The sequence below is a fragment of the Roseimaritima sediminicola genome, assembly GCF_009618275.1.
GTDB lineage: Bacteria > Planctomycetota > Planctomycetia > Pirellulales > Pirellulaceae > Roseimaritima > Roseimaritima sediminicola.
Genome location: NZ_WIAD01000031.1, coordinates 1 through 57,671 on the forward strand (window position 1 = coordinate 1; position 57,671 = coordinate 57,671).

Annotated in this window: 41 protein-coding genes (1 of these 41 running past the window's edge); 26 read left to right on the forward strand and 15 right to left on the reverse strand. The window is 61.6% G+C overall.

Going from position 1 to position 57,671, the window contains the following annotated elements:
• The first annotated feature begins 1,200 nt into the window (after window positions 1-1,200).
• Complete coding sequence (locus tag GE027_RS14830) at window positions 1,201-1,605, forward strand: vWA domain-containing protein (protein WP_153557995.1); 405 nt, start codon at window positions 1,201-1,203, stop codon at window positions 1,603-1,605.
• 738 nt (window positions 1,606-2,343) lie between these two features.
• Window positions 2,344-3,237 (forward strand): TlpA family protein disulfide reductase, encoded by an 894-nt coding sequence (locus GE027_RS14835; RefSeq protein WP_153557996.1) that lies wholly within the window; start codon window positions 2,344-2,346, stop codon window positions 3,235-3,237.
• 666 nt (window positions 3,238-3,903) lie between these two features.
• Here the strand turns inward: GE027_RS14835 and GE027_RS14840 are convergent.
• The 5 genes from GE027_RS14840 to GE027_RS14860 all read right to left on the reverse strand — a co-directional run bounded on the left by GE027_RS14840 (window position 3,904) and on the right by GE027_RS14860 (window position 11,046).
• Window positions 3,904-4,920, reverse strand: a complete 1,017-nt coding sequence (locus GE027_RS14840; RefSeq protein WP_153557997.1) for a DUF1559 domain-containing protein — start codon at window positions 4,918-4,920, stop codon at window positions 3,904-3,906.
• A 361-nt stretch (window positions 4,921-5,281) separates the two neighbouring features.
• Window positions 5,282-6,070, reverse strand: a complete 789-nt coding sequence (locus GE027_RS14845; RefSeq protein WP_202617422.1) for a hypothetical protein — start codon at window positions 6,068-6,070, stop codon at window positions 5,282-5,284.
• A 112-nt stretch (window positions 6,071-6,182) separates the two neighbouring features.
• Window positions 6,183-6,533: a tRNA-binding protein gene (locus GE027_RS14850; RefSeq protein WP_153557998.1), complete on the reverse strand. Its 351-nt coding sequence runs from the start codon at window positions 6,531-6,533 to the stop codon at window positions 6,183-6,185.
• 8 nt (window positions 6,534-6,541) lie between these two features.
• Entirely contained in the window at window positions 6,542-9,487 is a 2,946-nt protein-coding gene (locus GE027_RS14855) for an ABC transporter permease (RefSeq protein ID WP_237607562.1), read from the reverse strand.
• Window positions 9,488-9,528: 41 nt separating this feature from the next.
• Window positions 9,529-11,046, reverse strand: a complete 1,518-nt coding sequence (locus tag GE027_RS14860; RefSeq protein ID WP_237607563.1) for an alpha/beta hydrolase-fold protein — start codon at window positions 11,044-11,046, stop codon at window positions 9,529-9,531.
• 372 nt (window positions 11,047-11,418) lie between these two features.
• Here GE027_RS14860 and GE027_RS14865 point away from each other — a divergent pair, with 372 nt between their 5' ends.
• The 6 genes from GE027_RS14865 to GE027_RS14890 all read left to right on the forward strand — a co-directional run bounded on the left by GE027_RS14865 (window position 11,419) and on the right by GE027_RS14890 (window position 16,357).
• Window positions 11,419-12,192, forward strand: coding sequence for an ABC transporter ATP-binding protein (locus GE027_RS14865; protein WP_153558000.1), 774 nt, complete (start codon window positions 11,419-11,421; stop codon window positions 12,190-12,192).
• A 38-nt stretch (window positions 12,193-12,230) separates the two neighbouring features.
• Complete coding sequence (locus GE027_RS14870; RefSeq protein ID WP_237607564.1) at window positions 12,231-12,854, forward strand: cysteine hydrolase family protein; 624 nt, start codon at window positions 12,231-12,233, stop codon at window positions 12,852-12,854.
• Window positions 12,855-13,067: 213 nt separating this feature from the next.
• Window positions 13,068-14,168 (forward strand): DUF1559 domain-containing protein, encoded by a 1,101-nt coding sequence (locus tag GE027_RS14875; protein ID WP_153558001.1) that lies wholly within the window; start codon window positions 13,068-13,070, stop codon window positions 14,166-14,168.
• Between the two features lie 8 nt (window positions 14,169-14,176).
• On the forward strand, window positions 14,177-14,863 hold the full coding sequence (locus GE027_RS14880) for a PepSY-associated TM helix domain-containing protein (RefSeq protein WP_153558002.1): 687 nt from the start codon (window positions 14,177-14,179) through the stop codon (window positions 14,861-14,863).
• Between the two features lie 42 nt (window positions 14,864-14,905).
• Window positions 14,906-15,499 (forward strand): DUF2271 domain-containing protein, encoded by a 594-nt coding sequence (locus GE027_RS14885; protein ID WP_237607566.1) that lies wholly within the window; start codon window positions 14,906-14,908, stop codon window positions 15,497-15,499.
• A gap of 51 nt (window positions 15,500-15,550) precedes the next feature.
• Window positions 15,551-16,357, forward strand: a complete 807-nt coding sequence (locus tag GE027_RS14890; protein WP_153558003.1) for a DUF4198 domain-containing protein — start codon at window positions 15,551-15,553, stop codon at window positions 16,355-16,357.
• A gap of 7 nt (window positions 16,358-16,364) precedes the next feature.
• Here the strand turns inward: GE027_RS14890 and GE027_RS14895 are convergent, their stop codons facing one another.
• The 4 genes from GE027_RS14895 to GE027_RS14910 form a co-directional block, all read right to left on the reverse strand.
• Window positions 16,365-17,135, reverse strand: a complete 771-nt coding sequence (locus GE027_RS14895; RefSeq protein WP_153558004.1) for a hypothetical protein — start codon at window positions 17,133-17,135, stop codon at window positions 16,365-16,367.
• A 28-nt stretch (window positions 17,136-17,163) separates the two neighbouring features.
• Window positions 17,164-18,297 carry a prenyltransferase/squalene oxidase repeat-containing protein gene (locus GE027_RS14900; protein ID WP_153558005.1) on the reverse strand — a complete coding sequence of 378 codons (1,134 nt, stop codon included), beginning with the start codon at window positions 18,295-18,297 and terminating at the stop codon, window positions 17,164-17,166.
• Between the two features lie 192 nt (window positions 18,298-18,489).
• Entirely contained in the window at window positions 18,490-19,416 is a 927-nt protein-coding gene (locus GE027_RS14905; protein WP_153558006.1) for a ThuA domain-containing protein, read from the reverse strand.
• A 14-nt stretch (window positions 19,417-19,430) separates the two neighbouring features.
• Window positions 19,431-19,943, reverse strand: a complete 513-nt coding sequence (locus GE027_RS14910) for an SET domain-containing protein (RefSeq protein ID WP_153558007.1) — start codon at window positions 19,941-19,943, stop codon at window positions 19,431-19,433.
• 156 nt (window positions 19,944-20,099) lie between these two features.
• On the opposite strand from GE027_RS14910, the gene GE027_RS14915 reads away from it, so the two are divergent.
• From GE027_RS14915 to GE027_RS14950, 8 genes are all read left to right on the forward strand, one after another.
• Window positions 20,100-21,017 carry a DUF6528 family protein gene (locus tag GE027_RS14915; protein WP_153558008.1) on the forward strand — a complete coding sequence of 306 codons (918 nt, stop codon included), beginning with the start codon at window positions 20,100-20,102 and terminating at the stop codon, window positions 21,015-21,017.
• A gap of 193 nt (window positions 21,018-21,210) precedes the next feature.
• On the forward strand, window positions 21,211-24,027 hold the full coding sequence (locus tag GE027_RS14920) for a DEAD/DEAH box helicase (RefSeq protein WP_153558009.1): 2,817 nt from the start codon (window positions 21,211-21,213) through the stop codon (window positions 24,025-24,027).
• A gap of 182 nt (window positions 24,028-24,209) precedes the next feature.
• Entirely contained in the window at window positions 24,210-25,526 is a 1,317-nt protein-coding gene (locus tag GE027_RS14925) for an amidohydrolase (protein ID WP_153558010.1), read from the forward strand.
• Window positions 25,527-25,917: 391 nt separating this feature from the next.
• Window positions 25,918-26,112 carry a hypothetical protein gene (locus GE027_RS14930; RefSeq protein ID WP_153558011.1) on the forward strand — a complete coding sequence of 65 codons (195 nt, stop codon included), beginning with the start codon at window positions 25,918-25,920 and terminating at the stop codon, window positions 26,110-26,112.
• Between the two features lie 227 nt (window positions 26,113-26,339).
• A complete protein-coding gene (locus GE027_RS14935; RefSeq protein ID WP_162006746.1) occupies window positions 26,340-28,346 on the forward strand; it encodes a hypothetical protein in 2,007 nt (668 codons plus the stop codon).
• A gap of 5 nt (window positions 28,347-28,351) precedes the next feature.
• A complete protein-coding gene (locus GE027_RS14940; protein WP_153558013.1) occupies window positions 28,352-30,058 on the forward strand; it encodes an SH3 domain-containing protein in 1,707 nt (568 codons plus the stop codon).
• Window positions 30,059-30,097: 39 nt separating this feature from the next.
• Entirely contained in the window at window positions 30,098-33,952 is a 3,855-nt protein-coding gene (locus GE027_RS14945) for a PASTA domain-containing protein (RefSeq protein WP_153558014.1), read from the forward strand.
• A 33-nt stretch (window positions 33,953-33,985) separates the two neighbouring features.
• Window positions 33,986-34,465, forward strand: a complete 480-nt coding sequence (locus GE027_RS14950) for a PASTA domain-containing protein (RefSeq protein WP_162006747.1) — start codon at window positions 33,986-33,988, stop codon at window positions 34,463-34,465.
• Window positions 34,466-34,652: 187 nt separating this feature from the next.
• On the opposite strand, the gene GE027_RS14955 is transcribed toward GE027_RS14950, so the two are convergent.
• Complete coding sequence (locus tag GE027_RS14955; RefSeq protein WP_162006748.1) at window positions 34,653-35,816, reverse strand: PP2C family protein-serine/threonine phosphatase; 1,164 nt, start codon at window positions 35,814-35,816, stop codon at window positions 34,653-34,655.
• A 68-nt stretch (window positions 35,817-35,884) separates the two neighbouring features.
• A complete protein-coding gene (locus tag GE027_RS14960; protein WP_153558017.1) occupies window positions 35,885-39,067 on the reverse strand; it encodes a response regulator in 3,183 nt (1,060 codons plus the stop codon).
• 422 nt (window positions 39,068-39,489) lie between these two features.
• On the opposite strand from GE027_RS14960, the gene GE027_RS14965 reads away from it, so the two are divergent.
• The gene (locus GE027_RS14965) at window positions 39,490-40,830 is read left to right on the forward strand and encodes a carbohydrate porin (protein ID WP_153558018.1); all 1,341 of its coding nucleotides are present in this window, start codon (window positions 39,490-39,492) and stop codon (window positions 40,828-40,830) included.
• Between the two features lie 70 nt (window positions 40,831-40,900).
• Window positions 40,901-41,827: a PIG-L deacetylase family protein gene (locus GE027_RS14970; protein ID WP_153558019.1), complete on the forward strand. Its 927-nt coding sequence runs from the start codon at window positions 40,901-40,903 to the stop codon at window positions 41,825-41,827.
• 143 nt (window positions 41,828-41,970) lie between these two features.
• On the opposite strand, the gene GE027_RS14975 is transcribed toward GE027_RS14970, so the two are convergent.
• A complete protein-coding gene (locus GE027_RS14975; RefSeq protein ID WP_153558020.1) occupies window positions 41,971-44,898 on the reverse strand; it encodes a PVC-type heme-binding CxxCH protein in 2,928 nt (975 codons plus the stop codon).
• Entirely contained in the window at window positions 44,895-46,325 is a 1,431-nt protein-coding gene (locus GE027_RS14980; RefSeq protein WP_153558021.1) for a N,N-dimethylformamidase beta subunit family domain-containing protein, read from the reverse strand. Before GE027_RS14980 ends, GE027_RS14975 begins: the two co-directional genes overlap by 4 nt.
• Window positions 46,326-46,580: 255 nt before the next feature.
• On the opposite strand from GE027_RS14980, the gene GE027_RS14985 reads away from it, so the two are divergent.
• A complete protein-coding gene (locus GE027_RS14985; RefSeq protein ID WP_153558022.1) occupies window positions 46,581-48,461 on the forward strand; it encodes a hypothetical protein in 1,881 nt (626 codons plus the stop codon).
• A gap of 712 nt (window positions 48,462-49,173) precedes the next feature.
• Window positions 49,174-49,761, forward strand: coding sequence for a uracil-DNA glycosylase family protein (locus tag GE027_RS14990; protein WP_153558023.1), 588 nt, complete (start codon window positions 49,174-49,176; stop codon window positions 49,759-49,761).
• A 34-nt stretch (window positions 49,762-49,795) separates the two neighbouring features.
• On the opposite strand, the gene GE027_RS14995 is transcribed toward GE027_RS14990, so the two are convergent.
• On the reverse strand, window positions 49,796-50,149 hold the full coding sequence (locus GE027_RS14995; protein ID WP_153558024.1) for a carboxymuconolactone decarboxylase family protein: 354 nt from the start codon (window positions 50,147-50,149) through the stop codon (window positions 49,796-49,798).
• Window positions 50,139-50,519: a DUF488 domain-containing protein gene (locus GE027_RS15000; RefSeq protein ID WP_153558025.1), complete on the reverse strand. Its 381-nt coding sequence runs from the start codon at window positions 50,517-50,519 to the stop codon at window positions 50,139-50,141. Before GE027_RS15000 ends, GE027_RS14995 begins: the two co-directional genes overlap by 11 nt.
• Window positions 50,520-50,735: 216 nt before the next feature.
• Between GE027_RS15000 and GE027_RS15005 the strand changes: the two genes are divergently transcribed.
• The 6 genes from GE027_RS15005 to GE027_RS15030 form a co-directional block, all read left to right on the forward strand.
• Window positions 50,736-51,632 carry an NAD-dependent epimerase/dehydratase family protein gene (locus GE027_RS15005; RefSeq protein WP_153558026.1) on the forward strand — a complete coding sequence of 299 codons (897 nt, stop codon included), beginning with the start codon at window positions 50,736-50,738 and terminating at the stop codon, window positions 51,630-51,632.
• Between the two features lie 408 nt (window positions 51,633-52,040).
• The gene (locus GE027_RS15010; RefSeq protein ID WP_237607567.1) at window positions 52,041-53,405 is read left to right on the forward strand and encodes a Gfo/Idh/MocA family protein; all 1,365 of its coding nucleotides are present in this window, start codon (window positions 52,041-52,043) and stop codon (window positions 53,403-53,405) included.
• A 147-nt stretch (window positions 53,406-53,552) separates the two neighbouring features.
• A complete protein-coding gene (locus tag GE027_RS15015) occupies window positions 53,553-55,532 on the forward strand; it encodes an alpha/beta hydrolase (RefSeq protein WP_153558027.1) in 1,980 nt (659 codons plus the stop codon).
• A 103-nt stretch (window positions 55,533-55,635) separates the two neighbouring features.
• Entirely contained in the window at window positions 55,636-56,448 is an 813-nt protein-coding gene (locus GE027_RS15020) for a formate/nitrite transporter family protein (RefSeq protein ID WP_153558028.1), read from the forward strand.
• A 161-nt stretch (window positions 56,449-56,609) separates the two neighbouring features.
• Window positions 56,610-57,455, forward strand: coding sequence for a hypothetical protein (locus GE027_RS15025; RefSeq protein ID WP_153558029.1), 846 nt, complete (start codon window positions 56,610-56,612; stop codon window positions 57,453-57,455).
• 107 nt (window positions 57,456-57,562) lie between these two features.
• Window positions 57,563-57,671: the 5' portion of an Hsp70 family protein gene (locus GE027_RS15030; RefSeq protein WP_202617423.1), read on the forward strand. It continues 1,640 nt past the right edge of the window; only the first 109 of its 1,749 coding nucleotides appear in the window; the start codon lies at window positions 57,563-57,565; the stop codon falls past the right edge of the window.

A 57,671-nucleotide genomic window follows, 5' to 3' on the forward strand; every position in this document is an offset into this window, starting at 1 on the left:
AAGCTTTCGAGCGACGCCGGTCGCGCTGGAGTCCAGGCTTCAGCCGCTCAAAGAGAACCGACCCGGGACAGTGCACGAAGGATCCGGCCGGGGACAGTGCACGAAGGGGGGAGGAACAGGGACGGAGCCGACCTCGGCGCGCCGATGCTAGCTGCACCGAATCGCGAAGCGATGGCAGTTGATAGCCTCGGATGCCAATCCGAGGTAGAAGCCCCCAAGATACGCCGGAAGTCGCGGAGCGACGGCACCAACCGTGCGGGGACAGTGCACGACCGTGCGGGGACAGTGCACCAACCGGCCGGGGACAGTGCACGAACCGGCCGGGGACAGTGCACGAACCGGCCGGGGACAGTGCACGAAGAGGGGAGGGACAGGGACGGAGCCGACCTCGGCGTGCCGATGCTAGCTGCATCGAATCGCGAAGCGATGGCAGTTGATAGCCTCGGATGCCAATCCGAGGTAGGAGACCCCCAAAATACGCCGGAAGTCGCGGAGCGACGGCATAGACCGTGCGGGGACAGTGCATGAACCGGCCGGGGACAGTGCACGAAGGCCGGGGACAGTGCACGAAGAGGGGAGGAACAGGGACAGAGCCGACCTCGGCGTGCCGATGCTAGCTGCACCGAATCGCGAAGCGATGGCAGTTGATAGCCTCGGATGCCAATCCGCGGTAGGAGCCCCCGAAGATACGTCGGAAGTCGCGGAGCGACGGCATAGGGGACGGGGAACCGACCGTGCGGGGACAGTGCACGAAGAGGGGAGGAACAGGGACGGAGCCGACCTCGGCGTGCCGATGCTAGCTGCATCGAATCGCGAAGCGATGGCAGTTGATAGCCTCGGATGCCAATCCGAGGTAGAAGCCCCCAAGATACGCCGGAAGTCGCGGAGCGACGGCATAGGGGACGAGGAACAGGGACAGAGCTTGCCCCGACGTAACGTGCTAGCAACCAACTCGTGCGATGACTGTCCCCGACCGCAGTTGGTAAAGCCTTGTCCCTGTCGCCCCTCCAGGGCTTTGCGGATGGTTTGATTGCGTTTCCCCAGGCTCGCGCCTGGGGCTACCACCTGCCGTCGCTCCGCGACTCCGGAACGGAACCGGCCAGGCGCGGACGGGGACAGAGCTAGCCGCGACGTAACGTGCTAGCAACCAACTCGTGCGATGACTGTCCCCGCCCGCTTCCGTGGGAGCCCGGTCATGGATTGGCGCGGACTCGAGAGCAGGACAAGATTCAACTATTTCAATTGATCAAGAACGCGCATCCGGGCGATCTGCCAACGTTCGACACCCCGCTCGAGATGGCCTTGGATTCGCTCAGCAAAGTCGACGCGGCAGGACGCAGGTTGATCGTCCTGACCGACGGCGACCCGGTCTTGCAAGACACCGCGATCCTGGACAGGTATGAACAGGCGGGAATCCAGATCGACGTTGTCCACGCGGAAATTCACGCTCCCAAGTACCGCGAGACGCCACAACGGATGGCCCGCCGAACCGGTGGCAAGTACATCCAAATCGGGCGGGATAAGCTCGATCAGGCGATTCCCAGAGTTCTTGCCCAGCGGACACGCGATTGCATCGCCTCGCTGGCCAGTGGACAGGATGATTAAGCAAGCGACGACAGCCACACAGAGCCACGCAGAGAGCTACGCAGGGACAGTGACCGCATCCCTGGCGCCCCGTATCAAACAACGTCCGCGTCAGCTAGCTGCTAGCAGTCCGACCTGCAAGCACGGCCACGCAGGGACAGTGACGAGAGCTACGCGGGGACAGTGACAGCCACACAGGGACAGAGCCACACAGGGACAGTGACCGCATTACTAGCATCCCGTATTAACGGCGTCCGCCTCAGCTAGCTGCTAGCAGTTCCGATCTGCAAGCACGGAAAGCGACCGGGGGACAGTGCAAGCGACACACGGGGACAGCGACACACGGGGACAGCGACACACGGGGACAGCGACACACGGGGACAGTGCAGCGATCGGGATAGCTGCTAGCAGGCTGATGTGCGTGCCCTGTCCCTGGACGCGCGACGACCGGGGACAGTGCAGTGAGCAGCGACGCGAGGGACGGCCACGCGGGGACGGCCACGCGGGGACAGTGACCGAACTACTGGCGCCAGTACTGCCAGCGTCCACCTCAGCTAGCTGCTAGCAGTCCCGACCTGCAAGCACTGTCCCCGGCCGAGTCGCTCTCGGAGGAGACAATCCTCACGTTCAAGATTCGTTCTCGACCAGGACTGATAGGAACGGAAAATTCCTATTCGATCGTGTTCCCCCCCCATTCCATCCTCGTTATCTCCCGTCGTTTCCGTCTGGCAGAAAACACGATTAAGTTCGAGTGAAAACGTGCCGCTCGACTTGCAGCCCGGTCAAACGCACACAGTCGATTTCGGCACCGGCGTCGTGGTCCGGGGACGAGTCAAACCATCGGGCAAAGTGGCTTCGAGTTTGGACATGAACTATTGTCTCAACTTTTTCTTGAAGCGGGCTTCCGGTATCGATCCTCCCGAACCGATTCGACGCGCAGGATTTGACTGGCGTCACGGTTGGTCGTTTAATCTCCGAAACTCGGAAGAAGGACGAAGGTTTCTTTCGACGCTTCCATATCATTTCGTCAAATTTCAATCAGACGGATCATTCGAAATTCACGGGGTTGAGCCGGGGGATTACCAATTTGCAATCTCAATCTATGAACCGCCAGAGGGTTGCTTGATTGATCCGGTCGGTCTCGATGTCGTCGACGTATCGGTCGGTAACCAGGATCTCGACTTGGGCGAAATCGAAGTCGAAGTGAAACTTGGTCCGCAAGTCGGCGAACGGTTTCCGAACTTTCGCTTTGCCAAAATGTCCCGGGACGAATCAGGTTCGATCGCAGATTTCACCGGCCGTTATCTGCTGATCGATTTTTGGGCAACGTGGTGCGCACCATGCATCAAGCAACTGCCCGACGTCCGGACGGCCGCCAATCGATGGGATTCAGAGAAAGTGGCCGTGCTTAGCGTCAGTCTTGATGAGGATTCCGATCACGCGAGAAAGTTCATTTTGGAAAAGCAGGTGGATTGGCCGCAGGCACTTTTGGCAGGTCGCGACACACCCGTGGTTCGACAGCAACTTGGCATCAGTTCCGTGCCAATACACTACGTGCTCGATCCCGAAGGCACTATTTTACTCCGCACCTTTAAGCTTGACGAAGCTGTCACCTTCATCGATAAGAAGCTAGACTCATCTGATTCGGAGTAGGTCTTAAACCCAGCGTTCGATAACCCAGCGTTCGATGAACGCTGTCGATCTATTGCGGGCGATTCCCCGCACGAGGTCGATCCGTTCGCGTTGTCAGCTTGTGCGGTAGCGCGACGTTCCTTGCGGGACCTCGAACAGAAAGTGGTTGTCTTCCTCGGCGCTAACCTCCGCCTGCTTGTAATACTCAGGCGCCGGCGCTTGGCGCGCCGGACGGGATCCGGCCTCCGGGGGTGGCGGTTCTTCGCCACTGACGCTAATCACCACACGGTGGCTCCCCAGCAACGCGCCCGGGGAACCGTCGGAATGGGTTAACCGGAACTCGCCATTGTTATCGGTGACGGCTCCCGACGGCGCTCCTTGGCCGTCCTGTGGGATAAACATCACGTTGACACCTTCGAGGGGTTCTCCGCCGCGAGTCACCTGGCCCGTAACTTCGGCCAACGGCCCGCTGACGCTGCCGCCGCATCCGGTCAGCAGGAGCGAGCCGACACAGAGGGCTGCAAGTCGCGCCAGCGATCGGATTGGCTGATTCTGACCGGCCGTAGGTCGCTTGTGCAGGCGGGTCGAGCGTCCTGGTGCAGACTGGGTAGCGAGGTGAGGCAAGGCGGGGTTCCTGAGTGCGTGGAAAGGTGGAGGTAGGTCGAGTGGAATAACGGGAATCGCTGCTTAGAACGATTCGGTGACCATCCCGTCGTTGCGAGCCGACAACCGAGTGAACAAGGAAAAGTCCATGGTCTCCTGAGCGAAGCGGACCGCGCCGTCGCTGAGCAGCACCTGGGCCCCGCCCGGATGATTCGAACGAGTGATCGTGTGCTTCTGATAACCCGGGCAGGCATTGGAGGTCGCCAAATTCCAGTTGATCGGATAGCGGACGACCGACACGTTCAGCCACCAATCGGAATCGCCCCCCGGGCCGCTGGCCCACATCCCGCCGGCGTGATTGCTGGCCCGACAGTCGGTCCTCTGGTTCGATGCATTGGTGTAAAACGACGACTGCTCGGTGATGCAGATCGTGTTGCTGGTGCCGTCGGTGATACTCGCAAAGCGGACGGGTCCGCCTTGAGCAGAACCGCCGACCGAGGCCATCACACCATTGAACGTCGCACGTCCGTAGTTGCTGAAGTTCGGTTGGGGAGCCGACGCCATGTCGTTGGGATCAAAATACGTGCCGGCCACACCGGCGTAGGAGGCCAGCTGGACCTCGATCGTGCCCGGAGCACCCAACGCTTGGGTGTCGCCGTTGGGCGTTTCGGTGCGGCGCCGTGGCATGTCGGACGACGGGCAGATGTACGTCTCGACTTCAACGGTGTTTTTCAGCTCCCAGTTGCGGTCCACGCTGTCCTGGCCCGTCCAGTCGGTGCCGACAAACACCGCCCGGTCGAAGACGGTGTTCTGTTCCATATAGGGAAACGTACGCACGATCCAGGAGGCTTGCCGCTGGCGACCCACGTCCTGCGGAAGAACTCCCGGGGGAATGCAACCGTGGGTGTCGTGATAGTTGTGCAGCGACAATCCAATCTGCTTCAGATTATTGGAGCATTGCATCCGCCGCGCCGCTTCGCGAGCCGCTTGAACGGCAGGAAGTAGCAAGCCGACCAAAACGCCGATAATCGCGATAACGACCAATAATTCGACTAGCGTAAATCCTTTTCTCTGAACGCCCATCAGGGACTTCGACATCATATTTCTCAAGCAGACTTAAAGGTAGTTAAACGACTTTGCAAAGATATTCCCAGCACATTGACAATGCACGGGAAAAAAGAGAATGCAATTTTAGGTGGGATTAATCAAGGGGCGGGCAGTATGCCAGATGGGAGACGTAGGCGATAGCCGTGATGTGTAGGATTAAGGCAAGGCCGATTCTCGAGCTGACCGAATCGCTGCAATGATTAATAATAGGCATTCATCGCTCTTATCCGCCGGAAACGATGGGTGGTCTCCGCCGGTCAGAGGTAGGGTGTGGAGGCCATGGCCACGCTAAAGTGTGCTTAGGAATGAATCTCCCTCGGGGAGAGCCGGCTCGTCGGGCCCGGAAAGGGGGCTGTCAATCGCGTCCTGAGCTGCTGCCGATTTGCACCTTGATCGAACCCAGCACGCGAGTCAGCTCGCGTTCCTTCTGCCCGACAAACAACACGTTGTCGAGCACGATCGCCCGCTTCTCGCTGCTCGGATGCAGGATCAATCGGCCCGCGCCGAGCAACATGTACTCGAACACGTCGTTGATCTCTTTGTCGACGCGCAGGTTCGGTGCCGGATACCGTTTCAAATCGCTCAGCACCCCATGGTGATGAAGCAGTTCGTTGTTGCGGACTTCCCAATAATCAAACCGCACGCATAAAAACACGAACGCATACAACAACGTCATTACCACGGCGATGCAGCCGAAGAAGGTGGCATTGGCGGCCGGACGAATGGCGGCAAAGATCGATTCCATCGACGGCAGAATGCCCGGCTGGAATACGGTCAGCAGCCAGAGGGCCATCACGGCTGTGGTGACCACAAACACCATCGTCAGCGACGTGGCTCGGGGGAAGTCGAAAATGATGACCAGCATGTTGGCCATCGTCACGCCCAAGAAAATAGCCGTGACCGCGACCGGCACCGAATCGGTTGCCGGGTCGATCGTGTGGTAACCGCCGAAATACAGTACCAACGCCGCAATCGCCGAAGCCAACAGCGTGGGGTACATGAATACGAACTTGGGGTAGGGCACCAGCAGGATCGAATTGCTGTCCTTGCCGGCGGACTTCGTACGCTCGGACGTCTCGCCGGGCTGGGTCGCCTCGGGGGACGCCTGCGCAGGGTTCTCAGCAGGGCTCGATGGGTCGCTCATGAACGGATTCCTGAAAGGGCTGGTGGAGGCGAACAGGGAAGGGCAGCTTTGAGGCAAGGCCCAAGTTTACTGAATCGAGGGCGCGCCGGTCAGCGGCCGAGCCCGCGATCGATCAGTACAACCGAGTGCCCAGCGGTACCGGCCAATCGGGCTGGACCAACACGACGTTGCCCTCGCCATCGTCGACGCCCAGCGTCAAAACCTCGGAAAGGTGCTTGCCGATCTGCCGCGGTGCGAAATTGACCACGCACAGCACTTGGCGATCGAGCAGTTCGGCGCACTGGTAATGCGGCTGCAGACGGGCCAGCGACTTTTTCACCCCCAGCGCCTCACCCAGATCGATCCGCAGGATGTGCGTGGAGTACTTGCCTTCGGGAAACGGATCCGCCTGGACGACGCGGCCCACGCGAATGGCCACTTTCTCAAAATCCGCCAGCGTCGCCAGCGAAGCGGTATCAATCATGAGGTTTCCTACTGGGTTGCCCGCCCGGATCGCAAGAGTTTCAGAGGCTCGGCGCGGCCGGTCTTGAAGGCGGGCCAGAGTCCGGCCAGCAAGCACAGCAGTAGCGTAAAGGAAAAACCGATGGACAGCTGCGCCCAGGGGATATGGAAGGTCGGCGGGCCGGCGAACCAGCCACCAAACCGCGCCATGCCCACCCCGCACCAACCGGCTACCAACCCGAAGATCAGGCTGAGCACGCAGGCGGCCAGCCCCAGCAACACGGACTCGGCAAAGACCAAACGGACCAGTTGGCTGCGGTTTACGCCGATCGCTCGCATCACACCGAATTCCCAGGTCCGCGAACGCACCGAAGCGATCACCGTATTAACCATCGCCAACGACATGATGGTCAGCGTGACCAGCGGCAGATAGCTCATCCTCCAGATTATCCCATCGGCATGCATGCGGATCGCTCGCCGCACCGTCTCGGTCGCCGTCAGGCGAGCAAACGGACGATAGGCCTCGACGCGACCTACGCCTGCCGCCGCAAACGATCCCTCACCGTGTTGTTCGGCGAGCGTCTGACAGCGTGCTTCGACTGCGGCGATGTCTGCACCCGGTTGAAGGTTCACCCAAAAGAACTCGGTCCGTTGCAGGTGAAAGTCCGCTTGCACTTCGGCGCGGTTGGCAAACAGCAGCGTTCCGGTGCGAACATAATGCCGCCGAACTCCTGAGAATTTCGTGATCCATTGCCAGCCGGGCAATCGGACCACCGCAGCAATGCGGTATGTGATCCGGTCGCCATCGTCGGCCGGAGGCGTGAAATGCACCGGATCTCCCACCTCTAGTCCGGTGGCCATGACAAAATCTTCCGACACGATGCAGGCACCGTCGCCCGCGGCCAGTGCGCCGATCGCGGACTGCCGGTCTCCGGAAACAAACTCGACCGGCAACATGGCTCGTTCCCCGCCAAAGGCCGCCTGGGGATCGAGCCCGCAGAGCACCGCATTGTCGCCAAACTTCAGTCGGGGCGGTGGGCCTTCCTCGCCCCAAGCGAACTTGGCCTGTTCGATCGCCAACGGTAACACCTGGTCGGACCGCACGCCCTCGACCTCGCCCAGCAATGATTCCTCTTCAGCGTCCAAGCCCGCCGGATGGATGGCCACTAGGCCATCGGGCAACCAGTCACCGGGAGTAAAGGGAATCAGCATCGAGTATCCCCAGGTTTGTGTCGAGGCATACAGTCCCAAGCCGATCGAAAGCGCCAAGGTCGCGCCCACACTGCGCCATAGATTGGTGGAAAGCTGCGTTCGCATCATTCGCTGATCCAGCCGCCAGACCCGACTCAGCAGGGGGGCGAAGCAGCGTTCGCAAAGCACGACTACGGCGGGCGCCATCAGGATCATGCCCAGCAGCAAGCTGGGATAGGAAACGTAGGTGTAAGCCCAGCGACGCCACTCGTCGGACATCGGCAACCCGAACACCAGTACCGGTGTGGCTGCGGATAGCACGAGGCCGACAACGCCCCACGACGCCCACGATCTGAATGGCGGCGCCGGATGATAGGTCGACATGGCGTCCAGCGGGCGGATCCGGATGGCTCTGAGGGCCGGCAGGATCGCCGCACCCAAGGCGCCGACCAACACCGTCACGCCCGTTAACGCAAGGCAAGCCCAGCCGAGCACCGCCGTGCCGCTGAACAAACCCGGCAACACCCGGCTGCCGACCAGTACCATGGCCCAGCCGGCGACCAATCCGCCGACCCATCCCAGCACCGCCAACGCCAAGCTCTCTACGGCCACCATGACGGCGATTTGCGTGCGTGTCATCGCTACGGCCCGCAGCATTGCCAATTCGCGAATCCGCTCGCCGACACCCATGCTGAGGGTCGAAAAGATAATGAAGACCGCGGCCAGGGAAGCCATTCCAGTGGCGGCAAGTGCCTGGGCTTGTTGGCTTCCCACACTTCGGCTCTGCTGCATCCCGCCTCGAACGGCAGCAAAATCCACGATCTGTAGAGGCGGTTCAGTGCTGGCCAAAGGTTGCTGCCAGAGCTCGCGGAATTGTTCGACGCTCACGTTGTCTCGCATCGCGACCTGTAAAATCTGCGGCTCGGCCGCATAGCCGTTGATGTTCGATGCCGTTTCGGGTCGTACGTACACCGCGTCGATGGCCACGCCTGACGCGGCTCCACGTGGCAAGCCGATCGGCTGGCCACCGGCTCGGCGATCGGCTGGCTCGTGGCTTGACGACGAGACGCTGAGCGACGACTTATTGCCAGGTCCGGGTACCGACGGTTTGGCGCGGGGTTTGCGCTGCTGGGAGGGACCGCGACCGTCGCTTCCACGCAGGGCAGGCGCTTCGGTTGCTTGCTCGACGATGCCGACAACCCGCAAACGAACCTGATTGCCAAAGGTCGTGACCAACACCGCGTCACCCACCGCGATCTTTAAGGCTTCCGCCACCTGCTCTGTGACAACAGTCGATTCGCCGTCGTCTCGGCTGCCCAGCCAGTGGCCCTGGATCATTTCATAGGGAGGCTCGGCCGCCGGCGTGCTGACCAGCGTCGGACCGACCGGAGGCGCGCCGTTGACCGGCGGACGATCGCCGATGAGTAACCCCAACGTCGATTCCGTCTCCTCGCTGCGGGCGTCCGCCCGCGAGACCGTCGCCCGATAGTTGCCGATGGCATTGACTTCCCTCACGCCCGCATCCGCCTGCAAGCGTTGGATCAAGGCTGCATCGATCGATGCCGACGGCGACGCCAACAGACCTCCACTAGTGGGAAGTATCAACAAATCGTAGCGGCCGAGATACTTGTCCGCGTTCTCGTCAAACTGCGACACCAACGCATCGTAGCCGCTGACCACCCATACCAACGCACAGGTCGAAGCCACGATGGCCAGAGTCGTTGTCAGCCATCGTCCCGGATGCATGCGCATCTGCGAGATGACAAGTTTGGAGATGAATCGCATGGGTTGCCTCGAGTGGTTCTGAAAAAAAGCCTCGGAGTGGATCAATCGCTAGTTGTCTTGGTGGGTTCGCCCAGCAACCCAACGATTCCGTCGGCAAAACGGTGTCGCCAATAAAAGTAACCATGGCCCCCAACAAATTCTTGATACTCCACCGCATATCCTTTGGCTCGTAGGCAATCCCGCAGGTGTCGAGTCGTTTGGAGGATTTCGCTGGGCTGCTCGAACGTGCCGGCCTGCAGGTAGTAGCGAACCGGTTGCGGCGGAGCAGCGACAAACTGGCGGGTCAACCACTGAGTCTCCTCCGTACGGTCAGCTTGGAATCCACCAGGGGACCACCAAAACGAGCCCGATTGACTGAAGACGTTGCCGAAAATCTCTGGATGCTTGAAACCCAGAAAGGCGGCGGCGAGTCCACCGTAGCTGGCGCCGGCGACGATGGTTCGCTCGCGTCGCGTGTTCAGTCCCCGGCGCCGGATCCAGGGCATCAATTCGTCTGCGATGAAAGCAGCGAAATGCTCGTTGCACGGCAACTCCGCCGATCGACTGCTTGGGCTGGGATTACCGACGAGGACCGCCGCGATCGGCGGTATCTTTTTTTCTGCCACCAAATGATCGAGAATCGTGGCGACCTTGACCTCGTCCAAGTAGCGTTCACCATCGAAGATCACCGCCAACGCGTTGCCCTCGGCGCCGGGAACATAGCCGGGCGAGCGAGCGATGTGGATGTCGCGTGTGTTACCCAGGATCTCGCTGGTCAATGAGAAAGTCTCCACCACGCCGGAGGGATGTTTGGGGTTAGGCTGCAGTCCCAGCGGAGCGTCCGCCTCAGGCAACGCCACCACTGAGAACCCTTCATAGGCATCGACGGGAGCTGTTGGTTCGTAGTGTGGGTTCAGCGGGTCTCGTTGAAGCGTGGCCAAAATGGCTCGACGCTGCTGTCTGGCTGTGGTGTTCAAGTGCGGAACATCCGGTGCCACTCGATAGGCAATGCGGGCACTTTTCGGCACGCGATAGCTGCGATACCAGACGTCGCTTTCGCCCAGCCGATGCAGTTCGTCGTGATCTCCTGAAGGCGCTCCAAACAACCGGACGTTCCGCTTCGCACCGCGCCACAAAAAAGTCACTAAGGCTTCGTGGTCGCCCAGCGCCGGAAGCACGTCTTCCATTTCAACCAGAGGCGTGCCTTGTTGTTGCATTCGTTGCCAGAACGCTGCGGTGTCGCCGCCGTCAGCGAGGGTTTGCTGGAGTCGCCGGAGCAGGGGACTGGCCAAGGGAGTTTCGGGGGCGACCTGGTTGGCTAGCGAAACGACGGCTTCGGTGCGCAGCGTATAACCGGTTGATGCCGAACCGCCGACCTCCAGCCGATAGGGACCCTCGTCGCCAGCGACGAACATGAATGGCTGCTGCGAACCGACACCCGCGGCAAGCCTTCGCACAGGTGCCCCGCTGCCATTGACCAACCATAGCGTCAGCTTCTCGCCCTCCAGGCTGCCGCGGACGAAATCGCCCGGTGAAAGAAGGATTTCGATAGGCTGGCGTTGTGCACCCGACTGAATCACTCCCGACACAGGACGGTCAGGCTCGACCGAGGGCTGAGGCGAAGCCTGTGCCAGAGCCAATGAGCTGCAGCAGGCGGATAGCAACAACGCAGAGTGGATGATGGCGTGGTTCATTCGCCCATTTGAACCATCTCTGTTGGCGATTGCGACCCTGGGCGGGATTTTGATCGCTGGCGTCGGATTAATCACCACAGCCGGTGATTGCCCGCTCGCGGGTACCGAAACCCAGTCCGCCTGTAAGCGGCATTTCCCCCGGGCTTTGCTTGACAGCGACGGCCATAAGTGAGTTTGAACCGCATTGGTATGCTCTGTGCACAGGGCGTCGGCGATCTGTCACGCTGTCCCACCCACCTTGCTACTACTGGGTTGCTCATGAATCGTTCCACAGAAACTCCCGCTGCAGCGGTCCAAAACGCGGCCAAGCAGTACAAGCAAGGACACCGCCGCGTAGAGGCCCTACAGGGTGTCGACCTCGAAATCGAAGCCGGTAGATTCGTTGCCGTGATGGGGGCCAGCGGTTCTGGCAAGAGCACGCTGTTGCATCTGCTGGGCGGTTTGACGCGACCCTCTTCCGGAACCATCTCGATCGGCGGACAAAACCTGGCCGAACTATCCGATCGCCGGCTGACCCAATTTCGTCGAGATCGGATCGGTTTGGTCTTCCAAGACTTCAACCTGATCCCTTCATTGACGGCCTACGATAATGTCCTGTTCCCACTGTATGCCGCCGGGATCAATTCCCCCGATTCGTCCAGGGTTCAGGACATGGCCGTGCGGCTTGGTATTCACGACCGCCTGGAGCATCGACCGGATTCGCTCAGTGGTGGCGAGCAACAACGTGTGGCCATCGCTCGGGCGCTCGTCGCCGATCCTGCCATCGTGCTGGCCGACGAACCCACCGGTAGCCTGGATTCGGTTTCGAGCGAGGCGATCTGTAAGCTGCTTCGCGAGTTGTGCGATCGCCACGACCGCACCTTGGTGGTGGTTACGCACGAACCCAGTGTGGCGGTGTGGGCCGACGAGATAGTGGTGCTGAAAGACGGGCGGCTGGTCGAGCGTTTCCTCACCGCCGACTATGCGGACGCCCAGTCCCTGGCGACCCACTATCAATCCCTCATCAGCCGCGGCGAGCCGGCGGTTGTGTGAGTTGTTTTCATCCTGCAACCCCCGTATCGGTATCGATCGTGCTGCACTCTCAAAATCAACAGGAACATGGTCCGCCCTATCAGGATCCTCGCAAGGGTCCTTCCCTGGCGTTGCTGTTGGTCGATGTGATCAACGACTTGGAATTCGATGAGGGCGACCAATTACTACAGTTCGCCCGGCCGGCCGCTCCCAAGCTGCGCGCCCTGGCCGAGCGGTTTCGCGGGCTCGGCCTGCCGGTGATCTACGCCAACGATAACTTCGGCAAGTGGCAAAGCGACTTCAATGCCCAAGTCCAACACTGTCTCGAAGAAGGCGTCCGCGGCAAACCGATCGTCGAGCAACTGGTGCCCCACGACGAAGATTACTTCGTGCTCAAACCCAAACACTCTGCGTTCTACGGCACGACGCTCGAAATCCTGCTCCGCTCGCTGACCGTCGAAACGCTGGTGATCACCGGCTTTGCGACCGATATCTGCGTGCTGTTCACCGCTAACGATGCCTACATGCGGGATTACAAAGTCGTCATCCCGGGTGACTGTGTCGCAGCTAATTCGGCCCAGCGCACCGATAGTGCTTTGCAACTGATGCAGCAGGTCTTGAAAGCCGACATTCACCCCAGCACGGAGGTTCGCTTGCCTGGGACCACCGCGCCGCCGCACTAACCCCTCTTGCATCCGTCCCGCCAGCGGTTACGCTTGGTGCAACTGATTCTCAATATCAGTTTCTGTAGCGCAGCAAGCGACGAGCCTTCTTTGCTCTAGCCAGCCACGTTCACGTTGTGTCTTCGCCGTCTTCCGCAGCTATGCCGCGGAGGGGAAACGGCTGCAGGCACGGAACCCCTGAACATCCTTGGTTTGAAGAAAGAAGGTGTCTTGATGTCGCTGTCCTCGTTGGCGTGTTCTCAGGTTCGTGAATCCCAGACCGAGATACGGTCCCGGCGTCGCCAAGCCTCCCCGGGGCGCAATGGTTTTACGCTGGTCGAACTGCTGGTCGTGATCGCGATCATTGGGGTCTTGGTCGGTCTGTTGTTGCCTGCGGTGCAGGCCGCTCGAGAAGCTGCCCGCCGGATGCAGTGCAGCAACAACCTCAAACAATTGGGGCTGGCGATGCACAACTACGCGGGTACCTACAGCGAGGCGCTGCCGAACAACGGTTATCCTTGGCCCGGCGGCTACCCCAACGATTTCTCGCCGCATGCCAAGCTGCTGCCCTTCATGGAGCAGAAAAATTTGCAGGACCTGGTGGATTTCAGCATCTACATGGGTCATCCGGCCGTTGCGGATCTGCCCGCGGCATTGCAACCTGCCGCCGGTACGCGGGTGCCCAGCTTCGAGTGTCCCAGTGACGTCGGTGCCGAACTGCATCGCTTGGAAATGCCCTCGGGCGCGGTCATCGACATTGCCGGTACGAGCTATTCGATGAACATGGGCAGCGGTTTGGACGGTGTTTTCCATCCCGGCCGTGGCACCCCTTCCGATGGTCTGTGTTGGGTCGGAGCGCGCACAAAGCTGAGGGATATCGTCGATGGCACCAGCAACACGATCGCGTTTGCCGAAACCACAATCGGCATCGGCGGCAACATCACCTCACCCACCCCGCTGCAAGACCCTCTACGCTACCGGGCATTCGCCAATGCGGTGGACGAAACCACCGCAGCGGCTGCGGAGACCGGGGGCGTCGCCGCTGTGCAGGGCGGGATTACCGGCTGGGCTGGCGACCGCAACCACTACTGGTTGCGGGGCAGCGTTCCCAACGGCCCGTTGATCAACGGGCGCTTGACGCCCAACAGCGAAGTTCCGGATCTGCAACGTGGATCCTCGAAGATTACGGCCGCTCGCAGCTATCACCCGGGCGTGGTGGAGGTGTTGCTGTGCGATGGCAGCGTCCGCGCCGTGGCGGACACGATCGACCGAAACATTTGGCTGGCCAGCTGGACCCGTCATGGTGGCGAAGTCAAAACGGTTTCTTCAAATTAGACAATGTCATGGTTTCTCCTGGCGAAATTTCTGCTGGCAAGCGGATTGTTGACAGGCCCACCCGCAATCGCAAGCGACGCGGCTGGTGGTTGCGGTTCCTGATCCATTCGCATTGGATGAGTTCAGCGATCGCTTTGGTGGGCATGGTGCTATTTGCCATCACCGGCATCACCCTGAATCATGCTGCCCAAATCGAAACCGAACCGGTCGTCGAGACGCGCTCGGCGCAATTGCCCCAGGGGCTGCTTCGAATGTGCCTGGAACAGCCTTCTGCCAGCGAATCGCAGGAACCCAGCGAGGAGCCGTTGCCGGCAGAAGTGACGACCTGGTTAAGTAAGCGGTTCTCACGTTCGGTTTCGAAAGCGACGGTCGAACGCAACGAGTACGAGATCTATCTGTCGATGCCGGCCCCCGGTGCAGACGCTTGGTTGGCGATCGATTGCGAAACGGGAGCGGTGGAGTACGAGTCAACCACCCGAGGCGTGATCGCTTACCTCAACGATCTTCACAAAGGACGCCATACAGGCACCGCGTGGAGTTGGTTCTTGGATCTGTTCTCGATCGCCACTTTGGTGTTCTGTCTCACCGGTTTGTTGTTGTTGTACGAACGGGCCAAACGCCGCATTCTGACTTGGCCGCTGGTCGCCATCGGCTTGATTGCTCCTTGGATCTTGCTGGTCCTGTGGGTTCACTGACGCCATGTTCGACTGACAAACTTTCCCCCTCTCTCCTTTCCTTTGCAGACGGTCTCGACGATGAGCAAGTACGGTTGGTTTGGTTTTCTGGTTTGCGGTGCCGTATGGTTTGGCGACATCCTCCATCCGGCTTCGATTGCCGTGGCCACTTCGTCGGTACACGCGGCAGAGCCGGCGGCGCACTTGGAGGCCACGGTCGAAATACCGCGACTGAACGTATCGGAATACCATCGTCCCTACGTGGCGTTGTGGATCGCTGATCAAGATCGCCAGGTCGCGGCGAATATCACTGTTTGGTATCAGCTCGCCGGTTCGCGCGAGGGCGAAGGAACCAAATGGCTGCCGGATTTGCGACAGTGGTGGCGACGCAGTGGGCGCGGGTTGGAAATGCCCGTCGATGGTGTCTCTGCCGCCACGCGACCGCCCGGCGAACACACAGTCAAACTCGCCGCCGACGACAAACGCTTGGCTGAATTGGCGCCTGGTCAGTATGACTTGATGATCGAAGCCTCTCGCGAAGTGGGAGGGCGAGAGCTGTTAACGATCCCCTTTACTTGGCCTCCCAGAAAAACTCAGACCCACGATGTCCAGGGAACGACGGAACTTGGCAAAGTCTCCCTCACGCTGACGCCCTAGTGGACCCTGCGACCAACTCTTTTCATTTCCTTTCACGTTAGGATCAAGTTGATGTTACGCGTTCTGATCATTCCCGCCGTGTTGGCCGCCCTGTGCTGTTCGTCCGCTGAAGCGCACCGGATTTGGCTTCGTCCTTCCCAAACCGTGCTCTCCGGGGCCGAGCCTTGGGTCACGGTCGATGCAGCGGTTTCCAACGATCTGTTCTATTTCAACCACTTTCCGCTGGGCTTGGACAACCTTGTGATTACCGCTCCGGACGGTTCGAAGGTTGAAGCCCAGAACCAAGCCGTGGGTAAGTACCGCAGTGTGTTCGACCTGCCGCTTGAGCAAACCGGAACGTACCGGATCGCGGTGGTCAATCAGGGCTTGTTCGCCAGCTGGACCGAGGACGGCGAGCGGCGTCGCTTCCGGGGCAGCGTTGACAGTTTTTCCGAAGCGGTTCCGGCCGATGCGAAGAACTTGCAGGTCACCGAAAGCTACGGCCGCGTCGAGACCTTTGTCACCAACGGCCAGCCCAACGGTACCGCCCTGAAGCCCACTGGGAAGGGCGTTGAACTGGTTCCCCTGACGCATCCCAACGACCTGTACGCCGGTGAAAAAGCGACGTTTCAGTTGTTGGTCAACGGCCAACCGGCAGAGGGTTTGGAGATTGAGTTGATTCGCGGCGAGACCCGCTATCGTGACGCCCACGACGCTCAGACGCTCTCGACCGATAACAACGGCGAATTCACCGTTACCTGGCCCGAGGCGGGAATGTACTGGTTCGAAACCAGCGTCCAGGACAAGGACACTCAGATCGAACAGGCCCAGCAACGCCGGATGAGCTACGCCGTCACGCTCGAAGTCCTGCCCCAATAGGCAGCGATTACGCCACTGGGTCGGGACGGGTGGGTCGCGGCTGAAACGGCGGCGGGGCGTAACGCACCAGATGCCAACCGCGGCCGATTTCAGTGGCTGCGACCAGGCGGTGCCGGTCGCCCAACCCACCGACAAAGGATCGAGGTTGGCTGCCGGGCGGATGCCATTCGGCCCAGTCGTCGTGGGCGGTGCCGGTCAGCTGCAGTTTGATCGCGCCCTGATCAGATCGTTCGACCGCGGCGACACGCAATCGCTCGCCCAACAACGATGGCGTTTGCAACAGTACCAGCGTCTTGGGTTGGCCAAAGGGATAAGCCATGAACGGCCCCAGTCGGGGCAGCTGGCCATCCTGCACGGGCCAATCCTCGCGCAACGGCCGGGCGATCGTTTCTAGTTCTTCTACGTCCAGCAGCAATTGCAGTCGTTGTCCTTGCCATGCCAACGATTTGCGGTTGACCGCCAGGCCACACCACAGCGCGGCCACCGTTGCCAGGGCCAACAACGAGGCCAACGAGCGGGAGGCCGATGGCGAGTTGCGACGAAACCGATCGGCGACCAACAGCAAGACGCTTGATCCGGCCGTCAGGACAACTGCCCCCAGGGCGAGAAAGCGCGCCAGTTCAGCGTGCTGATAAAGCGTTTGGGCCTTCGTCATCACGGACGAATCGCCGACCGCCAGCGACTGGAATATCGCTTGGGAACGCAGGTCCAATAACGCCCACCCGGCCACCGAAGTCAGGGCCAACAGGTGAGCGGTCCACAGCAGTTTGCGGTGCATGCTGAATTCCGTACCCGTAGTGGAAAACTTATTGACAGTACGACAAGGCCATCAGCGCAAAGGCCGTGGCCAGGTTCTTGTCGTTCTCGAACCACCGCCGGTTGTCGTTGCTCCAGGAACCATCTTCGTTCTGTCGCTCGGCCAGCTCTGCCACCAAGTCCGCCTTCCAATCATGCTCGACACCTTCGGCATCGGTCAGCGTTTTGACCCCTGCGGCGTTCAAACCGGCGGCAAAGGTGTGGTAGTAATAGTACAACCCGGCCGAACCCATACCGGGATTGTTGTCCAGGTCGTAGTGATCGGTGACCCACTGCATGGCGGCTTTGACGCGAGGGTCTTCGGCCGTCAGCCCAGCAAAGATCATGCTCTTCAGCCCGGTATAGGTCATCGACCCGTAGCTGCGGAGTCCGCCGTTGGGGGTGTAGCGTTCGTCGGAGGTGCTGGGATCGATCTTGGTGACAGGGATCTCGTAATAAAAACCGCCATCGTCGACCTTCGCAGCAAAGGCCGTGTCGTTGTAGCCGGCGTCCAGGTTCTGGCAACGCGACACGAATTTCAGAGCTTGCTGGATGGCTGGATCACTGGCCTCCGTTTCCATGGCTCGCAATGCTTCGATCATATAGCCGGTGTTGGAAAGATCCGGCCGGCTTGTCCCACCGTAGCCCACGCCACCGTACCAGGGATCCGACTCGGCGCGTTTGCCTTGGCCGTATTGCATGTCGGTGACAAAAGCTTTGGCGTCGCGAAGGATGGCGTTGTAGCGGCCGTCCTTGTTGGCTTGGGCAAAGCAGAGAATGGCCACGCAGGTCTCGTAGTTCTTCAAGCGACCGTTGCCGTAGATGCCACCATCGGGTTTGACAAAGTCCTCCAACGCCCGCAAGCCTTGGACAACCATGGGATCGTCTACGGTGCGGCCATTACGCAGGGCAGCTGTGATCGACAACGCCGTAACCCCTGGCCCTACTTGGTCCGAGAACGTGCCGGCGTCCGATTGGCCTTCCTCGGTTAGATAAGCTAGGCCGCGGGCGACAATCTGATCGCGTTTGGTCGGCGGCTCGTTCCCGCTGGCTTTCTCCTCCGCGGTCAGTGGCAGCGGCAATGCCAGACTGGTGGCGAGGACAAAAAAGCGACAGGAGCGGCGGAAAAAGCAGCGTCGAAGCATACGGAAAGTCCTTTCGAACAAGCGAGGCGTGGGGGCACGGATCGGAGAAATCATTGTGTTTTGCAGGGGTTCGTCACATTCGCCCCCGCCGAAACGCAACCGGCTCCAGTGGTGGCGTGGAAAACCCTCTGCCCCCTAACGCACAGTCTGTGCCAAGACCCTACACCGGCGCAACGCGGAATCTGCTAGTGCTCAACGCGACATCCGCGCGCCCGGACGGACCAGTTCGTTGAAGCGGTCCACCGGTTGGTCGGCCGTCCAAGCGATCCCGCGCAGCAGCAGCGTGCGGAACAGCGGGTCGTCGAAGGTCCAGCTGTAGTGACCGGGGATGCTGACGAAGACGCGGCCCTTGCTCACCTGGTAGGCCCAGATCTGCGGCCGCGGCCGACCCTCTTCCAGGCTGCTGGCGAACAACGTGACCTTGTCGGCGTCGCCCGTCAGACGCCAGTAGCTCTCGTCGTACAGCTCGAGCCGCGGCATGTCTTGCAGGTCTTGCAGGTTGCGCATAATCGGATGCTCGGTGTTGTGCAGCTGCAGCGACAGCGGCCCGTGCCGGTAACCGATATTGCCGGCCTGCGACGCCAACCCGATCCGCCGGGCAAAGTCGGCCGCCCGGCGATCGCCATTGACCGCCCAGTGGATGTAGACCGCGCCGCCGCCGCGGCCGAAGTACGCGTCCATACTGGCTTGACGGCGGTCGTTCCAGGTGCCCTTTTGAAAGAACACCAGCACATCGGCGGTGGCCAGTTGTTGGCCGTCGGGAAAGTCCCAGGCGGTGTCGACGGTGACGTTCTCGGCCGCTCCCAGCAACCGGCTCCAGCGCTCCTGCCAAGCCGGGTAATCGTGCTCGCCCGGTCCATGATCCTTCTTGCCGGCAACGAGAACCATCTTGATCGGCGGCAGCACTTCGGGCCGTGACGCCGCCCCGGCCAGCACCGCGTCGACCTCCTCGGGCGAACGCACCGGCGGGGCCTCTAGCGGCGAATCCAGCGGCATCTGGATGGACTGCGGCGATAGTCCAGACGGCGAAGCTTCCTGCTGGGCCGCGGCGCGAACCGAAAACAAGGCTGCTGCGCACAGCGTCAGTCCAGCGAATCGAAGGACACGAATAGATTTCATCTTAATCGTCCCACTCATGCCGACTCGCTTTTACTGCGCCGCTTGGCCAGCTTTTTCATTTTTTTGACCTGCGATTTATCGACGACCCAGCCGCGGCAATTCCTGGCCTGACAGGCACACTCGGGGATCCAGTCGGCCGCTTCCCAGCCGTAGTCAAACGTCAATTGGCTTTCCGCTTCGATATTGCAGATCGCCACCAGAGCCATCGTGGTTTTCGTTAGCTGGACCAGTTCGCAATTGGGGCTGCAGGAGTGGTTCACGAACGCGGCGGGAATCGCCGGTTCCAAATACCACTCCGAATCCATCTCCATCACATAGGACGAGCCATCGTAGCGGTCCTGTGGTATCAGTTGGCCCTGAACCTCCATGACCAACTCAGCCGGCAGGAATTGCCGCTGGGCAAACACCCCGACGCCATAGGGTTTGACTTCGCGGACCGCGATGTCGTCGTCGGCGTAATGGCGATAGTCGTACAGCTTGTCCAGTTTGGCTTGCAGCTGTCGCCGCCGTTTCTTGCTCAGTGCCATGTAAGATGTCGGGACTCTTTTTCGGGATTTGGACAGGGCCGCTCGGGGTCGCTCGGGGCCGGTCGGGGCCGGTCTAGAGGCCGCCGGACGGAGTACAATCCGTGGACTCCGTCACGCCGTCCCATCCTAACCTCAACCTTTCCCCAGACCAAACCCATGAAGCGTTTTGCTTTTGTTATCTGCCTTTGCTTTGTCGCCAGCGGGCTTGCCGACGAGCCGCCGAGGTCAGGCCGCTCCTTCGACGTGCCAGCCGACACGCCCGCGATCCTGTTGGCCGACCAAGCCGACAATCGGATCCGGCTGTTCGATCCCCTGGCCACCGATGCTGACCAAGCGACGCTGTGGTGCTACCCCGCCGATGACCAACCGCCAGATCGCCACGTGCCGACCGATGCCAAACGCGTCACCAGCGAGGGGGTGGTCTACATCCTGGCCGCCTATCATGGCCGCGTCCGGCTGATCCGTTTCCGCGATCAGGCGGTGATCAAAGACTTTCCCTCCCTGGGCAGTTGTCATTCGGCGGAGCTACTGCCCGACGGTGCGATCGTGACGGCCAACAGCAACCACGGCAAGTTGCGGCTGCACCGGTCCGCGGAAGAATTTGTCGATCTGGAACTACCCTACGCCCACGGAGTGACCTGGGACAGAACCCGCAACTGCTTGTGGGCTCTGGGGGATTACCTGTACCGGATCGATTACACCGCCGGCGATCTGGTCATCGACAAAAAGTTCGCCCTGCCGATCAGCCCCACCGGGCACGATCTGTTCCCCTTGCGAACCGAAGCAAAGTTATTGGTCAGCAACAACGACGCCCTGTTCCTGTTTGAGATTGCCACGGAGAGCTTCTCGACGATTTCGGAGCTGGAGCACATCAAAAGCGCCAGCCAGCACGGGGACGGTTCGATCTGGATCAGCGACCCGCAGGAAATCGCTGGTGCCCGGCCGTGGCAAAGCGATTCGGTACTGGCCGTGCGGCCGCCTTCCAACAACAAGCGGTACACTCGCGACGGCTCGCGCTTCTACAAAGCCCGTTGGTGGCAACCGGTCGTGTTCAGTTATCCCGAAGCCAATTAATTCTGGCGGCCAGGCCGTCAACTCGCGCCGTTCGCCGGTGCCGTCGAAGAACGATTCGGTCTCCCTGCCCAGCCCGCATCGGCTCGCGGTATCATGACAGCTGCCAGCGATTGAACTTGTACGCTGCGATGCTCGGCTGTTGCCCGGCTGCGGTCAACCGAGGGCGAGTTCGCGAACTGAAAAGGAGATCTGGATGAGCGTTTCCCCGACGAAGCGGAGCAAACGTACGGAGAAAGCCAAGAAGCCCAAGCGGAACATCTTTCACGAACGCCTCGGTACGCTGACGTACTACCAAGCCTGCCAGTTGCTGGGCGACGATGCAGCCAACCTGATTCGGGCCGCTCAGAAGTACGAGATTCAACCCGACCGCGATGTTTATCTCGGTGGGGATCTGTTTCGCGTTCGTGTCGAAGATGCGGAGCTGGGCGACGAGGAGGTCGACCGTACCGACATGACGGAGGCAGAGCGACACGCCGGTTCCGGTCGCACGGCTAACGTGGCCATTGTCACGATGACTTTGCAGAGTGGCCGCAAGAAGCAATTGCAACTGAACTGCGACCGCTGTGATCTGCCCTGCGAACATCTCGGTGCCGCGGTCGAGTTTTTGTTAGACGCCAAGAGCGTACTGGGACTTGCGCATCCGCCCGATGAATCGGTGCCATTAGAGAATCTGACGGCGGAGGAGCTGCATCTGCGAGCGATTGCCGAACGTCAACAGCGGGCCGACAGCGAAGCGATGATGGTGCGGGCGACCGACAAGCGGAATCCTTGGGCCGATTATGTCGTGACCAGTCGTCGTTCGGGACGCAGCTACCGCGTCGCCGTGCGCAGCCTGGCTAACGACGGCGGATCGGACAACGGGGACGTCTTTTGCACCTGTCCGGATTTTCGGACCAACCATCTGGGCACCTGCAAGCACGTGCTTCACGTACAGGCCAAAATGCGCAAGCGTTTCATGGCCAAGCAGCTGCAGAAACCTTATCGTCGTCGCCGAGTTTCGCTACGCGTGGACTATGGCGAAACGCGCGGCTTATTGTTCGGTTTGCCAGATCCGTGCGACGAGAAAGTTCGCGAGATCATTGGTACCGCTGACCACCAGCCGCTGACTGATCCCCGGGATGTTCTCGTACGCATCCAGTCGTTGGAAGAGAACGGTTGCCCAGTCACGATCTTTCCAGATGCCGAGCGGTTGGTGCAGCGGCGGTTGACCCAACAACGGCTGGCTCAGCAGTGCGAAAAAATCCGTCAAGACCCGGCCACTCATCCGCTGCGCGAGGACTTGCTGCGGGCAAAACTCCTTCCATATCAGCTGGACGGAATCGCGTTCGCCGCGGGAGCAGGTCGGGCGATCCTGGCCGACGACATGGGGTTGGGAAAAACCATTCAGGGCATCGGCGTGGCTGAATTGCTGGCCCGGTTAGCCGACATCCGCCGCGTGCTGGTCGTGTGCCCGGCGTCGCTGAAAAGTCAATGGCGGAGCGAGATCGCTCGGTTCTGCGAGCGAGACAGCCAGATCATCATCGGCTCGGGAAGCGAACGGGCCGAGCAGTATCGCGGCGCGGCGTTCTTCACGATCTGCAACTACGAGCAAGTCCTCCGCGATGTGACGGCGATCGAAACTGTCGACTGGGATTTGATCATCTTGGACGAAGGCCAGCGAATTAAAAACTGGGAGTCCAAAACCAGCCGCGTAATCGGCCAACTGGACAGCCCCTTCCGGTTGGTGCTGTCCGGGACACCGCTGGAAAATCGTCTGGGTGAATTGTACACGGTGACAAAATTCGTCGACGAAGCTTTGTTGGGGCCCGCTTACCAATTCTTCAATCGACATCACATCGTCGATGACCGAGGAAAAACCCAGGGGTATCGTCAGCTGGACGAGCTGCGGCAACGGCTTTCGAAGGTCTTGCTGCGTCGGACCCGTGCCGAAATTGCGGACCAGTTGCCCGAACGCACCGACGAGATTCTTCGCATCGAAGCGACGCAGGAACAGCTGGACATCCAAAACGCCAACGTGACCAAGGCCGCTCGCATCGCTGCCAAGAAGTTCTTGACCGAGATGGATCGGCTGTTGCTGATGAGCTGTTTGAGCAACGCTCGGATGGCTTGCGACAGCACGTACCTGCTGGACCAGAATACGCAGGAATATAGCAGCAAACTGGAACGTCTGGCCGACTTGCTGGAAGGCCTGCTGAAGGATCCAACGCGAAAAATCGTGATCTTCAGCGAATGGCGGAAGATGCTCGATCGCGTCGAGTCGCGGATCGAGGATCTGGGCGCGGAGTACGTGCGTCTGGATGGGCAGATTCCCCAAAAGAAGCGAGCGGCGATTGTCGATCGGTTTCAGCAGGATCCGCGTTGTCGAGTCATCACGATGACCAACGCCGGTTCGACCGGACTGAACCTGCAAGCCGCCAACACGGTGATCAACGTCGATCTGCCCTGGAATCCGGCGGTGCTCGAACAGCGGATCGCTCGGGCTCATCGCATGGGGCAAAAGAACCACGTCCATGTCTACAAGCTCGTCACCGTCGCGCCGGGGACCGACGAAACGATCGAGGAACGCTTGCTAGACACGCTGGCCAGCAAACAGGAATTAGCCGACGCCTCGCTGAACATCGATAGTGACGTGTCGGAAGTGGCCATGGTCAGTGGCATGGAAGACTTGAAGCGGCGCTTAGAAGTCATCCTCGCCCCGCCCCATGCCGCGGTGGACCAGAGCCAACAGCAAGCGGTGCAGGCCGAAGCCGAGCGGCTGGCTGCGAAACGCGAGAAAGTCTCCGTGGCCAGCGGACAACTGGTCGCTGCCGCGTTGTCCCTCGCCGGCGAATTGATCGACGGTGCGAATTCCTCGCCGCCAAACCCCGAGCACGTAGCACAGCTGTCGCAGAAGCTGGGTGAATGCGTCCAGCGGGACAGCGAGGGGCGGCCTCAGCTGACGATCCGCCTGCCCGACGAAGCCTCCCTCCAAGGCCTCGCCCAAACCCTCGCCAAGCTCCTCCAGGACTGAGACGGCCGATTTGAGGGTGTCAGGACTCTCTTTCACTGCGCGCCGTGCGGCCGCCTTCGCCCGAGTTTGGACAGGGTACCGACCATCCGCGATGATAACGAGCAATTGCAGGTAGGTAGGATAGAGGAGACGCTTGCCGCGTTGTTTGACGAACCGCGAATTCTTGTTTTGGAGTGACACACATGACTCGATGGATTCTTTTGGGTTTGCTGGCCGCGATGCTTATCGCCGACAATCGCGCGCATGCGCAGTCGGTGGAGCAGTGGTATGAGGCTCACTGCGAAGCGGGATACGACCTGTATAAATGGCTGCACGCCAATCCCGAGTTGTCGTTTGAGGAAGAGCAGACCGCGGCCAAACTGGCCGCTCTGTGGCGGGATGCAGGCTATGAAGTCACCACCGGCATCGGTGGTCATGGCATCGTCGGGATCCTACGCAATGGCGACGGGCCGGTGCTGATGCTGCGTACGGACCTGGATGCTTTGCCGGTCACCGAACAGACTCCGCTGGAATTCGCTTCGCAGAAAACGACCACGCTCGCCGGTGGCGGCCAGTCAGGCATCATGCATGCTTGCGGCCACGACCTGCATATGACCAACCTGACGATGACCGCCCAGTACTTGGCCGCCAATCCGTCGCGATGGTCGGGCACGTTGATGTTGGTCGGACAACCCGCCGAAGAACGCGGGGCGGGAGCCAAGGCGATGCTGGAGGACGGTCTGTTCGAGCGGTTTCCCAAACCCGATTATGCCGTCGCGCTGCACGTGGAGAGTTCCACGCCGGCGGGCAGCGTGCGGATTCGTTCGGGCTTTGTGTTGGCCAACGTCGACAGTGTGGATATCACGGTCAAGGGCCGCGGCGGACACGGGGCAACCCCGCACGATACCATCGACCCGATCACGCAAGCCGCGGAGTTGGTGATGTCGCTGCAATTGATTGTCAGCCGCGAAGTGAAACCGATCGAACCGGCGGTGGTGACCGTGGGGTCGATTCAAGGCGGGACCAAACACAACATCATCGGCAATGAGTGCAAGTTGCAGATCACCGTACGCAGCTATTCCGATGAAGTCCGGCAGCAGGTTCTCGACGCGATTCGCCGCCGGGCACTGGCGATTGCCGAAGCCAACCGAGCACCCGCCCCGGAGGTTCGGATCAGCGAAGGCACGCCGTCGCTGGAAAACGACGCGGAGCTGGCCGCACGACTCGCGACCGTGTTCCGGAAAACGTTGGGCGAGGACCATGTGCTGGAGGCGGAACCGGCGATGGGCGGCGAAGACTTCAGCCGCTACGGCCGCGCCGGTGTGCCGATTGTGATGTACCGCCTGGGAACCATCCGTCCACAGCGGCTGGAACGTTTCGCGGAGTTGGGCGTCCGTCCGCCATCGCTCCATTCTTCTTCCTTCTATCCGGACCTGGAACCCACCCTAAGCACCGGAGTGCGTTCCCTGACTGCCGCGGCGCTCGACTTGTTGTCGCGTGAAGCAGATAGGAAGGAATGACCGGGTAAACAGTTGGAGCTGTGGGCCTATCAGTGGAACGCCGAGGCGAAGGCTTGGGAATTTCTTTCGAAAGTCTACGACAACGCCATCAACAACTTCCCGTCACAGAAGCTACCTTCGGGCGATTGGATTCTGACTCGCCGGGACGCACGCTTCAACGTGACGATTCTGATCGGCGGCCGCACTTCGCTGGACGCATGGCAAGCGTTCCCTGTCGTCGAGGTCGGTGAAGTCAACGGCTTCCGGCCCGATGAGCCGATCTTTTGGCTCGGGGAAGACAACCGTTTGAACGCTTTGTTTCGCGACAACGGCGGCTCTCAACGATTGTTTCATCCCACGTCCCGGGACCTTGGCGAAACATGGACTACGCCCGTCCTGACGAACTTTCCCAATGCGTCCAGCAAGATTTTCTCGATGGCCCCAGTCGTGGCTGCCGCGTCATGGTATCCAACTCCAAATCGGCAGTTTGCAGTATCCGCACATGATCGAGCACGACGAACATCTCTGGATCGCCTTGTCGCGATGCAAACTACAAACCGAGATGTTCCGCGTATCGCTCGACGCCCTCGACGAGGTGCTGGAGTAGCACAACGCGTTCGAGGCGGCAGGGAATCTTTCTCGTAGTGGACAGCGTTTTTGAGGGGAATTTGGTTTGCTGAGGGGACGGGGCTGCTATGATGAGGCGAAAGCGGGGCACTGTGCCTTTGTATCGTAGGACCCACGCCAATGGTTGCCTCTCAGAAGCCTTCTTGGTTCGTTCATTGGCTTCGCCACGGCAGATGCTGGTCCGTTGGCCTTACCTTGGCCTTGGCCTTGGCCTTGGCTCTCGCTCCGGCGGCGAGTTCCCAGGAGCTGACGCCGCAGCAGGTCGAGCTGCTTCATTCGTTGGATCAGCAGCAGATCGATCAAGCTTTAGAGATCGCCCAGCAGGCGGCTGAGTGGCGCCAGCGACTGCAGGCCGATGCCGATGCCGCCGCTCGTGAAGAGCTCGTCCGGGCCATCGCTCAAGAAGCCCAGGCCCTGCAGGCCCGGTACCCGGAACTGACCGCTCCGATCGACTACGCCAGCCGCATCGCTCCCATTCTTCGGCAAGCCGATCAGGCGTGGCGACAGGCGGAGTACGTGGCGGAAGAGTACGAAGGCTTCAGCGAAGAAAACTTCCGCGAGGAAGCCAAGCGGCGAGCCTGGGCCGAGGCGGCCGAGCGACTCGAGGAGGCGTTGGGAGCGGGCGTATTGGACCAGCTGGAAAGCCTCCGCGATCCGGCCGCCTATGCCAAACGGTTTGCCGAGGGCGAGCTGCAGAAGTGGATCTCCCAGCCGGTCGCGCTGGGCGGTGACGATTCGCTGCAGGCACGGATTCGTCCGCCGCCCGCCGGTGCGCCTTTGTTTGGACCCGAAGCCGAGTACGGCGCGGAGATCGTCTATATGGATGACCTGACCGTCGCGGCAACGGGAATCCACGTCGAGTACCAGCCCGGTCAGGTACCTCGCATCAACATCGATAACATGCGGGCCGAAACCAATCTGAAAGACATGGTGCTGGACAACGTCGCGGCGCTGGGCAACGAGTTTTCCGGCCAGCTGGATCTGCCGATCAAGGTGACGCTGAATGGCCAGCCGGAATTCGCAGCGGCCTCGGGCGGTGCTCGCGGCGGGATTTCGTTCGATGTCCAAATCGGCTTGCTGGGCGGGGACAGTGTTCAGGCCACCGCTGAGGATCTGGTCCTGTACCCGGGCAACCGCGTGGACTGGAAAGGCGGTTCGCTGACCGTGGCGGTGCGAACCGATTCGCCGGTCCCGATTGGGACCACGCCGTTTGGGATGTGGAAGATCGTCGGCAAGATGAACCCGCAGACCAAGGAGATCACGATCCGCACCCAGATCAGCACGATGGCCAGCCCGCCGGAAATGGTCGGTCTGGATGTGGGGCTGACCACCCAGATGCCGATCAAGTCGCTGAAGCTGGACGGGCACCTGATCGTCGGCACGCTCAAGTTCCTGCAGGCCGAAGGCTTGATCGACTTCGAGAAAGGCGAGATCGCGGGCAGGTTTCAATCGTCCGAGCAGGGTTCGCCGCTGGCACAGTTAGCCTTTGCGGACGGCTCGTTCCGTCTCCAGCGGGAACGCTTTCTCGCCGATGGACAGGTCGAACTGTTCGGCAAATCCTTCACCGACATGCACTGTGAGATCGATTTTGAGGACGGCAGCGGCCAGCTGTACGCGACCGGCGGATTTGAATTGTTTGGAGCCGACTTCGCCAGTACGCTGGCCGCGCAAATCGATCCCGGTTTCGGCCGCGTGCGGCTCGAGGCGATGCAATCGTTGACCGTCGCCGGAGTCGCACCCTATGGCGAGATCGGGGTCATCGTGACGGTGAGTGCCGATTCGGATCAGCCGGAAACCGTGCACGTGGTCGCCGAAGCGTTCGGACCTGGATTGAAAGCGGAATTCGACGTCCCTACGTTGACCGGGTGCACCGTGGCCGTGCTGCAAAAGCAACTGCAAAAGCAAGCCGTCGCCAGCTACCACCAATTACTGAAATCGCTGGCCAGTGGCGAGGAAGACGTGCGCAAGTTCGGGGCCAAACTGGACCAGAAAACTCGTGATTATGTCGACGAGAAACTGGGTGTCACGGTCGACTGGGGCAACGAAGATCTGAACCGGTTGGGGGGCGACCTATCCCGCGAGTTCAAGAATGCGGGCGGAGCGGCCAGCGACGCTCGCGAACAGATCGGCGGAGGGCTGACCGATGCCCGTGAAGGCGTTCAAGGATTCGGCCGCCGCGCCGATGAGGGTGCGCGGGAATTCTTTGGGTTGTGAGCAATATGATTCGTCAACGTATTCGCAGATGGATGGCTCGGTCGATACTGCTCGGTGCTGCCGCGCTGTTGGTCGCTGGTTCCCCCTCCATCGGCCAGGAGCTGAGCAAGCGGGATCAGAGCCGAGTGGATCGCTTGGACAAGATGGCCGCATCGATGGACGAGGTGGACGTGACCAAGAAGGAAACGTCCGGAGACCGTCAATCCGACGGCCGTCGCCAGAGCAAGGTCTCCGAGCTGAAGTTTCGCTTCCTGCTGTGCACCAGCGGCCTGATCAACGACGACAAAGATGGGATGCTGTTGTTTCCGATGCAGGTCAGCGGCTTCACCAGCACGCTGTCGCCGGGCGTCAAACCGCGTCGCCGCAGCGGGGCTGACTTGGTCGAAATCCGCGTCGTGTTTACCGGACTGGTCGGCCAGGATACCCCGCAGGCCGAAATCAAGCTGCCGTCGTTCAAGCAGGGCTCGACCTTTCCCGCGGCCGACCTGGTCCGCGAAGAAATCCAAAAGCGAATCGAACGCTTTCTTCCCGAAGCGGAAATCCAAGGTCGACAACGACGCCGCGAAAAATACTTGCGCGTGACCAACCAGACCGAGCAGATCCTGAAAGTGTTCGTGCACCGCCGCACCAACCGCTTCGATCCAGAAACCGGGTACCGGTGGCTGTGGAAGCCTGCGGAACCGGGCCAGCAGCCGCAGGTCGTGTCGATCGATCCCGGCAAGTCCGTGCGTCTGAAGGCCGACGGCGAAAACAGCGAACCGGACAGCGAGCAGGACGCCTCGCCGGTGACCGCCCAACGAGTGCGGATCTGGGCCGAGAACGAGGCAGGGCAGCGTTGGCCGAAGCATCGTGAGACCGACCTGTGGTTGGTCGATAAGAATCCTGATTTCGACGACGCTCGCGTTTATTACTCCGAACAAATCGAAACGTTCGAACGCGTTTTCGATCCCCAACCCGGACCCCACGTCTTCACCGAACGTGTGTTGCGGATGGCGAACAAGGCTCCCCAGCCGCTATCGGTTTCCCTGCAGTACCGCACCACCGAGCGCGGGCTCGCCGCGTGGCGAGAGGCCGAGTTTACGATCCCGGCCAATAGCGCCTTCGAACCCAAAGATGATTATGGAATGCGGATTCGCGCGTCCCGCATCCGCTTTTCGGCCGAGAGCGAAGACCGGCGCTATCGCACTTACCAAACCGATGATCTGTGGCTGGTGGAGCGTGTGGACGGGCGGCGAGCCTACCAGGCCGATGCGATTGGCCAGTTCCAGTACGTGTTCCAACCTCTTGCCGCGGGCGTCGACGTCGCCACCGTCACCACCGACAGTGCCGAGGTCAAAGACGGCAGCAAGACGATCGGCCGAGTCCGCAAGGGCGAACAATACGACGTGCTGCAGCGTCGCGGTCCCTGGACCCGGATCGCGTTCGCCTCCGATGGCAAACCCGTATCCGGTTGGGTGCTGCAAAAGCATCTGAAGGCCGGGCGTGACGCCCCCGGCGCTCCGCCGAGCGATTCGCGACAACGGTTTCGTACCACGCGTACCAACACCGAACTGAAGGTCGGCGGAGCGATCATCGCCAGCATCCCCAAAGGACAAGCCTACGACGTGCTGGAGCAACGCGATGGTTGGTTGCGTATTGAAGTGCAGCTGGACGGCGAAACCCGTCATGGCTGGGTGCGAAGCAGCGACGGTACGGTCGGTCCACCGGAATGATCCGCACCAAAGAATCGCGAACAGACTCTGGAGATCCACATGGTGAAAACGCATGCGACCTGGCTGCTGCCTCTGCTGGTCGGGCTGTTGTCCGTCGAGGCGTTGCGGGCGGACGATGTAGGGGATTACGCGGAAGTCACCGTCGAGGAAGCTCCGGTTCGCTCCGGGGAAGAGACGCTGATGCGTGCGAAGAAGGGCGAAAAGTTTGAGATCATCGAAATCCGCGAACCCTTCTTCGGCGTTCAAGTGACGCTGGCCGATGGCCAGCGGCGAAAGGGTTACCTATGGAATCAACATGCGCAGGCCGTGCCGCCACCGCTGGCCCCGCTGTACACGCCGCCGCCGCCCGAGCCGTACGTGCGGGTCACGGCCGGCGAAGCGACTATCCGCGTCGGTAAAACGGCTCTCGGTTCGGTACGCGCCGGCCGAGTCCTGCGGGTGGAAAAACAACAGCCCGGCTGGTTCTGGGTTCAACCCACTGCCGACGCCGCGTCGGCCGGTTGGCTGCAGGCCAAAGCCGTCGAGCCGCTGCCGCACCACGGTCCCTCGCAGGACGGCGTGTGGCCGACCAGTATCCAACAGGCCCGCGTCACCTGGAGCAAAGATGGATTCGTGATCAGTAGTCCTTTGTCCGCTGCAGACGAAACGCCTTTGGTACTTGCGGCAGCGGACCGAGCAGTCGACGAGGTCGAACGCAGCGGCAACCGTATCGAGGTCCGGCTTGCCGACGAATCACCGCTGGCACCGGGAACAAAGAGTCTGTGGATCGCCGAGCAGAACGGCCGGCAACACCGCGTCGATCTGCCGACGCCAGAGCTCGCCAGCACGGCCAGCAGCACGCGCTACGATTCCTCGCCCGAGCTTCAGTATCTGTCGATCGAGGTGACGGACGCTGCACCGGGCATGTGGCTGGAAGGCTGTCAGGTGCGGCCCGATCGCGAAAAACCCCGCCTGCGACCCCTGGACCGCAAGGGTTCAGCGGAGCTGTCGTTCACCGACCTCTACGAGTTCCAGGGAAAGACCTACGTCCGGATCGGCCTTCGCGATGTGTCCGATGATTTCAATCGATGGGTCTACCTGCGGGCCCATACTCCGTGGGGCGGTCGCAGCCGTACGGTCGCGCTGCGGCGTGTGGGCAACAAGGTGGAACCGAAAGCGACGCGGTTCGAAGATCACAAGTCCGGCTTTGTCGACGCCGTGGCCGAGGTTCCCAATGTCGAACTGATGCCCGTCGACTTGGCCGAGCAGGTTTTGAAGGAGGCCGGTTTGCAGGTTGAAATCGTTTCGGCGGCCGACCTGACCAAGGTGGCGAGTCCGGATCCGCGGGCACTGGTCAGCCGGCAGGGCGTGGCGGCTGGCGCGACGATGCTGTTGGGCAAGACCTTGTTGCTGTCGATCGGAAACACGCCCGAAGTAGCTCGGCCGGAATCGGCCAGCGGATTGACGATCGATGTGCTCGATGCGTTCGCCCTGGCGTCGCTGAAACCGCATTCTGCCGCGGACTTTGCTCCGGACGAAAACGGCTTGCAGTGGCTGACCGCCCAGCCCAACGCGACCGGCGTGTTGAGTCTGGGTGCCGACGGCGGTGTCTCCCTGGATCCCGACCGTTCCGCAACCCGGACCAACCAGGCTGCGTTCCTGAAACTGATGCTGTTGGCCACCCTGAACAATCCACCCGAGGCGATGCCCGGTTCGATCGGTGAAGTGTTTCGACAATTAATTTCTGTGGAAGACCGGATTCAACAACGCATACGTTCCGATCGAAGTTTGGAAATCGGGCGCGTCGCGGAGCGCGTCGCCCAACTGTTGGCCGCGGAGCTCAGTGCCGCCGATCGCAGTGCTCTGGAAGACGATTGGCAGCGGTACCGGCAACACCGGACCACGCCTGCCGACTATGACCTGCAGGGCAATCAGTTCGTCGGCGATGACCTGGCGCTGTGGACGATTCAGTGGTTGTTCGACCACGGCAAATACGATCCGCTGGAATCGACGGTTCCGGCCGCCGATACGCGCGGCCGGCCGCTAGCGGTGTTGTTCCAGCCGGGCCGGGCGCCGCAGTGGAGCCGCGAGGTGGGGATGCCGATCACGCCGCCCGGACAGACCGCGCCGACCCAAGAACAGCTGTCCGGTTTGATCGCTTCGCTGAACCAACAGGCTCCCTCGTCGGCCCCGCCGGAACAACTCATCCCGGACTCGCCGTCCCGCAGCGAACCGCCGCGTGGTGAACCGCTGGTTTACGCCGGCGACGGTCCCACCCACGTCCGCGTACCGCCGGTGGTCCGCCAGCCGGTTTCCACAGCCGACGAAGAACTCCGGAAGTTGGGGCTGCGCATCGCTCGCGCGGACCGCTTGCTGGACACCGATCGCGTTATCGCTAGCCGTCCCGAAGCTCGCGCCTGGGTGGATTCGGGCAGCGGCGTCGAACTGCAAGCCGAACGACGTGTGCCCGATGTCTTGGGATACACGCCCGACCGAGTCGACCGGGAACTGGAGCGGTGGAATTTTCAGGCCCGTCGGGACGGTCCCGCCGGCAGCAGTGATGTGGCTGTCGACCAGCAGCCCGCAGCCGGGCAGTTCGCCTCGGTGGACGATCCTATCGTGGTGCGTTTTCGTGTGCTGATGCCGGACTTGGTCGGCAAATTCGCGAAGGACGGGCTCGACCTGTTGCAGCAGCGTGATCTCCGCTATCGCGTGCAGACCAAGATTTTTCTGCGCGACCGGATCGTCGCTCAGGAACCTGCGGCCGGAACCTTGTTGGATCATGGCGACACGGCCGATCTAGTGGTCCACGCCCAGGTCCCTTCACTTGTCGGACGCACCCTCGCCCAGGCCCAGGCAAAGCTGGAGGAGTATGACCTTCGCGCCGAAACGCCCAACCGGTTGGCCCGCGACGGCGATACCGTTCGCGGCCAGCGTCCCCTGGCTGGCCAGTATGTGCCGCACGGATCCGACGTCCGCCTAGCCCCGATCGTTACCTTCGTGCCCAACGTCGTGGGACTCAGTCTGGGCGAAGCCGAAACGGTGCTCCAGCAACAGAACGATCTGGGCGTTCGTCCGATCGGCCCCTTGCTCGCTCGCGATCGCATCACCAATCAAACGCCGCGTCAGGGTACCGAGATTGAACGCGGCCAGACCGTGGTGTTGGATGGTCGTGTACCGATTCCGGATGTTCGCGGCGACAACCTGTATTCGGCAACCAATCGGATCCGCAGCGCCGGCGGTGAACTGGCGGTCGATGTGGAGGGATCCGGGCAGAATACCGATGTTGTTTACTCGCAGAATCCCAACCCTGGCGTGCTGGCGATGCCTCGTAGCACCGTGTCACTGACGCCGGGGGTCATGATCCCATCGGTCAGCGGCCTGTCGGTCAATGAGGCCCGTCAGCGTTTGGCAAGGGTCAACGTCGACAGCCGTGTGACGTCCAGCGGGACACAGGAGACCCGAGATCGCGGGATGGCCGGTCAGACGGTCGTCAGCGGTCAGAGCCACCAAGGACTGCATCCGCGCCGCGGCATCGGGCAGGTCCGATTGGGCGTCACCGAATACGTTCTACCTGTTCGGATTGTTCCCCGCGTGGTTGAGATGACTCCGGCGGCCGCGATCGCTGCCATCGAACGAGAGGATCTACGGGTCGACACGGTGGTCGTTACGATCGTGCCTCGCGGAGGAACGCGCCGTATGAGCGTCGGAGAGTTCCGCACGTTTATGTTCGGTCAAGCGTTGGCTTCGTTGATCGGAGGTAATAGCAGCGAGCAAGCGCGGATCGAATCTGCTTACGCCTCGCATACGCAAGCCAGAGCGGGAACGCGTCTGGTCGCCGGAGACAGCGTCGATCTGTTCGTGGACGTGAGGGTCAGCTATGGCGAGGGCAACGGTGAGAGACCGAACCGGTAGCGTGTTTTTAGTTTCCAGCCAATGGAGAGAGTCGTGATTGCTTGCCTAGTGTTGCTTTCGGCCATCGCCGCGGATCCCGGGTCCGGTGTGGCGACGCCCGATCTGAAGGGCGAATCGATGCAGCGAGGTGTCCAGCTGCTGCGGCTGCGCGGTCTCGAGCCGCTGCCGGGCGTCTACTTCATCTCGCCTGACAACTGGCGAGCCGATATCAAGCCGCAGACGGTGTATCTACAGTTTCCCCGCGCCGGTGCCACCGTTGATGCGGGCAGTCCCGTGGCCGTCTGGAGGTTCGAGCGAGCCCGGCGGCGGCAGGCCAAGTTGAAAGTTCCGGATTTGGTCGGGAAGACTTGGCAAGCGGCTCAAGAGGCGTTGGATGCCGCCGAGTTGCCGCTGATGAACGCGACCGAAGCGGCCGGCGCGACCGATACGGTTACGGACCAGTACCCCAAAGCCGGCCGCCAAGTCTATCGTGGAACGTCCGTGTTTCTCAAAGTCCTACCCAATCCACATTAAGCACGTCGGCATGAATCTTTCGGTGAAACCCCGCGACAACACCCTCCCGCGCAGCGGGAGGGTCGGGCTCTTAGGCCCGGGGAGCCCGACCCTCCCAGAGGGAGAGTAAAGCCGAATGAAATGTTGCGACGTGCTTAGAGGTGTCACCACAATCAAGGTGGCCCTCCGAGAACCCCGGATGCACCCTTTAGAGGTCGAGGGCTAGGATCGACAGGTCGTCGTTCAGGCGGCCCGCGTGACTCCAGGCCAGCACGGCGGCTTCGATCCCCTCGAGCACTTCGGCCAGGGGCCGCGTTTGCGTTTCGATCAAGTGTTTGCCGAGCCGCTGTTCGCTGAACTCCTCGTCGTGCTCGTCCAGTTGTTCGACCACGCCGTCGGAATAGGCCACCAATCGATCGCCGGGATTCAGCTGGATTTCGCAGTCGTCGAATTCGTAGTCATCGATCACGCCGATCAACATCCCGGACGCGTCCAGAGGCACGGCGCCGGCGGTCGGGCTGACGCGCAAGACCGGCGGGTGGCCCGCCGAAGCGAGCTTCAGTTTCCGGGTCCGCGGGTCGAGGATCCCGTAGCACATGGAAAAGAACCGTCCGCCGCATTGTTCGATCTGGAATCGGCGGTTCAGCTCGCGGAGCACGTCGCTGGGGGCGCGGACCCGGAGGGCGTCGTCGCCGTTATCGGCGTCGTACAACAGGGAAGTTCGTGAGGGCGTGGGGTCCATCATGCGGCTGATGCTGACCGACAGCAGGGACGCCGCAACGCCGTGGCCGCTGACGTCGGCGACGTAGAAACCCACCTGATCGTCGCCCAGTTTGAACGCGCCCAGGATATCTCCGGCCAATTCGTCACAGGGACGAAACTTCCAAGCGAACTCCACGCCCGTGACCTCGGGTGCATGGGCCGGAAGCATCGAGAACTGGAGATCCGCTGCCGCGTCCAGGTCGGTTTTCATGCGTTGGTTCTGCAGCGACAGTGTCTGCTCGAGTTCCAGGATGCGTTTGCCGGCGCCCACGCGAACGCGGAGTTCGTTGCGGTCGAAGGGTTTGGTTACGAAATCGTCCGCGCCCGCTTCCATGCCCTGGACGATCTCGTGCTTCTCGCTCTTGGCGGTCAGCATGATCACGTAGGTGTAGGGTTGCTGGGCGGCCGAGCGGATTTTCTGGACCAGTTCCAGCCCGTCCATCTCGGGCATCATCCAGTCGGTCAGCACCAGCGGGAACGCGTTTTCCTGGAATCGTTGCCAAGCCTCCGCGCCGTCGGCCGCCGCGGTGACCTGGAACCCCAGTTTTTCCAGGTTCCGCTGTAGTCGGATTCGGGTGGCCGATTCGTCTTCCGCGATCAATACGTTCAAGGCAGGATTCCAGTCAGGGAGGGATAGTTTTCGAGGCTTGGCTTCGGCGGTCCGCGATGGCGCCGGACTCAGGCTTGCAGGCAGCGTCGCAGTTCGCTTTCCAGACGCGTCAGTTCGGCGCGCAAGCGTCGGCAGAGGGACTCCGCCTCGGCCAGCGCCGCGTCCTTGCCCGCCTGTTCGAGCCGTTGTGCGGTTTCGAAGGCGGCCTTGGCAAAGAAGTTGCCGCTGCCACCCTTGATCGTGTGGGCGTGTTGACACACCCCGGCGGCGTCATCGGCCGCGATGGCTTGTTCGAGGCTCTCGATCAACTGCGGGACCAGGTCGAAGAACGATTGGATCATCTCCTCCAACAGCTCCTCGTCGTCCTCGTACTCCGCCGCCAGTTCTTCCTCGTCGAACACCTCCTCGACCGGCTGCTGGTTCGCCAGCCGGTCGGCATCGGCCGCAGCACTTGCGCCGCGGTCGGCCCCGCCGGCAGCATTCGGTTCCGCCGCAGCATTCGGTTCCGCCGCGGCTTTTAATTCCGCCTCGGCATTCGGTTCCACCTCGGCATTCGGTTCCACCTCAGCTTTTAATTCCGCCTCGGCTTTTGGTTCCGCCTCGGCTTTTGGTTCCGCCTCGGCTTTTGGTTCCGCCGCGGCTTTGGGTTCGCCTTCGCCGGGTGGCACGCCGGGCGGGGCGGCGGCTGCGTTGGTTTTCTGGATAACCTGCTCGATAGTGGTATACAGTGCTTTGCGGCGGACGGGTTTGGAGACGTAGCCATCCATACCGGCGTCCAAGCAGCGTTGGGCGTCGCCCTTCATGGCATGAGCGGTCATGGCGATGATGGGCAGGTGTCGGCCGCTGGCCTCTTCCGCCTCGCGAATCGCTTTGGTGGCTGCAAACCCATCCATTTCCGGCATCTGGATATCGGTCAGTAACAGGTCGAAATCTTCTTTCCCGAGGACTTCGATGGCTTCGCGGCCGTTGTTGGCGACCACCACGGTGTGGCCTCGTTTTTCCAGCAGACGCACGGCCAATTGCTGATTGGGCGGGTGGTCCTCGGCCAACAGGATTCGCAGCGGCGCGGTCGTGGCCGAGTCCTCGTTGTCGGCGGCCGGCGGTTTGGGCAACAGGGATCCACTCGCGCCCATCGCCATGCCGATTTCCTCCAGCAGCTGCGATTGTTTGACCGGTTTGGTCAGCAACGCGGCCACGTTGATGGCTTTTGCACGGGCGGAGTCACCGCTGCTGCGCGACGAGGTCAGCATCATCGCGGTCACGTCCTGCAGTTTGGATTGCGTCCGCACCCAGCCCAGGAAATCAAAACCGTCCATGCCCGGCATGTTGACGTCGGACAGAATCAGCTGAAACGGCGGCGGATCGGACTCACCCAGCATCGCAATGGCTCGCTGAGGGCTGTCGACGATCGTCGGAACCAGGCCCCACTGCGACAGCATTTCATTCAGGATTTTGAGGTTCGTGTGGTTGTCGTCGACCACCAGTACTCGCAGCCCCTGCAACTCGCTCAGCTCGGCGGCCACCGGTATCGTGGCCGGATCTTGAACGGCAAATCGAGCTGTAAAGTGGAACGTCGTGCCGATCCCGACGGTGCTTTCGGCCCAGATTCGCCCATCCATCAAGGCCACCAATTGACTGGAGATCGACAGTCCCAGTCCGGTCCCGCCGAACTTGCGGCTGGTCGAGGTATCGGCCTGGTCGAAGGCCCCGAATACCTTGTCGATCAAATGTTCTGGAATCCCGATGCCGGTGTCCGAAACGGCGAAGTGCAAAAGCACCGTTTCTTGGTCGCGAGATTCGATATCGACTTTGAGAACGACTTCACCCTCCTCGGTAAATTTGACGGCGTTGCCGATCAGGTTCACGACGATTTGTCGAAGTCGGCCCGGATCGCCGAGCAGGTAATCCGGAACATCGGGCAAGACGTGGCAGGCCAGTTCCAGACCCTTCTTGTGAGCGCGGACGGCCAAGGTATGCGTGGCATCGCCCAGCACGTCGCGGAGCCGAAAGCTGACCGTATCCAGATCCAGTTTGCCGGCTTCGATCTTAGAAAAGTCCAGGATGTCATTGATCAACATCAAGAGGGCTTCGCCGGAGGACAACACGGTCTGCAGGTATTCGCGTTGTTCGCGATTTAGGTCGGTGTCGAGCGCCAACTCGCTCATGCCGATGATCGCGTTCATCGGCGTGCGAATTTCGTGGCTCATATTGGCCAGGAAATCGCCTTTGGCCTGACTGGCCGATTCGGCTGCCAACCGGGCTTCGTTCAGTTCGGCGGTGCGCTGTTGAACGGTTTCCTCCAGCGTATCGCGGTGTCGCCGCAGCTCTTCGGTGCGCTGCATGACCAGACGTTTCAGCGAACGGTTCCAGGCGACAATCGCGCCGATCAACGCCAGGGTGGACAGGACCACGATCCAGAATCCACGCTGTTGGTACAGCGGTGTCGGTGGGGGCAGAGGCGTCACCCAACGATTGGTGATCACTTTGCGCTGTTCCGGAGAAATCGTATCCAGACCTTTTTGCAGAATCCCTACCAGTTCCGGCCAGTCGCTGCGGACGCAGCATCCCATGTGGTAGACAAAGCCGCTTTCGCCCGCGACGCGCACATTGGCGATGCCTTCGCTCTCGATCACGTAGGAAGCCGAAGCGTAGTCACTGATGAAGGCGGTGACGGCTCCGGAAGAAACCGCGAACAAGCCCTCGCGAGCCGTCAGCACGGGGACCAGTTCGAGGTCCGGGTGATTGGCTTGCAGGTAGCGATGGGTCGCGTACCCTTCGGCTACCGCCACGCGTTGCCCCTTGAGGGCCTGCATGTCCAAGGTTTCGTCGCCGTGGCGAACCAGGATCACCGCCGGAAAATGAATGTATGCTTCGGTAAAGCGAGCGTACTCCAAACGGTCGGGCGTTTCGGCGGCCAGCGGGAACATGTCGACTTCGCGCTCGCGCAGCATGCGCAGGTTTTCCGACCAGGAATCCGTCTGCACAATTTCAAATTGGATGCCCAGGATTCGCTCCAATTCGCGCATGTAATCGGAGGTGATTCCCACGTAGTTGCCCTCCTCGTCAAACCACTCGGCGGGCCGGTAATCGGGCGTGGGAGCCAGGCGAATGACCGGATGGGCTGCCAGCCAAGCACGCTCCTCGGCCGTCAGCAGATCGTCCGTTGGCTGCTGGGCAGAGCCCCCTCGGACCGACAGCAGGCAGACGACCAGAATGAATAAACAGCGGTGAAAAGACAGGTGAAAAGACATGGGCTCGAGGGGTTGTTATGGCAGGCCGACGCGGACCCTCTCGGAAAAGCGGTGGTAAGGGTGGATCGACGTCGGCGACGAGCATCTGTGGGGACCGAGTATAACCGTCGGCGAGCCGAGCATCGAACGCGTGAACCCCGTCCACATCGAAGCATCCACGCTGCGGGACGGTCCCGCGGCCTGGAGGGGCTGGACGTTTTGTGAAGGCATCGCGCGGGCGCGGAGCACAACCCTGTTAATTGTGAGAGTTTCGCCGTGCGGCGTTCGCGTCACCGCTCTGCGTGAATTCTGACTGGTGTTTGCTTTTTTGTTCAGCCCGCCCCCGCGCGGTGGGCGATCTCCTTTGCACAACAGATTCTGTACCGTGGTGCGCTGGTCAGTCGTGGTGCGCCGGTCCCTCCAACACCGCGAGAGGAAACACGATGCAATATCGGGTCGAACACAAGGGCTTCGCAGCGACGCTGCTGCGCCGCTTTCTCTCGCTGCTGATTCCCGCGGTTTGCGCCCCCCTGGCCGCGGTCCCCGCGATCGATGTCCAGGCCGCCGAGCCCTGCGATGGGTACCCGTCGATGGCTGCCTGCCTCGCACCGGTAGACATCCCTCCGGGTTTGCTGGGCGACTGTTGCGGGTTTCGCAGTGGTTTCGCCCAGCATGGCATTACTGTCGATGCCGATGCGACGTTGTTCTACATGGGCGTGGCCGATGGTGGGGTCGACCGAGAGTTCCGCTTTGCCGGCCACAACGACTACGTCGTGAACATGGACATGGGCAAGCTGGGTGTCCAGGAAGGGTTGTTCGTCAAGTTGCGAGCGGAACATCGTTATGGAGAGCCGCTGGGTGGGGCGACCGGTGCGCTGCTGCCTTCCAACGTCGTGGCCAGTCTTCCCGTGCTCGACAGCGAAGAGGTCTATCTGACCAACGTGTTGTTCACCCAGATGTTTTCGGAACAGTTCGGAGTCTTCTTCGGAAAACTGGACACCTTCGATGGCGACCTTAACGCCTTCGCGCACGGTCGCGGCAAGACGCAGTTTTCCAACCTGGGATTTGTCGTCAATCCGACACTGCTGCGGACGGTGCCTTACTCCACCCTGGGCGTCGGCTTTGTGGTTCTGGGCGAGGGAGCCCAGCCGCTGTTTCAGTTCAGCGTTCTGAACCCCACCGATACGGCGCGGACGAGCGGGATCAGCGAGCTGTACAGCGAAGGAGTCACGTTGGCTGCGGAGTTGCGTTTGCCAACGCAGTTGTTCGGGATGCCCGGGCATCAGCTGGTGGGCGGCACCTGGAGCAGTCGCGACGTGGCCAGCCTGGGCCAGGATCCGCGGATCGTTCTGCCGAATGTCCCGATTGCTCGGCAAAGCGATTCGTGGGCATTGTACTGGAACTTCGACCAATACCTGGTCACCGATGCATGCAACCCGCAGCAGGGCTGGGGCGTGTTCGGTCGCGCCGGCTTGGCCGACGACCAGACCAACCCGCTGTCCTGGTTCCTCAGTTTTGGGGTGGGCGGCAACAGCCAGCTTCGCGGTCGCCAGAGCGACACGTTCGGCGTGGGCTGGTACTACGCGGGCACCAGCGACGAATTGGGACCGCTGCTGCAGGCGGCCGTGGGCCCGGTGGGCGACGGGCAGGGCGTCGAAATGTTTTACAATGTGGCCGTCACCCCGTGGCTGCACATCACCCCGGACTTGCAATTCATCGTACCGGCCCGCGAGAATGTCGACACGGCCACCGTTGCCGGTCTTCGCGCCCAGCTGATCTTCTAGCGTCGGCTGAATTGAAGGCGCCAGGATTCTTTGTCTGTGTCGATCTACTTGCTGTTCAACGAGGATGCTCATGCGCCGGTTACTTTGTCTCCTTACGACCCTCCTGCTCGCCGTACCCGCCGCTGTCGCTGACGACGCTGCGGGGGACGATGGCAAACTGCGAATCATCGTCTTCGGGGCGCATCCCGACGACGCGGAGTATCGCGCGGGCGGTACCGCAGTGAAATGGTCGCGACTGGGGCACCACGTGAAACTGGTGTCTGTCACCAATGGCGACATCGGACACTGGGAAATGGCCGGCGGGGCACTGGCCAAACGCCGTACCGAGGAGGTTCGCAAAGCCTCCGAGATTCTGGGCACGACTTCGGAAGTGCTGGACATCCACGATGGCGAATTGATGCCCACGCTGGAGAATCGCAAAAAGATCACCCGCTTGATCCGCGACTGGAAAGCCGACGTCGTGATCGCCCATCGTCCCTGGGACTACCATCCGGACCATCGCTACGTGGGTGTTCTGGTGCAGGACGCTTCCTTCATGGTGGCCGTCCCGTTTTTCTGCCCCGACGTCCCGGCGTTGGAAAAGAATCCCGTCTTCCTGTACTCCAGCGACCGTTTTACGAAACCGTATCCCTTCAACGCCGACATCGCCGTTTCGATCGATGACGCCTTCGAAACCAAGGTCGAGGCGATCGCCGAACTGGAATCGCAAGTCTTCGACGGCGGTGCCCTGAGCAACGCCGAGAAAGCCGCTCAGGCCCCACCGGCACGCTTGAAGGAAGCGCGGCTGGAGCACGTTCGTCAGGTATGGGACAATCGCGCCGGAGGCGAAGCAAGGAAATACCGTGATGCCCTGATCCGCCGGTACGGTGAGGAACGTGGCAAAGCGGTGCAGTACGCCGAAGCCTTCGAGATCTGCGAATACGGCCACCAGCCCAGCGAAGCCGAAATCCGCGAGCTGTTTCCGTTCTTCGGCGAAGCGAACCAAGGCGAGAAATAAACGTCCTGATCCCAGGGCGTTTCCCAGAGCACGCCCAGTGCCGGCACGTGGGCCCGAACAAACCGTTCCGGCTCAGGTTTTCCGACGCAACTTAGGCTGTCCGGTCGGCGAGCTTGTATTCACAGGCTGGAAGCCTATGCCACTCATTCGCCGGTCTCGGGCTGCTCGATCTCCAGCGTGATGGTTTTCACGACGTAGTGGATCAACGAGGCGACCTGTTCGACCGACAGGCCTTCCTCCAGGCCGACCGGCATCATCGACTCGCCCGAGCTCTGCAGCATCTCGAGTTCGCTGCGCAGCAGCTCGTGCGTCTTGCCATCGGAGGCCGCGAGGGTCACGCTGTGATCCGACTCCGATGTGAGCACGCCGGTATAGATGATCCCGTCGAGGGTGACGGCTTGGTACTGCAGGTATTTGTCCTCTACCGCACGGTTGGGATCCAGCACCGCGGTCAGAATCGCTTTGGGCGTGCGGTTGGTCAGCAGTTCCAGTTGGGGGCCGACCACGTGTCCGCGGTCCTCCAGCCGGTGGCAACTGGCGCACTTGGTCGCAAACAGGGCCCGTCCCTGATCGAGATCGGTCTTGCCCTGGTCGAACAACGCGATCGCCGGCGAGTAGGCCTCGACGACGGCTTGGCGATCGCGGCTGTGCTGCTTGAGAACCTCGGTCGCCAGCTGCCGAATCGCTTCGGAGCGATGATTCAGCAGCTGCACCCGTTGCTCGGCGGACAGGCTGGTTCGGGCAATGCTTCCCTCGCCGATGCTGGTCAACAGATCTTGAGTCGACTGTTGGTTCTGCAGGATGATCGACAGCGCGTGCGAGCGAACTTGCGGACTGAGGGATTTCCAGTGACGGGCCAGCCGCGAAACAGTCTGCGGGCGATCCAGTTGGGCCAGCCGGTCGATCGCCGCAATCTGTAGGGCGGACGGATGAGCCGGCGCGAGCAGCGATTCGAGCCGCTCGACGTCCTGTTCGGTTTGCTCGCGCCGGTAACCCAGCAATTCCACGGCGACCGTCTTTTCGGCGGTGCTGCTTTCATTCGTTTCCAGCAACGACGTCGCACGGTCGAGAATGCGGCCCAGCGCGGCGGTCGCTTGCTGAGACAAACCGAATTGTTCGATGGGCTCGGTCGGACCGATCGTGCGGAACCAGGCGTGGATGGTCTGCCAAGCCCGCGGTTCGGTGGACAACTGTGAAAGAATGGTTTCCAGCGTCTGCGGCTGGTCGATCCGAGACGCCATGACCAGCAATGAAGCAAGCGAGACGGACGGGCCGGCGCGGTCGGCGAGGAAGGACTCCACGACGGACGGCAGATTGTCTCGATGGACGCTGCTGAGGATCGCAGCCCGCAGCCACGGATCATCGCCGTCGGCGGCCAGCAGGGCACCGAGCAGTTTACCTGTCCCCGGCGCATCGATCTCGCCCAAGCTGTACGCGACCTGCATTCGCACCATCGGGTCCTCATCGGCGGCCCGTGATTCCAGCAGGCGGCGGCCGGCCGTTTGCCGGTCACCGGACCAACCGTCCCAGTGGAACTCGAGCATTCGAACGGCATGACGCCGGACGCCGGGATGGGGATCGTCCAGGGCCGAGAGCACCGTCTGCGGTTGCAGCGAGCCGAGGCCCGCCAGCGTGCACAACGCGTGCAGCCTGGCCAGTGGCCGCGAACTGGTCTCGTAAAGCCGTCGGAGGTGCGGGGCGGCTTGCGGATCAGCCTGCCACAGCAGCATCCGCTGGGCCAGATCCCGTTGCCAACCGTTGGAGCTCTCCAGTACTCGAACCAGTTCCGCCGTGTTCATGCGGTCCAGCCGTGGGACGTCACGCGGCTGGACGTTCTCGGGCACGATGCGATAGATACGACCCAGATGCGATCCGGAGCGAACGTCCAGCGTCTTTTCCAGTTCGTCGTCGATCCACTCGGGATGCTCGATCACTTCCCGCACCATGTCGGCGAGGTACAACGCGCCGTCCGGTCCAGTGTGGATGCATGCTGGCCGCGACCACGGATCAGCCGACCGGAAGAACTCTTCGGTCTCCGCGTGCAGCTTGTGGCTTTCGAACGTTACGCCTTGGGGCAGCAGTTTGCGGGCGTGAACGATGTTGTAGACCGGTTCGCTGGTGAAGCTGACGTGTTCGTAATCCGGTCCGAACAAGTTGTCGCGATAGATCATCGTTCCGCAGGCGGAGGTAAACCGCGGCGTGGCTCCGATCGCTCGGTACTGCGGATCACAGTGGCTGATGATCGGGCCGATCGGATAAACGCGTGTGTCGCCACGACGGATGTCATGTCGCGCTGCCGGAAAGGTCAGGTGTGGGTTCCGCGCCAAATACTGTTCATCCAGCACATAATGAAAGATGGGATTGGGATTGTTACAGCCAAACCAGTTGCCCCAGTCGTCGCGGTTGCGGCCGTACTGCGTCTGTCCCGATTGCACCTCCAGCTCGCCGGTGTCGGGACGGATTCGCAGGTCGCGACCGCGGAGCTGGACCGTTTCGCCGGTCTTGGTCGAGGTGATCGTCCCGCCGCTGTCGCCGTTGGCCAGATAGACCCAGTTATCCAGACCCCAGCGCAGCCCATTAACGCGGTGCTGTTCATTGCCCTCGCCAAAGCCGGTGTACAGCACGTCGCGGCGATCGGCGCGGCCATCGCCGGTGGTGTCCTCCAGATAAACCACGTCCGGCGCGGCGGTTACCAGCACGCCCCCTCGCCAACAGAGGATTCCGTTGGGCGTGCTCAGACGCTGGGCGAACAGCGTGCTATGGTCGTAGACTCCGTCGCCATCACGGTCCTCCAGTACGCGGACGCGGCCGCCCGGTTTTCGGTCGCCATCGATGCCCAGCGGATAGTCGGCCATTTCCACAACCCACAGCCTGCCGTCGGGACCCCAGTCGAAATCCACTGGATCCTGCACCAACGGTTCGGCGGCCACGGTCTCGACGCGAAAACCGGCGGCGACTTCGATCTGGTCCAGACGCTGGTCGGCCCAAAGGTGCGAAGCGGCGCCGGCCAGCAGAACCCAGCCGAGAGCGAGCGACGTCCAGGGTCGACTGAGAAGCGGACTGCGAATCATGGTTTCGATCCTGTTTCCTGACGTTTCGCAAGTCGGTCGAGCACGTTCTTGGTGATCTGGACGACGGCCGGGTCCTGACCCTTCAAGCCGTGCGCCCAGTCCGTGGTGCCGCTGGTCACGACGGTCCCGCCACGGGTGTAGGTGCCCAGCACGGCAGCCCCCACGCGATCTTTGGGAAAGCGGTCGTACCAGTAGCTGTCTCCGGGAGCCCAGCGGGCAGGGCAGGTGGCCAGCACGGTGAACGATTCCGGTGTGCCGTCGCGATGCGTCGGGAAAGGCAGGTCGTCCTTCCACTCCAGTTCGCAACCATCGCACTCATAGCCGACGATGGTGTCTTTCGAGCCGAACTTGTCGTTGCGTTTCAGGTCCGTGCCCTCAAACAGCCAGTGATCCGGACGATGGACTTTGAACGCCGCGTCCCCGTCCATGAACTGGCCGTGACTCTTGTGGTAGCCGCCCCACAAAAATCCAACGCCGGTCAATTCATTCTCCGGACGCCCGATCAAGTGATGGCTCCACAGCGTACTGAGCAAACCCTGGTCGCCCACGCGGTACAGCGGATCCATGTTGTAGGCCTGCTTCCAACACGTCAGCGCCTGGCCGTCGTCTTCGCTGCGGACCTGCCAACAACAGGTGTTGCCGCTGAAGAAGGCGACGTTTCCGCCGTCAGAGATGAATTGTTCCAAGTTGTCTCGCATCGCTGACGACCAGTATTCGTCGTGACCGACGCTCAGCACCAGGTTGTAGTGCTGGAGGATTTCCGGATGGCGTTCCAGATCCAGGTTGACGGCGTAATCGATCTGGTAGCCGTTGTTTTCGGCCCACTGCACAAAGGGCAGTTCCCAGTTGTTGAACTGGGGATAGATCGGACGCTCAAACGAGACGCGATGCCCCTGCAGGCCGTCGCGATCGTGGTAGCCGTAAAGGCTGTGCCCGCCCCAGTTGGTGTAGGCGTTGTAGGTGTTGGTCGCCAATTGCAACAGGATCTTGGTGTCCTGCCCCGGTCGAGCGGAACGGACCACAAACAGGATCGAGGTGCTGGCGGTCTGGTCGTCGCCGGTCAAACGGACCGTGGCGATGTAACAACCGCTTCGCCACTGCTCGGGGACCGGCATGCTGAAGGCGGCCGGCCAGTCACAACCGTGGGACGAGGCGCGGTCGGGAATCGGGTAGGCCTGGCACGCAATATCGGTCTTCTCGAAAACCCGTTCGCGCGTTGTTCCCACGCGATCGATGGAAATGGCAACTTCCTCGCCACTGCAAGACAGATGGAATGCGAGTGTGTCCCCGGCGACGCGGCTGTTCTCATTGACGTATCCGAACACGAAGGGTCCGTCGGGCTGCTTCTGCTCCGCCTGGGCACGGGGTGAGCCGCAGAGGAGGATGGCCAGAGCCAGCAGGAACCAAGAGGGTTTTCGAAAGCGCATCAGGATGCTCGATCTGTGGAGGAGGGAATTTCTGCAGGTGGGATTGACCGCTTTGGTCGGCGGGGTCGCCAGCTTCGATATTAACACGAAGTCGGGCCGCAGGGGCCGAACATTGACCACTTTGCCAATGCAGTGCGACTTTCGTTACACTTCGGACCGTTCGTTACACTTTAAGCAGAACGCTCGCCGCGGCAAAATGAAGACTGTGGCGAACAAAGTGATTCGTCTGGTAGTCGGCCTTCGAGAGGGGCAGCGATGCAGAAACAAGCCGTGCTGTCAGCCATCCGCAAACGACACATCAACCGGCAACCGCTGAATCTGGCCCCGGTCAAACGCGAGCAACCGGAATTGGTCCGCGCGGTGTATGCGGTGGAGCCGTACTGGGGTTGGAAACAGGCTCTCGAGGACGCGGGGTTATCGTACAAAACAATTCGCATCCACGTTCGCGAGACCGTCCGCTGTCGGCTGTGCGGCAAAGCGTATCGCATGCTGAACACGCATCTGCTCGCCCATCAGCTGAGCGGCGAAGACTACCGCGAACAGTTTCCAGATGCCGACCTGATCAGCGAAGCGAGGCGGGCGGCGATGATGGGTCCCAAGGAAACGCCGCCCCCGGGCTGGCTGCCGCACTGGGAACCCTTTCTCTCGCCGGAGTACATCCTGGACCGGATCAAAGAGTACGCCAATCAAGGCACCTGGATGGAGGCGTCGACGATCGGTGAAATCGATGTCGCACTGATGAGTGCGGTGCATCATCATCTAGGGATCAGCAATTGGGATCACGCCCTGCGACGCGTCGGTTTGAATCCGGCGGTCTATCGCGGTTGCAGCCGCGCCCAGGATTTCGATCTGGCGGACCTGCAGGCGTTTCTCCAGCAACGCCACGCCGCCGGTCTGCTTAGCACCGCCGAAGCGGTGCTGGCAGTCCGCGACGAACACGATCGCCGTCCGCGCGTGGTGGCCTGGGCGCTGCAACGCTACGGCGACTGGACGGCCGCCCTGGATGCAGCGGGCGTGGACCGGTCGGATCCGCTGTTCGGCGGCGATCGGTACCTGACCAAGGACAGCGTGATCCGGGACCTGCGGCGCTTGCAGGACGAACTATCGGATTTGCCGCACGTCTCGGTTAGTCGGTTGCCCGATGGTGCGCAATTGAGCGGAGCGGCGTCGCTGTACTTTGGCAGTTGGGAAGCGGCCTTGGATGCAGCCGACGTCCCTGCAGATCTGCGTCATCGCATCACCCGTTACGAATCCGCCGAGGAAGTCCTCGCCGGCATTGCCCAGCACCGGCGGTACGGCTTCAGTGTCGCCCCGTTGGATGTCTACTTCGGTACGCACAACAATATCCAGCTGTGGAAAGCCGCCTTTCGCTTCTTTCCCAGTTGGCACGCCGCAGTGGCCAAGGCGGGCGGCACGTCGAGCCAAATCAAACAAGCGTCCAAGACGCCGCTGGGAACCCGCGACGAGGTGCTCGACGAACTCCGCCGCCGCAGCGCCGACGTGACGCAGTTGTCCGTGACCACGCTGACCAGTGCCGAAGCGGATAAATACTTGTACCTCATGGCCAGCGGTTTCTTCGGCGACTGGCAATCCGCGATCCGGGCGATCGGCGTCGATCCCAAGAGCTACAACCAGAAGAACCTCAATCCCCAGCGAAAGTACTTGGACGAAGCCGACTTGTTGGAAGAGATTCAGCGGCGACAAAAGGCCGGCGAGCCGCTGCACACTCGCGGCGTAACCGGGGGCCAGCACGTCGACGCACCGCTGCTGTATACCGCTCGCAAGCTGTTCGGCAGCTGGGAAGCGGCCATCCGCGCGGCAGGCATCGACTACAACCAGATCGTCCGCAAACACCAAGACTACGAAGCGTTACGCGACCGCCAGTACAAATCCTACTCAGCGGCCGAAGAGGTAACGGCCGAGCTGCGAAGGCGTCAGGCGGAAGGGTTGCCCTTGAATTCCCGCGCGATGACGCATGGCAAAGTCTACGAGCATCGTGATCACGCGCTGTACAAGGCGGCCCGAGAGTTTTTCGGTTCGTGGGACGCAGCCCTAACCCAAGCCGGTATCGATCTCGATGCCATCCGCCCCGCCTGGGTCACCGGCCGAAACCAACGTCTGGCTTCCCAGGATTAAACGTGGCATAGGCTTCCAGCCCAGTGGCATAGGCTTCCAGCCTGTGAAAACCCAGTGGCATAGGCTTCCAGCCTGTGAAAACCCAGTGGCATAGGCTTCCAGCCTGTGAAACCCAGTGGCATAGGCTTCCAGCCTGTGAAAGCCAGTGGCATAGGCTTCCAGCCTGTGAAAACCCAGTGGCATAGGCTTCCAGCCTGTGAAACCCAGTGGCATAGGCTTCCAGCCTGTGAAGGAAAACGCCTAAAAAAATTCCCGTCACCGAAGGTTGTCGGCGCCAATTCGCCGTGACACTGAGTACTTGAGCGCTGGACGCCTCTGCAGTGCCGCCGAGCGACGGCCGAGCTGGCTGCATCGCGACGGTGGTCGTCTCGGCCGCCATGGCTCGCCGGTCCGCCAACCGCCTGCGACGCTACCGCCCGCGCCGCGTGTCGATTTGCCGCGACCAAACAGCGACGAAACCGAGCTTCCTGGCACCGTGATTGCGGCATATGCCCCGAACTGATCCACCGATTTGGAGGGAAGCACCACATGTCCACGTCAAAACGTACGCACTGGGAGGACGCCTCGCTGACCGAACTGTGCAATCATATCGAAACGACGCACCACGTATTCTTGAAGGCAGACCTACTGTTTCCGCGGGCGATCGAGATCGAGCGAGCGTGGCACAGTCAGAAGCCTCGGCACAGCCTGCACGCTCCGAGCAGGGACGGACATGGATCTTCCGGTACTGCTTGAACAGATCCGCGAGTGCCGGGAATGCGAGGAACAGCTTCCTGCCGGTCCACGGCCGGTGCTCCAAGCCGCCGCGGGAGCCAAGATTCTCGTCATCGGTCAGGCGCCCGGGCGCCGCGTGCACCAGTCGGGGATCCCCTGGGACGATGCCAGCGGGGCTCGCCTGCGAGACTGGACGGGCCTGAACCATGATACGTTCTATGACCCGGACTTCGTCGCCATCATGCCGATGGGATTCTGCTATCCCGGCCGCGGCACCTCGGGCGATCTTCCTCCGCGAAAAGAATGCGCACGGCTGTGGCACGCGTCCTTGCTCGAACGGTTGCCGGCGGTTGAGCTGACGCTGCTGATCGGCACTTACGCACAAACGCATTATCTGCCCGAGGGTCGCCGCCGCACGTTGACCGAGAACGTCGCGGCCTGGCGTGATTTTGCGCCCGCCCTTTTTCCGCTGCCCCATCCGAGTCCGCGAAACAACGGCTGGTTGAAGCACAATCCTTGGTTCGTCCGCGATCTGTTGCCGGCGCTGCGGCAGCGAATCGCCGGCCTACTGGCCTCCTCGGGATGATTAGCCTGCTGGCCTCCTCGGGTTGATTACACGCTCACTGCGATGAGCCGTCCGCATCCTCGTCGGCCAGCTTTTCGAGAGCCAGCGCCGAATGGGCGTAAGCCGCTCCGGCGCGCATTTCGGCCGCGACCCAGATCGCTTCCATGATCTCCTCGGCGTCGGCGCCACTTTGCAGAGCACCTTTGGTGTGACCCTTGATGCAGTAGGGACACTGGGTCACATGGGCGACGGCGACGGCGATCAGCTGTTTGGTTTTGGCCGGCAGCGCTCCGTCCGCGAACACGGCTTTGCTGAACGCTTTGAAGGCTTCGGTTTGGTTCGGCGTCAAGCGTTTGCGCTTCGCACCGTGCTGTGGGTTTGGCTGGGGATAGACGCTTTCATCCGACATCGTGTTTCTCGATCCATTCTTTAAGGGCGACGGCTTGGTTGTGTTCTTCGTCTTTGGTTCCGTAGATCAAAAGGACTGTGCGTTTGCCGGCCTCCTCGATCATCTCGGACACTTGATCGCCGACGTCGTCGAGTTCCTTGAAATACCGCTCGCGGAATTCGTCCCATTTCTCCGGATCGTGGTCGAACCACTGACGAAGCTCCTCGCTGGGGGCGAGCTCCTTGGGCCAAGCGTCGACCGACAGGTCCTCCTTCTTCACGCCGCGCGGCCACACGCGATCGATCAAGACGCGGTAGTGACGGTTGTCCTGCGGGATGTCGTCGTAGGCGCGGACGAGTTCGAGCTCGGTTTTCTGCTTACGTTTACTCATGCGGATGGCTTGCGGAACGCGGCGTTGACGGATGCGACGCTGTCGCGGGAACCGCCGAAATTTGCTGCACTTCGCATGCCAATCACCTGCCGCCGAGGACCGTCTGCAGCATGCCCTTGCCAGCGTCCTGTTCGGGCTTCACCATTTCGGTAACAGCCGGAACAAGACAATATCAACAAGACAATATCGATGACGCCAAACGCAAGGGAGCGAACAATGAAGATTGCACTGACCGGGGCGACGGGTTTTATTGGTCACTACTTGGCCGAACATCTCGTCAGCCAGGGACACTCCCTCCGGTGCTGGTATCGGCCGTCGAGCGATCGCAGCGGCCTGCAGCATCTGGACGATATCGACTGGGTCGAAGGCGAGCTGGACGAGTCCGCGGATTCGCAGCGGTTGGTCGAGGGTTGTGAAGCCGTCGTGCATGCCGCGCTGTACCGACCGGGCAAGGGCTTTGGCGGCGCCGAGGGCGACGTCGTGGAGTTCGTCGACAAGAACGTGCTGGGCACATTGAAGTTGATCGAAGCGGCTCGCGCGGCCGGGGTAGGGCGGTTTGTGTGTTTCTCCACCTGCGCCGTGCACGACAAAATCCTCACCGACCGGCCCCTGGACGAAACCCATCCGCTGTGGGCCAAGTCCCACTACGGTGCCCACAAAGCAGCCATCGAAAAGTTCGTGCACAGCTACGGCCTGGGCGAGGGCTACCCGATCTGTGCGCTGCGGCCCACCGGCGTCTATGGGACGGCCTCGCCGGCGGAACGCAGCAAGTGGTACGACTTGGTGGCCGCGGTCGTGCGCGGCGAACCGGTCGATTGCAGCGGCGGCGGCAAGGAAGTCCACGCGGCCGATGTGGCTCGTGCGGCCGGGTTGTTGCTGACGGCCGACGGGATCACCGGCGAAGCGTTCAACTGCTACGACCGCTACGTCTCGCAGTACGAGGTCGCCCAAATCGCCAAAGAGCTGAGCGGAAGCAGCAGTGAGATTCGCGGCGAACCCAAACAACCCAAGCACCAGATCGCGGTCGACAAAATCCAATCGCTGGGGATGCGGTTCGGCGGCGAAGAACGCCTGCGCCAAACCATCGCCGAACTGGTCGACCACGCCAAATAAGTCCGCCCCGCCAGATACGTCGACCCTGCCGCACCTATGCCGCCCAGCGGGCTGAGCCAGTGGCATAGGCTTCCAGCCCGTGGTGTTAAGGAGCCGTGCTGGGTGTTGGAACCGGCTGGGCTGCGGCCGGATCGATCGGGATGAGACCCGAGGCTCGCGCCTACGGCTAATTGGGTTACCGTCGCCGCCAGCCCGAAGGGCGACACAGCCCCTGCCGGGGACGTGAGTCCCCGGTTGCCAGCCCCCCCAAAGAATCTCAAGCCCCGGAGGGGCGACACAGCGGCCCGCCTGCGGAGCGACTATACTTTGGGCTCCCACCGAAACCATCTCCCCGGCCTTTGCTAAGCCTCGAGCAGGCTTCGTCGCTGGCCGAGCCGGCCCCTACCTCGTTTTTGCCCGGAGTCCACCGTGCCTCGTACCAAGCACCGTTCCCAGAATCTCGACCGCCGACAGTTTCTCGTGGCCGGCGGCGTCGCCTCCGCAGCGGCCCTGACGATGCACCGGCCGGCCCTGGCGGCCGCCAATGACCGCATGCGGGTCGCCTTCATCGGCGTCGGCGGTCGCGGCGGCGCGAACCTGGCGGCGATCACCGGCACCGGGGCGGTCGATGTGGCGGCCATCTGCGACATCGACTCGCGAACCCTGGGCCGGATCGGTGAAGCCTTTCCGAAAGCCAAGCGGTTCAGCGACTTTCGTAAACTGTACGACGAACTCGGCAACGATATCGATGCGGCGGTGGTCAGCACCACCGAACACACGCACGCCTACGCCACCATGCCGGCCCTGCAGCTGGGCAAGCATGTGTACTGCGAAAAACCGCTGGCCTACAACGTCGACGAAACGCGTCGCATCACCGAAGCCGCTGCCGAGGCCGGTGTGGTCACCCAGATGGGCACCCAGATCCACGCCGGCAACAACTACCACCGCGTGGTGGAACTGATCCAGTCCGGCGCGATCGGCGACGTGCGCGAAGCCCATGTGTGGGTCTCCCGCGCCTGGGGCCTGCAGACGCAGGCCGAAGCGACCGCTCACAAAGACCGCCTGTACGTCGCCGCCCGGCCCGAGCAAGCGATGACGCCGCCGGACTACCTGGACTGGGACCTGTGGCTGGGTCCGGCGCCGTATCGGCCCTACCACGACGTGTATTTCCCAGGCCCCAACTGGTATCGCTGGTGGGACTTCGCCAATGGCACGATGAGCGACTTGGGCAGCCACTGGAACGACTTGCCCTACTGGGCGCTGCAGCTCGACGCACCGCGAACGGTCGAAGCCTTTGGGATCCCGCCGCATCCGGAGATCGCCCCGGCTTCGATGACCGCGGTCTACGAGTACGGAGCTCGCGGCGACCTGCCACCGGTGAAGATGAGTTGGTACCAGGGCACCCATAAACCGCAGATCTGGACCGATGGCGGGATCCCACAGTGGGGCAGCGGCGTGCTGTTCGTGGGCAGCCGAGGCATGCTGCTGTCGGACTACGGCAAACACGTGTTGCTGCCCGAAGACAAGTTTGTCGACTTCCAGCCACCCGAGCCATTTGTTCCCGATTCGCCCGGACACCACAAGGAATGGGTGCTTGCTTGCGGCGGCGAAGGCCAGACGGCCAGCCCGTTCTCTTACGCCGGCCCGCTGACCGAGGCCAATCACTTGGGCAACGTGGCTTACCGCGTCGGCAAGAAAATCCATTGGGACGCGGCCAAGATGGAATGCACCGGCTGTCCCGAAGCGGAACCCTTCCTGCGCCGCGAACCGCGCGAAGGCTGGTCGTTGGGCTAGCCCGAGCCGATACTCGTACCGCGTTCGACGGGCGGGAGCGTAGCCAGCGTGGTGTGGTTCCCATAAAGACACCTCGCTCGTTCCCGCCGATAGCTTTTGTCGGCAGTTCTTGTCGACTTTTGCGAGTCTTCTTTTTTGAGGTTTCGAATGAAGTTCCCCAGCCTGGTCGCGATTGCTGGCCTGCTTGTAATGGCCGTGGCGACTTCCGCAGCCGCCGACGATTGGCTCTCCCTGTACGGCGCGGCTCGCGGCGATGCCCGGCGGCTCTCCGGCAGTGCGCTGGCTGAACCGCTCGGTCCAGTCCAGTGGCAGGAGACCGAGGACGAGCGCCGCGAACAGTGTCGCGAAATGCTGGGCCTGTCACCGCTGCCCGAACGGACGCCGATGCAGGCGACGGTGACCGGTACGCTGGACCGTGGCGATTATGTCGTCGAAAAGATCCACTTTCAAAGTTCGCCCGGCGCCTATGTCGCCGGCAATCTGTACCGGCCGGCCAAGGTCGAGGGTCCGCTGCCGGCAGTCCTCTACCTGTGTGGTCACAGCACGGGCAAGGTGAATCCTCCCTATCAACAGAATGCCAGGTGGTTCGGTCAACACGGCTACATCGCGTTGATTCTCGATCCGATTCAGGTCGGCGAATCCCAGGGGTTGCATCACGGTACTTATCGTGAAGGACGTTGGGACTGGCCCAGCCGTGGCTACACGCCGGCCGGAACCGAGGTCTGGAACGCCATGCGGGCACTGGACTATCTCGAAACCCGCGACGATGTCGATCCCGAGCGTTTCGGAGTGACGGGCCTCAGCGGTGGCGGCGTGATCTCGTGGTGCCTGGCCGCTGCCGATAAACGGATCCGCTGCGTCGCCCCGGTTTGCCAGTCGGGAAGCATCGAGCAGGCGGTGGTCGACCAAAGCGTGCAAGGCCACTGCGACTGCGCCTTCTGGATCAATTACTACCGCTGGGATTGGTCCAATCTGGGCGCCCTGATCGCTCCGCGCCCCTTGCTGATCGCCTCCGGTTCCGAAGATGTCCTCTGGCGGCCCAGCGGTTACCTGCACGTCGCCGAACGGATCCGGCGTCAATACGGCGCGCTCGACGCTGTGGAGAATTTTCAGGTCGTCGAAGACCTCTCCCGGCATGGCTACACGCCCAAACTGCGGTTGGCCGTGTTCAGCTGGTTCGACAAGCACCTCAAGGGTGACGACACGCCGGCGACCGAAGACATCACCGACTACGTCGAACCGGCTCGCAACCTGCTGGTCTTCGATGGCCAGTTGCCCGAGGACGACACGATGAGCGAGATCGACAAGACGCTGGTCGTCCGCTCACGCCTGCCCGAGTTGACCGATAAAGCCAGTTGGGAGAAGCACCAACAGGAGGCGCTCGAGCGTTTGCGGGCCACGACGTTCCGCAACACCGTCCAACCGCCGCGGTACAGCGACTTTCGCACCGCCGGCCGCGATCGTTCCGAGGGCCAGTACGGCACGCACGAGTTCGCCCACGCCGACGGCATCAAGCTGTCGGTCAAGACGCGCCGCGATGTCCGCGCCCAAGCGGCCAATCCGACCCTGGTTTTTGCCGTTCCCAGCAGCGTGGACAAAACGTTCGCCGGCGGCGGAACGGCTCGCCCGCGGATGGGTAACCAGGTGACGACCGCCGCGGTGCTGGTACGAAACAGCGGTCCGACGTCGGTCGGTGAGGGTTACCTGTGGACGGTCCGCCGGACCCTGCCGCTACTGGGACACACTCTGCCGGAACGACAGGTCAGCGATTTGCTTTCGGGCGTCGCCGTGATGCGACGGCAGCCCACGACCGGACCGATCTCGCTGTACGGCGAAGGCGACGCGGCCGTGTTGGCGATCTACGCCGCCCTGCTGGATCCGGAGGTCGAGCAGATCGTGATCGCCGATCCGCCGACCACCCACGAGGACCCGGCGACGCCCGAGTTCCTGGGCGTCCTGCGGGTCGGCGATCTACCGCATAACCTGGCGCTGCTGTTCCCCCGCCCGATCACCTTTGTGGGAGAGGTTCCGCAGGAATTCCAGTGGACGCGAAAGGTTTATCAGCGGTTCGGTGCCGGCGATCGTTTCCGGGTCGTCGATCGCCCCCGCGATTGGCAACCGCAATAATCGTGAGCGTCGTGCTTGCGATTTTGCCCCGAAACAAATGCAAACGGGTCGTGGGGTGGCACGGCATGTGCACGTTGGCAGCTCCTTTCTGGATACTGCGCCGATGAGCAATGCCGAAGATTCGCCGGACGAGCACGCCGTCACGCCCCACGATGGCGGCCGCGCAACGCTTCACCAAATTCACGAGACCGTGCGGCAGGAAGGCGATCACGAACTGCAGCGCAGCTCGTCCGCCCTCGCATGGTCTGGTCTCGCCGCGGGACTGGCGATGGGCTTTTCCTTGATCGCCGAGGGGTTGCTGCATCACGCCCTACCCAAGCAGTCGTGGAGCGGCGCGGTCAGCAACTTTGGCTACAGCCTGGGATTCGTGATCGTGATTCTCGGACGCCAGCAGCTGTTCACCGAAAATACGATCACCGTGGTGATTCCCTTTCTGCACAACAAGTCCTGGCAGCGGTTCGTGAATCTGGCGCGCGTGTGGGGCATCGTTCTGACGACGAATCTGATCGGTGGGCTGGCGATCGCCCTGTGTTTGGCTCATACCTCGCTGTTCGACCCGCCCGTACGTGAATCCTTTCTGAAGATCGGCAAACAGGCTCTCGCCCCGGCGGCCGGGACCGTTTTGTTGCGAGGCGTGATGGCAGGTTGGTTGATTGCGCTGCTCGTGTGGCTGCTGCCCGCGGCGCAATCGGCTCGACTATGGGTGATCATGTTGATCGCCTACGTCGTGGGCTTGGCTCACCTGGCCCACGTGATCGCCGGATCGGTCGAAGTTTTCTACGTCGCCGCCGCCGGAGAGCGCGGCTGGGGTGAGGTCCTCCTCGGCTACGTCGCTCCCGCGCTGGCAGGAAACATTGTGGGAGGTGTCGTGCTGGCGGCCCTGATCAACCACGGTCAATTCCATGCCAACCGCTAGCGAAGCGTGATCGTTTGCCTTGGTACTGTGTTTGGCCATCGCGGCCGATCCGGGCCAGGCGGTGACCGACTCCGTCGCGTGTGTGTATCTTGCCGCTGCGAATTGGAGTACGATCGGGGTTCGGTAATCAACACCATTCTTGGGCAGATCGAGGTGCTGTGATGTTTCTACGCTGGTTGGCTGTGGGCTGCATATGCTTGATCGTTTCGGTTGGCACGTCGCAAGATGCGACCGAAGCGGAAGACAATCCGAAAGAGTCCTCCGGTTTGGTCGATCGACTATTCGAGATGGCCGAGCACGACAGTGTCCAAGAAGTCCGCCGGATAGCACTCGGCGCGTGCGCGACGATGCCGGATCAGCAATCACGCTTCGCCGCGACCATCGATCGAATGCTGGATTCATCGGACCGAGCAACGCGGTTCGACGCCGTGTTGCACCTGGACAGCGTCGACCTGCCTGCCGAGCGCGAGGTGGCGGCAGCGATTCGTCACTTGCGGGACCTGTATGCCGAAGGGAAAACCCTTTTCCGGGAACCCGACGTCCTACCCGCCTTGCGAGCGCATCCCGAGGTGGCACTCGGGATGATTGTCGAGCACCTGCAAAACGACGGTGACTTTCCCTTGCTGTATTGGGACTTGGCGGACAAGTGCGGATTGGATGTCGAGGAGTATCCGTCCCTGCTGGTCAAGTACTCGCAGTCGCAGGACGCGGAGGTCCGGCAGCGCGTGGCACGATTAATTTCACAACGCTTGCAGGTAAAACAAGCGAGACGCAAGCGGGCAAACGAACAGCGGTCAGCCGAAGGAAATGGCGGGACAATCCCCGAGAGGTACTACGACTATGCAAAACGCGTTATCGCCCGCTACGACCGAGACGACTCGGGCAGTTTGCAGGCCGCCGAATGGGAGACAATGCTGATCAGTCCGGTGCCGGCGGACGCCAATCACGATGGCGAAATCACCGCCCGGGAGTACGCCGATTACCTGATCAAGAGGTCAAATCGCTAAACCATCAAACCTTCAAACCATCCTGATGCGTCGAATGTTGCGGCTCCCCACCCGGCCACGCCGAATCGAGCTCTGCGTCTAAGCGTCCAGCCAAACCCTTGAAACGAATGATGACTGAACGCCCGATTGTGGGTATTGACCTGGGGACAACCCATTCCCTGTGCGCGGTGTTTCGCGACGGCCAACCGGAATTGATTCCCAATGCCCTAGCGCACA

What these genes read in the sequence shown, in the direction of transcription:
- GE027_RS14840 (WP_153557997.1), bottom strand. Translation starts at nt 4,920, where the DNA reads ATGATGTCGAAGTCCCTGATGGGCGTTCAGAGAAAAGGATTTACGCTA.
- GE027_RS14845 (WP_202617422.1), bottom strand. Translation starts at nt 6,070, where the DNA reads ATGAGCGACCCATCGAGCCCTGCTGAGAACCCTGCGCAGGCGTCCCCC.
- GE027_RS14850 (WP_153557998.1), bottom strand. Translation starts at nt 6,533, where the DNA reads ATGATTGATACCGCTTCGCTGGCGACGCTGGCGGATTTTGAGAAAGTG.
- GE027_RS14855 (WP_237607562.1), bottom strand. Translation starts at nt 9,487, where the DNA reads ATGCGATTCATCTCCAAACTTGTCATCTCGCAGATGCGCATGCATCCG.
- GE027_RS14865 (WP_153558000.1), top strand. Translation starts at nt 11,419, where the DNA reads ATGAATCGTTCCACAGAAACTCCCGCTGCAGCGGTCCAAAACGCGGCC.
- GE027_RS14875 (WP_153558001.1), top strand. Translation starts at nt 13,068, where the DNA reads ATGTCGCTGTCCTCGTTGGCGTGTTCTCAGGTTCGTGAATCCCAGACC.
- GE027_RS14880 (WP_153558002.1), top strand. Translation starts at nt 14,177, where the DNA reads ATGGTTTCTCCTGGCGAAATTTCTGCTGGCAAGCGGATTGTTGACAGG.
- GE027_RS14890 (WP_153558003.1), top strand. Translation starts at nt 15,551, where the DNA reads ATGTTACGCGTTCTGATCATTCCCGCCGTGTTGGCCGCCCTGTGCTGT.
- GE027_RS14895 (WP_153558004.1), bottom strand. Translation starts at nt 17,135, where the DNA reads ATGCACCGCAAACTGCTGTGGACCGCTCACCTGTTGGCCCTGACTTCG.
- GE027_RS14900 (WP_153558005.1), bottom strand. Translation starts at nt 18,297, where the DNA reads ATGCTTCGACGCTGCTTTTTCCGCCGCTCCTGTCGCTTTTTTGTCCTC.
- GE027_RS14905 (WP_153558006.1), bottom strand. Translation starts at nt 19,416, where the DNA reads ATGAAATCTATTCGTGTCCTTCGATTCGCTGGACTGACGCTGTGCGCA.
- GE027_RS14910 (WP_153558007.1), bottom strand. Translation starts at nt 19,943, where the DNA reads ATGGCACTGAGCAAGAAACGGCGGCGACAGCTGCAAGCCAAACTGGAC.
- GE027_RS14915 (WP_153558008.1), top strand. Translation starts at nt 20,100, where the DNA reads ATGAAGCGTTTTGCTTTTGTTATCTGCCTTTGCTTTGTCGCCAGCGGG.
- GE027_RS14920 (WP_153558009.1), top strand. Translation starts at nt 21,211, where the DNA reads ATGAGCGTTTCCCCGACGAAGCGGAGCAAACGTACGGAGAAAGCCAAG.
- GE027_RS14925 (WP_153558010.1), top strand. Translation starts at nt 24,210, where the DNA reads ATGACTCGATGGATTCTTTTGGGTTTGCTGGCCGCGATGCTTATCGCC.
- GE027_RS14930 (WP_153558011.1), top strand. Translation starts at nt 25,918, where the DNA reads ATGCGTCCAGCAAGATTTTCTCGATGGCCCCAGTCGTGGCTGCCGCGT.
- GE027_RS14940 (WP_153558013.1), top strand. Translation starts at nt 28,352, where the DNA reads ATGATTCGTCAACGTATTCGCAGATGGATGGCTCGGTCGATACTGCTC.
- GE027_RS14945 (WP_153558014.1), top strand. Translation starts at nt 30,098, where the DNA reads ATGGTGAAAACGCATGCGACCTGGCTGCTGCCTCTGCTGGTCGGGCTG.
- GE027_RS14960 (WP_153558017.1), bottom strand. Translation starts at nt 39,067, where the DNA reads ATGTCTTTTCACCTGTCTTTTCACCGCTGTTTATTCATTCTGGTCGTC.
- GE027_RS14965 (WP_153558018.1), top strand. Translation starts at nt 39,490, where the DNA reads ATGCAATATCGGGTCGAACACAAGGGCTTCGCAGCGACGCTGCTGCGC.
- GE027_RS14970 (WP_153558019.1), top strand. Translation starts at nt 40,901, where the DNA reads ATGCGCCGGTTACTTTGTCTCCTTACGACCCTCCTGCTCGCCGTACCC.
- GE027_RS14975 (WP_153558020.1), bottom strand. Translation starts at nt 44,898, where the DNA reads ATGATTCGCAGTCCGCTTCTCAGTCGACCCTGGACGTCGCTCGCTCTC.
- GE027_RS14980 (WP_153558021.1), bottom strand. Translation starts at nt 46,325, where the DNA reads ATGCGCTTTCGAAAACCCTCTTGGTTCCTGCTGGCTCTGGCCATCCTC.
- GE027_RS14985 (WP_153558022.1), top strand. Translation starts at nt 46,581, where the DNA reads ATGCAGAAACAAGCCGTGCTGTCAGCCATCCGCAAACGACACATCAAC.
- GE027_RS14990 (WP_153558023.1), top strand. Translation starts at nt 49,174, where the DNA reads ATGGATCTTCCGGTACTGCTTGAACAGATCCGCGAGTGCCGGGAATGC.
- GE027_RS14995 (WP_153558024.1), bottom strand. Translation starts at nt 50,149, where the DNA reads ATGTCGGATGAAAGCGTCTATCCCCAGCCAAACCCACAGCACGGTGCG.
- GE027_RS15000 (WP_153558025.1), bottom strand. Translation starts at nt 50,519, where the DNA reads ATGAGTAAACGTAAGCAGAAAACCGAGCTCGAACTCGTCCGCGCCTAC.
- GE027_RS15005 (WP_153558026.1), top strand. Translation starts at nt 50,736, where the DNA reads ATGAAGATTGCACTGACCGGGGCGACGGGTTTTATTGGTCACTACTTG.
- GE027_RS15015 (WP_153558027.1), top strand. Translation starts at nt 53,553, where the DNA reads ATGAAGTTCCCCAGCCTGGTCGCGATTGCTGGCCTGCTTGTAATGGCC.
- GE027_RS15020 (WP_153558028.1), top strand. Translation starts at nt 55,636, where the DNA reads ATGAGCAATGCCGAAGATTCGCCGGACGAGCACGCCGTCACGCCCCAC.
- GE027_RS15025 (WP_153558029.1), top strand. Translation starts at nt 56,610, where the DNA reads ATGTTTCTACGCTGGTTGGCTGTGGGCTGCATATGCTTGATCGTTTCG.